Genomic DNA, 47,354 nt, shown 5'->3' with positions numbered 1-47,354 from the left:
TCGTGCAGGTCCGGTGCGCGCTCGGCGAGCACGGTGATGACCTCGTCGAGGTAGCGGTAGCCGGTGGCGCGGGAGATGCCGTGATCACGTGCCAGCGCGGTGATGTCGGCGTGCTGCCGGAACCAGCGCAGGGCGAATACCGCGTGCCAGTAGCAGGTCAGCGCCCTGGTGCCCTTGCGGGTGCCGCGGTCGCGGCGTTCGGCGTGGAGCAGCCGGCCCAGGTACTGGGCGAGTTCGCGGGGTACATCGAGTGTGGCACGATAGGCGATCACGGGGAGCTTTCTGACTGGGATTTGATCTTCGCAAATCCAGTCCTATCAGGAGCTCCCCGTCCTTCTACTCCCAGGCCCCGCGGCACGTCAGAGCGCCTGCACGAGCGTTCCCCCGAACATCCTCAGGCCTTCAGTGCTGGAATCTCCGCTGTTGAGATCACCTCACTCCTGTTGCGATGCGAACTCGACGTGTACCTGGGAAGTTCCGCGAGTACGACGCCTGGAAAGGCTGGGATTGGAAGTACCCGCCGGTTCCTGACTACCCGGGCAAGTACGGCCACGGGTGACGTTGACGTGTACCTGTCCTACCTGCCGACAGGGTCGCGCCACCAGATCGGCCCGCCGCCGCCAAGGTGACGGCCACTGCTGCACTCCCCCCGCCGCGCACCAGAATGTGGTCCGCTTCTGCTGATGCGGGTGGTGCCCATGCGGGACGGACAGTCAGAGCGCCTCGCCGACTGTGAGCTGACCCGGGCGGACGACCGGATCGCGGTGACGGGCGAGATCGACGCGGCCAACGCCGGCGCGATCGCGGACCGGGTCTGCGGAGCTCTCGGCGGCACGGTCGTCGTCGTGGACCTCCGCGCGGTGACCTTCTTCAGCGCGGCGGGAGTGCACGTGCTGAGAAGGATCGCCGCCGCGGCCCGCACCTCGGACACCATCGTGCAGGTGCTGTGCTCGGCCGCGGTGCGCCACACCGCGCGACTGTGCGGAGTGACCGAACTCCCCGGCCTCGTGCTCGACCGATCCGACCGGCGCGAGCCGGACCCGACAGGGGACCGAGAGGCGCCGTCGTGACCACGTTCTCCGGCCGATCCACCCGCGAGCACTTCGAGCACGCCGTGCTGGTCGCCGACTCCGATGACGCCCTCGACCGGCTGCTCGTTCCCGTCCTGCGCCACCACATCCGCTCCGGTGAGCCCGCGCTGCTCGTGGTCAGCCGGCGCACCGAGCGCATCGTGCGCGACCGCCTCGGTTCCGCCGCCGGCAAGCTGGGCTGGGGAGATCCCGGCGCGTTCTACCAACGCCTCGGGTTCGTCTACGAGGGGTTCCGCCGCCACCTCGAACAGGAGCACGCGGAGGGCCGCAGCGTGCACGTGATCGCCGAGCCGGACTTCACCGCGGACCTGGACCTCCCGGTCGACCGCGCCACCGCCTACCTGGCGTACGAGGCGATCTGCAACGACGTCTGCGCCGGCTTCGGCTGCCCGGTGACGTGCATCTGGGACAGCCGCCACCACTCCGCCGAGGTCATCGAGTGCGTCCGCAGCGTCCACGCCCACGAGCTGACCGCCGAAGGCAGGCAGCGCAACAGCACGTTCGTCCGCGCCCGGGAGCATCTGGAATTCCAGACCCACGCGACCATGCCGCCCGCGCCGCGCAGGTTCGACATCGAGATCACGCTGTACGCTACGGCCGAGCTCGGTCCCAGCCGCGCCGCCGTCCGCGCCTGGGCCGGCTGTCACGGCTTCAGCGTCACCGCGGCGTTCCAGGTCACCACCGCGGTCAACGAAGTGCTCACCAACGGCCTCGAGCACGGACGGCCACCCGTGCGGCTCCGGGCCTGGCGCCACGGCACCACCCTGGCGGTCCAGGTGGACGACCACGGCGGCCGCCGCATCCCGCCCGACGCCGGTTACCGGCCACCCCGCCTGGACGGCGCGGGCATCGGCCTCTGGATGACCAGGCAACTCGCCGACGTCGTGCTCACCAGGACCACCGGCGACGTCACGACGGTGCGGCTGTACTTCCCCCACGCCGTCACCCACCGCGGCTTGGACGGTGGGTGACGGCGACCGGGTCACACCAGGTCAGCGGACCGCGCGCACACCGTTCTCGAAGAACGCGAGCCGCACCTCGGGGTCCACGGCCCGTTCCGGGTGGTCCATGAGCCCGAACGACAGTCCGTCCAGACTCGTGATGCCCGCGATGTTCTCGAACGAACCGTCGGGGTTGGAGTCCTTCTCGTAGCGCAGTGCCACGCGGTACTCCGCCACCGAAGCCGTGCTGTCCGGGTGGAAACGACCCTCACCGTGCGCGCACGGGAAGACGAGGGTCTGACCGCCGAGCCCGGTGAGCCACGGGCTGTCGTTCTCCTCGTCGACGACGTGCCGCTGGTTCTCCTCGTTGCGGAACGTGCCGGAGCTGTTCACCTTCAGCCCCACCTTGCCGAAGCAGCCACCGCGCACCGCGATCTGGAAGCCGTTGCAGATGCCGATCAGCGGACGCGTGCGGCACGCCTCGAACTGGTCGGCCAGGTGGCTGCGCAGCAACGCACCCGCCACGGCACCCGCGCCGAGGTGGTCGCCGAACGAGAACCCGCCGGGGATGCAGAGGATGTCGGCGTCGTCGAGCCGCTCGTCGCCCGCCAGCAGGTCGGCCGCGAACCTCAGCCGCGGCGTCGCGCCCACCGCGGCGAACGCCGAGATGGTCTCCTCCTGGCAGTTCGTGCCGGGCAGGTACAGGACGTTGACGGTCGGCTTCATGCGATCCTCGCCGTGAACGAGTTGAGCCAGCCGTCACGCGCGGCCGGGGTGAACAGGTCAGTGCCGTCGAGCAGGATGCCGGAGCCGGGCGCGAGCACGCCGAGCACGACCGGGTTGAGCTCGGCGGGCAGGCGGTCCACGTCGTCCTGGGCCACCTCGACGACCGCGCCGACGCGGTGCTCGGCGAAGAGCGACTCGGCGGTCGCGGACTCCAGCCGCACACCGGTCCCGCTCGCCAGCACGCCCTGGGCGAGCGCCGCCGCGACACCACCGGCGCCGATGCGGGCACCGCTGCGCAACAGGTTCCTGCTCGCCGCCAGCGCGGCCAGGTAGGTGTCCACATCGGACAGCGCCAGGTCGTCCAGCGCACCGTCCGTCAGGCCGAGCTTGCGCCCGGCGACGGTGCCGACCGGCGACGAGGTGGACAGGCCGATGCGGACCAGCGCGTTGCCCGGCGCGGTCCACTGCTCGCGCAGCAGGCCGTCACGGTGCGGCACCTTGCCCAGCGCGGTCAGGAACACCGCGGGCGGCACGCTGACCAGGCCCTCGTCGGTGTGCACCGAGCCGGCCGACGAGTCCTTGCCCGAGATCAGCGGCACGCCGAAGTGGCGGACCAGCACGGCCAGCTCGTCGACCATGCCGACCAGCCACTCGCGCCAGTTCTCGGACAGGTGCGGGGTGTAGAAGTTGTCGCACATGCAGACGTCGTGCACCTCGACGCCGGCGAGCACCTGGCCCGCGAGCAGCGAGCAGAACATCTGGCGCGTCGCGGCGACCGGGTCGGCGTCGAACATCCACGGGTTGAACGCGGTGTTCAGCACCGCGGCGGCAGGCGAACCCGCGACCGGGGTACCCGCCCAGTAGGCCGTGCGGACCGGGTGTTCGGTGCCGTGGTGCGGGCCGTACCAGGTGTTGCCCTGGACCGTGGAGTCGTACTGCGAGTCCGCGTAGTGCTGGGACGCCACCTCCGCGTCGGAGACGACCTGCTCCAGCAGCCCGGTGAGCTCGGCAGGCTCCAGCGACGGCCACGCGGGCGGCGGACCGGACGGGCGTGGCGGCGGGCCCACCTCCTGGCGTTCGACCTCGATGTCCAGCAGCTCGTACGAGACGTCGAAGCCGGTCTCGCCCTGGTGCGCGGGCACGGCGTCCGGCGCGGAGGCGATCAGGGCTTCCTCGGTCAGGTCCGGGGCGTGGAACACGTGGTAACGACCCGTGTCCGCGAACCGGCCGATGACCGTCGAGCGGACCATGTGCCGGTCGAGGATCTTCTTCGCCCGCTCCTGGTGCTCCGGCGGCACGGCGAGCAGCATGCGTTCCTGCGACTCCGACAACAGGATCCGCCACATCGGCAGCGCCGCGGTCTTCAGCGGCACCAGCGCGGTGTTGATCCACACGCCGCACGCCTCGCCGATCTCGCCGACAGCGCTGTTCAGGCCCGCGCCACCGACGTCGGTCAGCGCGCTCATGCAGCCCTCTTCGCGCAGCTCGATCAGCGCCTTGCGGAACTTGACCTGCTCCAGCGGCGCGCCGATCTGCACCGCGGTCGTGTCCATCGTGGCGCCCGCCGAGCTGGCGGACGCGCCGTGGATGCCCTCGTTGCCGGTCAGACCGCCGATCAGCACGACGAAGTCACCCGGCCGCGGCGTGCCGCGCTGCGCCGCCGAGACCGGCAGCAGCCCGATGCTCCCGCCGAGCGCGAACGGCTTGGCGCGGTACGACGGGTGGAACGTCATGCGCGACGACATCATCGGCACGCCGAACGTGTTGCCGTACTCCTTGATCGCCCGGATCGTCTCCCCGGCGAGCCTGCGCGCGTCCGGCCTGCCCTTGATCGGCGCCGGCGCCTCGGGCTCGCCGATCGCCGTGTACTCGAAGCTGCCGATCGGGTCGGCGCTGAGGCCGGTGCCGAGGATGTCGCGCAGCACGCCGCCGAGCTTGGTCAGCTGGCCGAAGTAGCCGGAGATCGCCGACGGGCCGTTGTGCGTCTCCGCCTTGATCGCGATGGCGTGACCGTCGTAGAAGTCCCAGACACCCGCGTTGTCGTGGAACATGCTGAGCACGTTCGGATTCGCGACGTCCTTGGCGGCGTTGATGAGCCTGCCGAGCAGGCCGCCCAGCGACTTCCACGTGGTGTGGGCGCAGTGGTCGCTCCACCGAGCGTCCAGGGCCTCCAGCAGGACCTCGGTGACGTACTCGTCGCCGAGCGTCTCCTGGATGTGCCGCACGTGCTTCATCTGGGCGAGCGAGAGGTTGCGGCCGCCGGCCACCCCCAGCTCGGCGAGCGCCTCGTCGTCGAGCCCGCGCAGGTCGTAGTGCACGGTCGGCTCGTAGTGGCCCTGCGGCACGAGGGTGTCATAGTGCGGTTCCTCGTCGTGCAGCTCTTCGATCGTCGCGTTGAACCGGGTCGAGGCGACCAGGTCGCGCAGCCGCGGCGACGACGACCGGTAGGTGGTGGCGACCTTGCCCGCACGCGCCTTGACACCGAGCAGCCCGCACACGGTGATGATCGAGTCGCTCTCGTTGTCGACCACGCCGCGCTTGTAGGCGACCTGCACGTCGCCCTGCTCCAGCGGCTGGTCCACGGTGACCTCGACGTCGAGCTGGTCACCGAGCACCGCGGCCACGTCGGTCAGCGCCGCCGGTTCGGGGTCGCCCTCGAACTCGACGTAGTAGTCGCGCCACACCTCGAGGTCGTCGAGCTCCCACGATCGGCCTAGCTCACGGATGTCGGGCTCCGCGACGCCCGCGGAGCGAACCGAGAACTTGTGGATCAACAATCCTCCTGGAGCTGGGACGGGGGCGTCGAGAGACATTGTCCTCAATGGCCCCTCAGCTCGTGAAACCGCCTCCGCCAGGGATCTAATTCAGTCAACACTGAAGTGATTATGACGATCGGAGATGACGATCTCGGCCTCGGGGTCGTGGCGCAGTCCTGACGTGCCCGCCACCACGATCGTCGCGCGGTGCCACGGCTGTTCGCGGAGCATGAACGGCAGTTCCTCGGCCAGCCACGCGGCGACGTGCTCCCGCTGGGCGGCGGAGTCGCCGTCGCGGGCCACCAGCCGGCGGTTCTGCTCGTCCAGGTCGCCCTGGATCCAGACCGAGGCGTCGAGCCACGGCGCGAGGGCCTCGCGGATGATCCCGGTGCCCTCGACCCACACCACGTCCAACCCGGCCGGGACGCGGATCGCGCCGGGCCGGTCGCGCTCGATCCAGGCCCGCGGCCGGAACTCCACCGCCTCGCCGCGGTGCAGCGGCCGCAGGACGTGCTCGGCCAGGAGGTCCGCCCAGTCGAAGTACGCGTGGTGCCAGGCGATGTCGTCGGTGTGCACGACTCCGGACGCGGGCACCATCGCGCGCAGCCGCTCGGCGAGGGTGGACTTCCCGGCGCCGCCGCGCCCGTCGATCGCGATCACCTGCGGACGTCCGGCGCCGGGTGCCGCCGCCCGCAGTCTCCGCACGACCTCGGACAGCCGCTCGACCCGCCACCCCGGCGCCTCTGCCTCACCCCGGTGCAGGCGCATTCAGCCGGCCATCCGGTATCTGCCGAGCACCATCTGGGCCAGCTCGTCCGCGACCTCGTCCAGCGTCGCGTCGACCCAGCCCACGACCCAGTCGTGCATGAGCCCGTTGATCGCACCGATGATGGCCGCGGCGGTGATGCGGTAGTTGCCGGGCGGAATCTCGCCGCGCGTGACGGCGTCGGCGGCGAGCCGGTTGATCAGCTCGACCCAGACGGCCCGGCGTTCGAGGCGCTGGCGGTCCATCCGGGGGCTGACTCCGACGACCTCGACGTAGGCGATGCGGGCGTGACGCAGATCCGCGCAGGCACCCTTCACGTAGGCGTGCACGGCCAGCGGCAGCATTTCCGCCATGGGCAGGTGCGTGATGCGGGGCAGCGCCTCGGCGACGGCCCTCGCCGCCACGTCGTTGACGTGCAGGTGCAGGTCGGCCAGCAGGTCTTCCAGGGTGCGGTACTCCTCGTAGAACTGGCGGCTCGACAGTCCCGCGGCCTTGCACAGGTCACCGAGCCTGGTGCCCCGGTAGCCCGTCCCGGTGCCGAACAGCTCCAGCCCCGCTTCCCGGAACCTCCTGCGCCGCTCGTCACGGCGCTCGGCCGCGTCCTTGCCCCCGTAGCGACCCTCCGCCGGGGTGATCCTGCCTGCCACTGTTCCTCCACCGATGATCCGCAGCAGTTTCCTCCACTCGGTCTTGTGGCGGGCGTCACGTCGAGCCTACTATCCAGTAGCCACGATCTGAACTTGACCAAGTTCAGATTTCCCTGCGGCGTGCCCTTCCTGAGCGGGGCCCACTTCAACGGAGAAGCGATGAACGCTAGGACCGACCGTGCCCGGAAAACCCCTGCTGGGAGCGCTCTCTCGCGCCGCCGCCTGACTCACGCCGTCTTCGCGGCGGCCGTGCTCGCCGCCTGCGTCACCGCCCCGGCGGCCTCCGCGGCGCCGCTGCGCGAGGTGATGTTCGTCGGCAACAACTGGGACGGCACCGCCGATGTCATCAAGTCCACCGGCGACTTCGCCAGGATCGGCCGCCTCAACGTCATCCCCGACAAGACCCAGCGACTGACCGAGATCTACCTGAACCCGATCAAGCTCGCGTTCTTCCTCGGCATCCGGCAGGGCCCTGGCGAGGGACACGACCAGTTCGTCGACGACATGTACGCGACCCCCGACGGCACGGCCATGGTCGTCTCCCGCCCCAGCTTCGCCGACGTCGTCTCCCTCGACCTCGCCACCGGGCAGATCAAGTGGCGCTTCCCGGTGTCCGGCTTCCGCTCCGACCACATGGCCGTCTCCCCCGACGGCACCAAGGTCGCGGTCTCGGCGTCGACGTCCAACACCGTGCACGTGCTGGACATCAACACCGGCCGGCAGCTCGGCTCGTTCAAGACCGGTGACAAGCCGCACGAGAACGTCTTCACCAACGGCGGCAGGTACCTCTGGAACATGTCGATCGGCGAGGTCAACAACAACTTCGACGCGCCGTGGCAGGACTTCCTCAAGGGCGACCGGCACATCACCGTCGTCGACGCGAACACCTACCAGATCGTCAGGACGATCGACATGCGCGCCAGGCTGGACGCCTTCGGCCGCAAGGACCTGTCGAACTCGGTGCGGCCCGCGATGTTCAGCCCGGACTACTCGAAGCTGTACTTCCAGGTGTCGTTCTTCAACGGCTTCATCGAGTACGACGTCGCCACCGACCAGATCACCAGGGTGAAGACCCTGCCGAAGAACCCGAACACCAGCGACGACCGCACCACCTTCGTCAACGACTCACGCCACCACGGCCTGTCCATGAACCCCGACGGCAGCAAGCTCTGCGTCGCCGGAACCATGGACGACTACGCCACGGTCGTCGACCGCGGCACCCTCGAGCAGGGCCCGCTCGTCACGGCCTCCAAGCCCTACTGGGCCACCGTCAGCGGTGACGGCCGCGCGTGCGTGATCTCGGAGAGCGGCTCCGACCAGGTCACCGCGATCGACTTCGCCACCGGGCAGAAGCTCGTCTCCGTGCCGGTCGGCGACCACCCGCAGCGGGTTCGCATCGCCCGCATCGACGCGAACTGGACCGGATCGACCCGCTGATCATCGCCTGTCCATCTGGCCGGGATGTGCGCGCACATCCCGGCCAGATGCTGTTGTGAGGCCGTACGCGACCGCCAGATCGAACGCCTTACCGCCCAAGGACTTGCGGACACCGTCCACACACGACTGGTGCGGCGCGGTGAATTGTGCACACCGTCCTGACCGGATCACCATCAGTGGTGGTCGTGGTGACCTTCGTGCGCGTGGCCGCCGTGGTACTGGTGCACCACCGCGTGCCCCTTGCCGCGCGAGATCAGCCACCGGTTGACGGGCACGGTCACCACGAAGGCGACGGCCAGCGCGAACGCGAGGCTCACCCAGAACAACCAGCTGGCGACACCCGCCTCCATCGCACCGGGCACCAGCAGCATGACGGCGTTGTCGACGATCTCCATCACGGCGATCGAGACGGTGTCCGCGGCGAGCGCCACGCCGATCGCCGCCTTCAGCGGCAGGCCCGACTTGAGCACCGGGCGGATGGTCAGCGAGTAGCCGAACAGGAACGCCAGCGCGATCGCCAGCAGGATCGTGGCGAGGTTCGACCAGCCGAGCGCGGTGCCGATGACCATGCCGAGCACCTCACCGATCGCACAGCCGGTGAGGCAGTGCAGGGTGGCCGAGACGGCCAGCTTGGTCAGGCTCGCGGGTGCGGCGCCGTGGTTCATGTCTCCTCCTTCAGCTCGCGCCGAACCATACCCCTAGGGGGTACCCGTATCAAGTCCGGTCTGAACCGGCCCCGGTGTCGGACCCGTAGGACACGTCGATGGCATCTACTAGGTACGGTAGTTGCATGAGCCACGGCGCGAAGGTCACGCGGTGGTTGTTGGTGTGCGTTCTGTTCGTCGGCGTCGTGGGGATGCATCACGTCGCGATGAGCGGCGCGATGCCGGCAACCCACGTGTCGATGCCGGCCGACGCGCACGGAGAACACGAACCCGAGAGCCCGTCGCAGCCGCACGACATGCTGAACATGTGCCTCGCGGTCCTGTCCGCCGTGGTGTTCGTGCTCCTCGCCTGGTTGCTCACCCGAGTGGTGCCCCTTGCCGCGCAGCGCGTCCTGACGACGCCGGCGTGGCCGCGGGCACCGGGTCGTCCCCCGCCCGCCGGCGGCAGAGCCCTGCTGAGTGCGGTGTGCGTGCTGAGGTTGTGATCCGCCCGGTCCACCGGCAGAAATCACCTGACCTCCACAAAGGAAGAAGTCTCTCCACATGAAGAAGACCTTGGTGACGCTCGCCGTCGCGGCGGCCGCACTCGTCGCGGGCTGCGGCAGCAACGACATGACCGGGATGAACCACGGCTCCACCGCGCCCGCGCCCGCTTCGAGCGGTCAGGCCGCCGGCCACAACGCCGACGACGTGACGTTCGCGCAGGGCATGGTGCCGCACCACCAGCAGGCGCTCGACATGGCGAAGCTCGTGCCCACGCGCAGCCAGAACCCGAAGGTGCTCGATCTCGCCAAGCGGGTCGAGGCCGCGCAGGATCCCGAGATCACGAAGATGAACGAGTGGCTCGAGGCGTGGGGTGCCACCACGTCGACGCCGGGCATGGAGCACGGCTCCGGGCACGGCTCGATGCAGGGCATGATGAGCGCCGAGGACATGAAGATGCTCGAACAGGCCAAGGGCCCCGCGTTCGACAAGATGTGGCTCGAGATGATGATCAAGCACCACGAGGGCGCGGTCGCGATGGCGAGGACCGAGCTCGAGAAGGGCGGCAACGGCGACGCCAAGAAGCTGGCCCAGGAGATCATCGACGCCCAGCAGAAGGAGATCACCGAGATGCGCGGGCTGCTCGGCGCGGCCTGATCGGTGTGCGCCGGGGCGGGTGCGGCACCCGCCCCGGCGCGGCTCGGGAGGAGTTCCGCGTCACGTAACCTTGGCCGACCGGAGGGATGGGCGATGCGCGGGCTGGGCGAGTTGGAAGCGGCCGTCATGGACGTGCTGTGGCACGCCACCGAGCCGCTGCGGGTGCGTCAGGTGCTCGAACGCCTCGACACGGGCAAGCCCCTCGCCTACACGACCGTGCTGACGGTGCTCGACAACCTGCACCGCAAGGACTGGGTGTCCCGCGAGCTCGACGGCAAGGCCTACCGGTACCAGCCCACCCTCAGCAGGGCGGAGGCCGCGGCGAACGCGGTGCGCGAGGTGCTGGCCGCCTCCGGTGATCCGCGGGGCGCGCTGCTGCACTTCGCTCGCTCCGCGTCCGAGGAGGAGTCGGAGGTTCTGCGGAAGGCGTTGCGCGGGAGGCCGTCGAAACGATGACCGTCGCGCTGTCTCTTCTGCTCGGCTGCGTGGTCGTGGGCTGGCTCGCCCCGCGCTACCTGCTCCGGATCGCCGACCCGGCGGTGGCGCTCGTCGCGTGGCTGGTCTCCGTCGTCGCCGTCGTCGTCACCGCAGCCGGTGCGATGCTGCTGCTGGTGCTGCCCGACCACGGGCTCGGCCCGTCGGTCGTGGCCACGCTGCACCACTGCTGGCAGTCCGTGGCGCACGGCTCTGCCCCTGCTGTCGAGGCGGTCAGCGGGGCGGTCGGCTTCGTGCTGCTCGCAGGCCTGCTGGCCCGCCTGGCCGTGGCCGGTGTCCGCGGCGGCCGTCAGCGCGCCCAGGCCCGTCGCGAGCAACTGGACGTGCTGCGCGTGGCGGGCCGGCGCGAAGAGGGCGCGCACGTGACGGTGTGGCTCGACCACGACAGCCCGCTGGCGTTCAGCCTGGCCGGCCGGCCCGGTGTGGTCGTGGCGACAGAAGGACTCCACCGCCACCTGAGCCCCGAGCAGGTGCAGGCGGTGCTCACCCACGAGCAGGCCCACCTGAACGGCCGCCACCACCTCCTCGTGGCGTTCGGCGACCTCGTCGGTGCCACACTGCCGTTCCTGCCGCTGTTCCGGCGCACGGCAGCGGCCCTGCGAGAGCTCGTCGAGCTCGCCGCGGACGCGACCGCCGTGCGCAAGCACGGTGCCGACGCGGTCAGGGCAGCGCTCACCGGCGTGGCCGGGCACGGCGCTCCCGGCACCGCGCTCGCCATCGGCGGCGACTCCGTGCAGAGCCGGCTCGCGAAGCTGCCGCGGCACGTACCCGGATCTGCCCGCAGGCTCGCCTCGTGCGGGCTGGCGGGTGTCACGGCCCTCGTGCTCCCCGCCGTGACCGCGCTGGCCGCCCTGGCGACGCTGATGCTGGTCTCCTGCCCGGCTGCGTGACGATCCGGCCGGCGCGGTAGCCGCCCTCCTCGAGCTCCTGACACGACCTGCTACTGCCGTTAGTGGCAACGTCCGCACGCCTTACCCCCAGGGGGTACTTGCCACACCCCTACCCCCCTGGGGTATAAAAGAGGCAAGCGCACACCGTTCCCCCGGTCCCCCGACCGGCCGCGCGGTGGACCGATCGACAGGAGCGAGACGTGCACGGCTACACCGACAACAAGGACGCCCACCTGCGCCGCCTCAAGCGAATCGAAGGCCAGGTCCGCGGACTGCAGCGGATGATCGAGAACGACGAATACTGCATCGACGTCCTCACCCAGATCTCCGCGGCCACGAGGGCGTTGCAGGCCGTCTCACTCGGACTGCTCGACGAGCACCTCAAGCACTGTGTGAGCCAGGCCATCACCGACGGCGGAACGGCTGCGGACGAGAAGATCGCCGAAGCCAGCAACGCCATCGCCCGCCTGGTCCGCTCCTGACCGTCCGCCCCAGACGCACAGAGAGAAACCGGAATGGCTGAGTCCACCTACACCGTCAAGGGCATGACCTGCGGGCACTGCGTCAGCTCCGTCACAGAGGAGGTCGGCCAGATCAGCGGCGTGCGACAGGTCGACGTCGACCTGCCCACCGGCAAGGTCACCGTCACGAGCGACGCGCCGGTCAGCGAGGAAGCTGTCCGCGCCGCCGTGACCGAGGCCGGCTACGAGCTCGTCGCGAGCTGAGGGAGCAGAGCATGAAGACCGGCTACAAGGTTTCCGCCTACGCACTCGCACTGGTGGTCGTGTTCGGCGGGGCCTGGGCTGCCGGTGCCGCCGCCGGCCCGTTCGGCGGAGCGGAAACGCCGAGCGGTGCCGACGGCATGAACCACAGCGAGAAGCCCAGCCCCGAAAAGCCCGCCGGGGAGCCACCCGCGTTGCCGCCGGGACTTTCGGTGTCCCAGAACGGTTACACGCTCCAGCTCGCCGCGAGCACGCCCACTCTCCAGTTCCACATCAGCGGCCCGGACGGCAAGCCGGTCACCGCGTTCGACGTGGAGCACGAGAAGAAGCTGCACCTCGTGCTGGTGCGCCGGGACGGTTCGGGTTACCAGCACCTGCATCCCGAGATGGCCGCCGACGGCACGTGGAGCACCCCGCTCACGCTGCCGGCCGCGGGCAGCTACCGGGTGTTCGCAGACTTCAAGCCACAGGGTGGCGCCAAGTCCACGCTCGGCGCGGACGTCCAGGTCCCCGGCGCGTACGAGCCGCAGCAGTACTCGACGGACACTCGTTCGTCCACTGTGGACGGCTACACCGTCACGCTGGGCGGCGACCTCAAGGCGGGCACCGAGTCCACGGTGACGGCCACCGTCACCAGGAACGGCGCGCCCGTCACCGACCTGCAGCCCTACCTTGGCGCGAACGGGCACCTCGTCGCCCTGCGCGCGGCCGACCTGGCCTACCTGCACGTCCACCCGCAGGAGGGGCCCGGCAGCGGTCCCGAGGTGAAGTTCTCCGTGGAGGTGCCGACCGACGGGCGCTACCGGTTGTTCTTCGACTTCCAGCACGGCGGGAAGGTCCGCACGGCCGAGTTCACCCTCGGCGCCGGCGCGTCGGCCGCCCCCGCCGTCACCCCGGCTCCCACCAAGGAGGAGGACGGCCATGCCGGACACGGCGGTTGATCCGCGAACCAGCCAGATCGAACTGTCGATCGGCGGCATGACCTGCGCCTCCTGTGCCGCGCGCATCGAACGCAAGCTCAACAAGCTCGAAGGCGTCACCGCCTCGGTGAACTACGCGACGGAGAAGGCTCGCATCGACTTCCCCGGCGACCTCTCCCCCGCCGACCTGGTGAAGGTCGTGGAGGACACCGGCTACACCGCCGAACTGCCCGCTCCCCCGGTCACCGGGGACACCGTCGCCGAAGAGGATCCGACGCGGTCGTTGCGGCAGCGGCTGGTCACGTCCGCGGTGCTGTCGGTGCCGGTGATCGCGCTGGCGATGATCCCGGCGCTGCAGTTCACCTACTGGCAGTGGTTGTCGCTCGCGCTGGCCGGACCCGTCGTGGTGTGGGGCGCGTGGCCGTTCCACAAGGCTGCGTGGACCAACCTCCGGCACGGCGCCGCCACGATGGACACGCTGATCTCCATCGGCGTCGGCGCGGCGTTCCTGTGGTCGCTCTACGCGCTGTTCCTGGGCACCGCGGGCACTCCCGGCATGACGCACGGGTTCTCGTTCACCATCGAGCGGATGGCCGGGACCGGCAACATCTACCTCGAGGTCGCGGCGGGCGTCACGACGTTCATCCTGGCCGGCCGCTACTTCGAGGCACGGTCCAAGCGCCGCGCGGGAGCCGCGCTCAAGGCACTGCTCGAACTCGGCGCCAAGGACGTCGCCGTGCTGCGGGACGGCCGCGAGGTCCGCATCCCGACCGACGAGCTCAAGACCGGTGACCGGTTCGTCGTGCGGCCGGGCGAGAAGATCGCCACCGACGGCGTCGTCGAGGAGGGCAGCTCCGCGGTCGACGCGAGCATGCTGACCGGCGAGTCGGTGCCGGTCGAGGTGCGTCCTGGCGACTCGGTCGTCGGCGCGACGGTCAACGCGGGCGGTCGTCTCGTCGTGCGGGCCACGCGGATCGGCTCGGACACGCAGCTGGCGCAGATGGCCCGGCTGGTCGAGGAGGCGCAGAACGGCAAGGCCGAGGTGCAGCGCCTCGCCGACCGGGTCTCGGCGGTCTTCGTGCCGATCGTCATCGCTCTCGCCATCGGCACGCTGGGCTTCTGGCTCGGCACGGGCGGCGGCGCGGGTGCGGCGTTCACCGCGGCGGTCGCGGTGCTGATCATCGCCTGCCCGTGCGCGCTGGGCCTGGCCACGCCGACCGCGCTGCTTGTGGGCACCGGACGCGGCGCCCAGCTCGGCATCCTGATCAAGGGGCCCGAGGTGCTGGAGTCGACCCGGCGCGTCGACACGGTCGTGCTCGACAAGACCGGAACCGTCACGACCGGCCGGATGAGCCTCATCGCCGTCCACCCGGCGGAGGGCGAGGAGCGTGCCGAGGTGCTGCGGCTGGCCGCGGCGCTCGAACACGCCTCCGAGCACCCGATCGCCAGGGCGATCGTCGCCGGAGCGGGCGACGACCTGCCCGCGGTCGAGGACTTCCAGAACGTGGAGGGACTCGGCGTGCAGGGCGTCGTCGAAGGCCGCGCGGTGGTGGCGGGACGGGAACGCCTGCTCAGCGACTGGAGCGTGCACCTCGACGAGGAGCTGGCCACGGCGAAGAAGGAGGCCGAGCAGCAGGGCCGCACGGCGGTGCTGGTCGCGTGGGACGGCAAGGCGCGCGGCGTGCTGGTCGTCGCGGACACGGTGAAGCCCACGTCGAAGGAAGCGATCGAGGGCCTGCGCGGCCTCGGGCTGCGCCCGGTGCTGCTGACGGGCGACAACGAGGTAGCGGCCCGCGCGGTGGCGGCCGAGGTCGGCATCGACGAGGTCATCGCCGAGGTGCTGCCCGCGGACAAGGTCGACGTCGTCAAGCGGCTGCAGGACGAGGGCCGCGTCGTGGCGATGGTCGGCGACGGTGTGAACGACGCCGCCGCGCTCGCCCAGGCCGACCTGGGTCTCGCGATGGGCACCGGCACGGACGTCGCGATCGAGGCGGGCGACCTCACACTGGTGCGCGGTGACCTGCGGGCCGCCGTCGACGCGATCAGGCTGTCGCGGCGCACGCTCGCCACGATCAAGGGCAACCTGTTCTGGGCGTTCGCCTACAACGTCGCCGCACTGCCGCTGGCCGCGCTCGGCCTGCTCAACCCGATGATCGCGGGCGCGGCGATGGCGTTCTCGTCGGTGTTCGTGGTGACGAACAGCCTGCGGTTGCGCGGCTTCCGCAGCCGGACCGCCTAGCAGGCGAGAGTTGAGGGGACGGCCCGCCCGGCCGTCCCCTTCAGCTCGCGTGCTGGCCGGCTGGACGAGCGATCACGTTGGGCGCCAGCACATCCGACACCGGCGCCCGGCCCGGCCCGCCGTCGGCGATCCAGCCGACGATGCCGTCGACCACCTCGTCCGACAACACGCCGCCGAGCCACACCGGCCGTGCGCCCGCCTGCCTCGCGCCGGTGTCCGGCCGCACCACCACGACGTTCGAGAAGTCGCAGGAGTCCAGGCAGTCGGCGACCAGAACCCGGTGCGCGCCGACCGCCGCGCGAAGCCGGGTGAGCTGGCTCTCATGGTCGACGTCCGGGTGCTTCTTCTCCGTGCCGCAACAGCATCCGCGGCACACCGTCAACCTGTTCACCTGGCCTCCATGTGGCAAAACCTACTACGCGCGGCCGTTGGTTCCGCGCGCCGAGGGGCACACCCGGTGCCAGACGTCGAAGTGGGTGGCATCGCTGTCGGCGGAGCAGCCGGTGCACGCCGAACCCCGCCGCATGCGGGAGCTGACCGAACAGCGCTCGTTCGACCTCGCTCCGGATCACCGAGTCGTCACGCAGGTACACCCGCAGCGCATCTCTGCGCGCAAGCACGCCGACCAAGGTGCCGTGGCCGTTGACCACACACGCCGCATCGACGCGTGCGGCGGTCAGCACGCGCAAGGCCGAGCACAACGGTTCCGGTTCCGCGATGGTGATGGCCGGCGACACCATGAGCTCCGCGGCCCGGATCCCTCCGGCGCGCTGCCACCGCGACCGCACCGCCGAACCCGCCAGCACCGGCTTGGGCGTCGGTGCCGCCGCGGAACTCCAGCTTGGCCGTCAGATCGGTCTCGGACACCACGCCCTGCGGGCGGCCGGCCGGGTCGATCACCGGGACCACGCTCACGTCACACGCGAGCACCATCCCGACGAGATCCTTGAACAACGTCTCCGGTGCTGCCGTGACAACGCGCCGGCACATCACCCGAGCCGCGGTCAGCTCACCCGTGCTCGGCCTCCCACACTTCCCGCGCGGCGACCGGCTTGCGGACTTACCAAGGTTGGCAACTGCTCAACCAGGTAGGAACGCCTCCCGACTCGCCGCCCCGGCGGCCGACCAGGAAGGATCACCACCATGACGACGATCCGCGGGACGTGGCTCCGTTGAGCAGGCCCCTGTACCAGGTGAAAGCGGAGTTCTTCAAAACGCTCGGCCATCCGGCGCGCATCCGCGTGCTCGAGCTGCTCAGCGAACGCGAACACTCGGCCGCCGAGATGCTGGCCGACATCGGCATCGAGGCCGCGAACCTCTCGCAGCACCTCGCCGTGCTCCGCCGCGCCGGACTGGTCACCACCCGCAAAGAGGGCTCCAACGCCCACTACTCCCTGACGAGCCCGCACGTCGCCGAGCTGCTCGCGGTCGCCCGGCTCATCCTCACCGGTGTGATCTCCGGTCAGATGGAGCTGCTCGAGGACCTCCGCACGCCTGCAGGGCAGGCCCAGCCGCCGCGACGACGCGGCTGACTCCCGGCGAGGACGAGGAGGACTGATGGCGGCCGAACCACCGGACACCGAACCCGACTACCGCTTCACCCTCGCCAACGAACGCACGTTCCTCGCCTGGATCCGCACCGCGCTCGGCCTGCTGGCCGCCGGTGTCGCGGTCCGCCAGCTCGTGCCCCCGTTCGCCGTGCCGGGCGCCACGACAGTGCTGGCGCTGGCGTGCACCGCTCTCGCCGCGGTCGTCGCGGCCACGAGTTTCCCGCGCTGGCGCCGCGTGCAGCGGGCGATGCGGGCCGGGACCCCGTTGCCGCACAGCCGGATGGTGGTCGTGCTCGCGGTCGGGGTGCTGCTGATGGCCCTGCTCGCCGCGGTCCTGGTGATCACCGGATGAAGCACGACCGAGGGCTGCAACCCGAGCGCACGAACCTGGCGTGGAACCGCACCGCGCTCGCGTCCGCCGCGTGTTCCTTGCTGCTGCTGCACGTCGCTGCACGGCGCGGCTGGGGACTCGCGACCGTGCCCGCGGTGTGCACGGCCGCCGTCGCGGTGACGCTGGTCCTGCTCGGCCGCCACCGGCACCTGAGCACGACGGGGCCGCGCATCCTGCTGCTGGTGGCCGTACTCGTCACCATCGCCTGCGTGTCCGCGCTACCGCTCGTTCTGCACGGGTAGCACCTGAACGTCGAACGACTCCCCCTCCGGGAACGCGAACCCCAACAGGGCGAGGCCTTCCTCCTCCAGCACTTCACGGTCCTTTCGGACACATCGGTGAACGGTCCGGCGACGAGCGTGTAGGCGCGCTTCGCCTTGTCCACCCGCCAGATTCCCTGGAGCAGTCCGCCGATCAGGAGATTGCCGCGCAGCACACCACCCCGCACGGTCATCAGCAGCCCGTGCTTGCGGCACCACTCGGCGAACGACAAGCCCTCCGGTATGATCCGGTCCCGCCTGGCGTGCGAGAGGAACACGTTGTCGTACTCGGGCAGATATCTCGGCGGCGCGGGCACGCCCGGATCGGGCAGCTCGGCCTCCGGGACGTCGAACAGCTCCTTCCCGTTCTCGTCGAGGTAGGCGCGCAGCTGTGGCCGCATCCGGTCGACGACCTCGCCGAGCCTCGTCAGCCCGCACCACGCCTGCACGTCCTGCACGCTCGCGGGCCCGAACGCCGCCAGGTAGCGCAGGATCAGCCGCTCCATCGACGGCGCCGGGTCGATCGGCCTGCCGAGCCACGTTCGCGCGGACGCGTGCACGGCGCGGCCGGTGCCGTTCCACGTGCCGCGCGGCGGGATCTGCACCAGCGCGGCCAGGTTGCGCACGGCGTAGGCGAGCGTCTCGGGCTTCCGGTCCGGCCAGTGCTCGTGCAGCGCCTTGCCCAGTTCGCTCGGCGTGCGCGGCCGCTCGTCGAGCAGTGCGAGCCCGCGTTCGACCACCGCGTCGAGGTCGAGGCCGCGGACGGCCGCGCTGTGGGCCGAGTTCTGGTGGAGGTCGCGGTCGAGCACCGGCTGCACGAGTGGACGCAGCGTCAGGCAGTCCTCCGCCGTCACGAGGTGGATCGTCGACCGCATCAGCGCGGTGCGCACCAGCTCGCGTTCGCTGACCATTGTGGACAGTGGTTCGGGCCGGTAGTTGCCGAGCCGCGACCACAGCGCGACGTACGGCCCCACCGGTATCTGGGAGTGCATGCCCACCAGGTGCTCGACCCCGTCGCGCTCGGGCAGGTCGTGCCTTCGCAGCAGGTACTGCCGGGACAGCAGGGCGCGGTTGAGCACGCGGGGGCTCAACCGTGCCGCTGCCGCGGTCATCGATCAGCCTGCTGGGCTCCGCGCACGAAACCGTGGCTCCGCTCGACCTTGGCCACGTGCAGCGTGTACCTCTCGTACCACTCGGCCCGTCCGCGCTTCTGCGCCGTTTGGTGCTCCGCGTTCGTGCGCCACTGTGTGAGGGCGTCGGCGTCGCGGAAGTAGCCGACCGTGATGCCCAGCCCGCCAGGGGTCTGCGCGTGGTCGATCCCCAGGAAACCGGGGATCTCCCGCACCAGCTCCTCCATCCGCGCGTTGGTCTCGCGGTAGCCGCTCTGCCCCTGGGTTCGCACCGTGGTGAAGACAGCCACGTAGTAAGGAGGGTCGAAGGCCTCGACGGGCACTTGAGAGTCGTCGCTCACGGCGCCACCGTAAGGCGGGACGTGTCCGGCGATCCAACGCTTTCTGCAAAGATCGACAACGGGCACGTGGCCTGCGAGGCTGGACGCGATCTACGGGAGGCAGCGTGGCACCACTGGAGATGGAGGCAGAGCGGCGGGACGACGCGGTGATCCTGCGGGTCACCGGCGAGGTCGACTCCTACACCGCGCCGCTCCTGCACGAGCGCCTGGCCGGGGTGTTCGCCGAGGCGAAGGGCGGGACCGTCGTGCTGGACATGTCCCGCGTGTCCTTCCTCGCCTCGTCCGGGCTCTCCGTGCTGGTGGACTACCACACGCGCGGTGAGGAACAGGGCACCCGGCTGAAGGTCGTGGCGCCGGCGGGCAACGTGCTGCGGGCGCTGCGGGCGACCACGTTGAACGAGATGATCGAGCTGTACGCCACCGTGCCGGACGCACTGGCGGCCCGCTGAGCCGGTTCGGCACCGACGGCATCGCCGGAACCTCGACCGCCGGCTCACGGCGTTCAGCTGAGAACGGGGCCATCATGATCTGATGGACGTGAACGAGGTTCTGCTGCCCGGTGTGGGCCTGCGCTACGAGTTCACCAACGCGGACGGCGACCACATCGCCATCGTCGCCCGCCGCGAGGGCACCTTCGAGATCGGCCGCTACTCCGCGGACGATCCGGACGAGGCCCGGCAGGTGTTCCGGCTCACCAGCGCGGAGGCGGACACGATGGCCGAGATCCTGGGTGCTCCGCGCATCGCCGAACGGTTCGCCGATCTCACGAAGGAGGTTCCCGGCCTCAGCGCCGGTCAGGTCGTCGTGCCCGCCGAGTCGGTGCACCGGGGCAAACCGCTCGGCCACACGCGGGCCCGCACCCGCACCGGAGCGTCGATCGTCGCGATCGTGCGCGGCGACAACGTGATCGCCTCGCCGACACCGGACGAGGTGCTGAGGCAGGGCGACGTGCTCGTCGTGATCGGCACGCACGAGGGCATCAGCGGCGTGCGCGCGATCATCGAAAGCTGACCGTGCACACATCGCTCGCGCTGCTGCTCGAGCTCGGCGTCATCCTCGTCGGGCTCAGCGTGCTGGGCGCCGCAGCCCGGCGGTGGTCGGTCTCCCCCATCCCGCTCTACCTGCTGGCCGGCCTGGCGCTCGGCAACGGCGGCATCGCACCGGTGCCCGCCGCGGGCGACTTCGTCGAGATCGGCGCCTCCATCGGCGTGGTGCTGCTCCTGCTCACCCTCGGCCTGGAGTTCAACACCACCGAGCTCACGCACAGCCTGCGCCGCCACGTCCCGTCGACCGTGCTCGACCTCGTCCTCAACGCCACGCCCGGTGCGATCGCCGGGTGGCTGCTGGGGCTGAGCTGGCCCGGTGTCCTGGCACTCGCGGGCGCCACCTGGATCTCGTCCTCCGGCATCATCTCGCGGCTGCTGAGTGACCTGCGCAGGCTCGGCAACCGCGAGACACCTGCCGTGCTGTCGATCCTCGTCATGGAGGACTTCGCCATGGCGGTCTACCTGCCGGTGCTCGTCGTGCTCGCCTCCGGCGGCACCTGGTGGCAGGCGATCATCGGCGTGATCGTCGCGACGGCCAGTGTCGCGGCGGCGTTCACCGCCTCGCACCGCTGGGGCCACCACGTCAACCGCTGGCTCGCCCATCCCGACGACGAGCAGCTCATGCTGCGCGTGCTCGGGACCACCCTCGTCGTGGCGGCACTCGCGGAACTGGTCTCCGTCTCCGCCGCGGTCGGAGCGTTCCTCGTCGGCCTCACCCTCACCGGGACCACGGCCGAACGAGCCCGCGCGGTGCTGGCACCGTTGCGCGACCTCTTCGCCGCCGCGTTCTTCCTCGCCATCGGCTTCGCCGTCAGCCCGTCCGACCTGCTCCCGGCGCTGCCCGCCGCGTTCGCCCTCGCCCTGACCGGCATCCTCACCAAGGTCGCCACCGGCTGGTACGCGGCCCGCCGGGACGGCATCGCCCCACGCGGACGCCTCCGCGCGGGAACCGCGCTGATCGCGCGCGGCGAGTTCTCCATCGTGATCATGAGCCTGGCCGGCGCCGCCGGGCACCAGATCGGTCCCGTGGTGACGGCCTACGTCCTGTTGCTGGCCACGATCGGGCCGCTGGTCACCCGCTGGTCCAGCGACTGGGTGCGCCGTCCGCGCGTCGAGCGGCCGCGGCAGCCCTGACCTGGACGCAGGTACCGCCGGTGCCCACGCTCGTGGCACTGAGACCGGTCACCGGCGGTACTTGCGTCCACTGCGGACGGATCGACGGCGTCGTTAGTACACATCCGGCTAGTTGGCAAGGACTTGGCAACTGGACGAACCTTCGTCCAGGATGCCGCGCGTGCAGAGTGCGGCGGGGTTCGGCGACAGCGGTGAGATCTCCGGTGTCGCGTGGTCATCGCGCCGCTCGAGCGCCAGGAAGTCCACTGCGGACACGGCGGAGGACGTCCTGGCCGCGGCGCGCGGCGGGGACGAGAACGCCTTCCGCAGCCTCTACCGGGACGTGCAACCGAAGCTGTTGCGGTACCTCCAGGTGCTGGTGGGAACGGATGCCGAGGACGTGGCGTCCGACGCCTGGCTGCAGATCGCGCGGGACCTGAGATCGTTTCGCGGCGACGTCGACGGGTTCCGCGGCTGGGCGACCACCATCGCCCGCAACCGCGCGCTGGACCATCTGCGCCGTCAGCAGCGGCGGCCGGTCGTGCACGGGACCGTCGAGGACGTGGCCGAACCCGCGGGATCGGAGGACACCGCCCAGGCCGCGGTGGACTCCGTGGGCACCGACGCCGCGCTCGCACTGATCGCCGGGCTGCCCAGGGACCAGGCAGAGGCCGTGCTGTTGCGGGTCGTCGTCGGCCTGGACGCGAAGGCCGCCGCCAAGGTGCTCGGCAAGCGTCCCGGCGCGGTGCGGACCGCGGCGCACCGCGGCCTGCGCACCCTGGCCGCCCAGCTCGACGCAAGCTCCCCACCAGGGCCAACACCACCGGAGTGACAAAAAATCGAGTCCTGACGCTGAAGGAAACGAGATGAGCACCCACCGTTCACGCCGCATCGGCCGGCGCACCGCGGAGCGACTGCTGCGCGACGCACCCGGCCACGCGCAGGTCACCGGGCACGACCGCCTGGGCGACCTGCTCGCGGCCGCGGCCGCCCCGGCCCGCGACCGCGAGCTGACCGGTGAGCACGCTGCCATGGCGGCGTTCCGCGACGCTCGTCTCGCCCCCGCCCCTCAGCGACGGAGACCCCGGATGCTCAAGATCGCACTCGCGAACCTGGTGACGGTGAAGATCGCCGCTGTCGCGGCGGCCGCCGCCGGCGGCATCGCGCTGGCGGCGGCGGCCGGCACGCTGCCCGGCCAGCAGCGCGAGGAACCCGCGCCCGCCGCCGACACCGACGTCGTCGCCACGACGTCCGTCACGACCACCGAGAAGTCGAAGGCCCCGGACAAGAAGCCGGACAACAGCGCGTCGCCTTCGCCGTCCCTCCACGGGTTGTGCCAGGCCTACACCGCCGGCGCCGGGGCAGAACACGGCAAGGCGCACGAGAACCCGGCCTTCAGCGCGTTGATCACGGCCGCGGGCGGCCCCGACAAGGTGCCCGCCTTCTGCGCCGACCTGCTCGGCGACAAGTCCGGCAAGCCCGACGCGCCCGGCAAGCCTGACACACCCGGCAAGCCTGACACACCCGGCAAGCCTGACGCGCCCGGCAAGTCCGACCAGGCGCCCGGCAAGCCCTCCCGTTCGAACCGCTGACGCGCACCACGAACGTCCGGCGACCCGAACTCTCCCTCACCGGGTCGCCCGCTCCCGGACGGGCGGCGGTCTGCCCCACACACCGCCGCTCGTCCACCCCTTCCCCGCTACCCAGAAAGTGGAGGAGCGCCTTGCTCTACGACTGTCCGCACGCGGTTTCGGCCGGCAGCTACCTGCTCGAAATGCTCACTCCCGAGGAGACCGACGAGTTCCGGCGGCACACCCTGCAATGTGTGTACTGCCAGGGGGAAATCGTGTCGCTGTTGCCCGGTGCCCTCTTCCTGCAGGAGCTCAGGGCCGGCATCCTCGCGGCGGACCAGCGCCTGTGCACGGACCGGCCTGCACTCACCACCGTCGCCGCGCGGGAGCTCCGCTGGGTCTTCACGCACGGGTGAGCGTCAGCTGCCGCCGGTGGAAGCCGAAGTGCCGCACCGGAAACCTGTACAGGTCGCCGAGCGTCATGAAGTCCTGGAAGAACGGGTCCCAGCGCGTCGGGTAGTGCATGCCGCGGCTCAGGTCGCGTTCGCGGTCCAGGCGCCGGTGCAGCCTGGCGGTCGTCCGGTCGTCCGGTCGCACAGCACATCCATGGTGTGCAAGGGCAGGAACGTGCCGCCGAGCCACGAGCCGAGGTAGTTCGCCACGTCGAACGGCCGGGTGCCGGCGTTGAGCACTCGGGCGAACCCGCGGCCGAACCCGCGCGGCAACCGGCTGAACCCGCGGGCCGGCGCCAGCAACGCCCTCATGATCAGGAAACCGAGCAGCATGTGGAACAGCAGGTGCCGGTTGGTCCACCGCGTTCCCGCGGACCTGGACCGCAGCTCGTTCTCCGTCGCCGGCGCGAGCAACTCGTGGAACGTCGTCCGCGCCCGCTCCAGCTCGTCGTGCACCGCCCGGGTGTCCACACCCTCGATCGTGCGCCTTCAGCGGGCGATCTTCGCGATGGTCGCTTTCGCCGTCGGTCCGACGCCGATGAGGGTGGCGGACGCGGGTCCGGTCCAGCTGCCGTAGCCGAGCAGGTGCAACCGCGGCTCCTCCACCGCGCTCGTCCCGTCGACCGCGACGCGCCCTTCCGAGTCACGCAGCCGCAGTGGCGCCAGATGTCCCAGCGAGGGCCGGAATCCGGTGCACCAGATCACGACGTCCGCGTCCGCCAGCGTCCGCGTGTTCATCGGCGTGGCGGTCAGCGGTCCGCTGTCCCGGGCCTCGCGAACGGACGGCACGGCCACGATGTCACCGAGTTCACCGACGCCCTCCGCGCGGCGGCCGGCGATGTCGAAGAGCGCCTTTCCGTCGATCTCGTCAGGCATGTACCTCGGTGGCCGCCTCGTCATCCAGGTCAGCTCGGTGTGCGGCAGGAGGTCGGCGGCGATCTGCGCGCCGGAGTTGCCGCCGCCGACCACGTCTCGGTGTCGGTGTGCACGAGCAGGCCGTCGTCGTGGCGGCTGACGGCGGTGACCTGGACGGGCCGGCGCACCGGGACGTCGTAGCGCTTCTCGTAGGCGGTCAGGTAGTCGACCGCGTGCTGCGCGGTCGGGTAACCGTCCTGGTGAGGCGGCATCGGCCAGCCGGGCAACGAGCTGTGGCGGGCGATGGAGAACAGCCGCAAGGAGTTCCACATGTGCGGCCACGCGCCGCCCGGCGACGGCTGGGCGTCGAGCACCACGTGGCCGATCCCGGCGCGGCGCAGGTAGTAGGAGGCGGACAAGCCGGCCTGCCCGCCTCCGATCACGACGACGTCAGAGCTCAGCACGGGCCGCCCACCGGCGTCGCAGCCAGAGGCTCGACCAGGCGTGATCGTCCGGGCGTGACCGGTCAGCGCTGGCAGCCGCACCCGGACGCCGTCTTGGCCTCGGCGACGCTCGTCGCGGGGTCCAGCGACTGCTCGTCCGTCGTGCAGCACGCGCTGACGCCACAGCAGGAGCTCTCCCCCTGTGCCACGGGCAGGCTCGCCGGGGTGACGGCGCCGGCCGGCTTCGTGGCGCGCACGATCGCCGAGTGCATGCCGTCGGCGACCTGCCGGGTCGGGGTGATCTCGATGTCGGTGAAGCCCGCCGCCCGCAGGCCGTCGCGGTACTCGCCGAACGTCAGCGCACCGGCGATGCAGCTGACGTAGGACCCGCGCTCGGCCCGCTGCGCCGGGGTGAGACCGTCGTCGGCCACCACGTCGGACACGCCGATGCGGCCGCCGGGGCGCAGCACGCGGAACGTTTCGGCGAACACCGCGGACTTGTCGACCGAGAGGTTGATGACGCAGTTGGAGATCACGACGTCGATCGTGTTGCCGGGCAACGGAATCGACTCGATGGTGCCCTTGAGGAACTCGACGTTGGCCGCGCCCGCCTTGGCCGCGTTGGACAGGGCGAGCGCGAGCATCTCGTCGGTCATGTCCAGGCCGTACGCCTTGCCGGCCGCGCCGACCCTGCGCGCGGAGAGCAGCACGTCGATCCCGCCGCCGGAGCCGAGGTCGAGGACCCGCTCCCCCTCCCGCAGCTCGGCGACCGCGAGCGGGTTGCCGCACCCGAGCGAGGCCGCGACGGCCTCGGCGGGCAGCTCGCCGCGGTCGCTCGCGGAGTAGAGGCCCGCGCCGAAGTTCTCGTCCACCTCCACCGCCTCCGGGCCGCAGCAACCACCGCCACCCGAGCTGACCGCGGCCGCCGCCGCCGCGTAGCGGGCTCGCACCGTCTCCCGCAGATCTGCGTCGCTCATCTGCACACCTCCTGCTGTATTGAAAACTGTCTATTGTTGGAACGTGTCGAAACAAGACTGCTGTGAGGGCTTGTCCGAGGCGCCGCTGGCAGAAGAGCAGGCGGCAGAGCTCGCGGCGATGTTCAAGGCGCTCGGCGATCCGGTGCGCCTGCGGTTGCTGTCGATGATCGCGTCACAGCCCGGCGAGGTCTGCGTCTGCGAGCTCACCCCGGCGTTCGAGCTGTCCCAGCCCACGATCTCCCACCACCTCAAGGTGCTGCGCCAGGCCGGGCTGGTCGACTCCGAGCGGCGCGGCACGTGGGTCTACTACCGGCTACGGCCCGAGACCACCGACCGGCTGGCCGCCGTGCTCGCCGCCAGTGGTCAGCCCGCCGGGGTGCGGTAGCTCGCGGTCGACAGCGCGGCCGCCAGCACACCGATCACGCCCAGCGCGACGAACACCGCCGGGTAGCCGCCGAGCCAGGACGCCATCGCACTGCCCGCCCACGGTGCGACCGCGGCGGTCAGCATCACCGGGCCCATCAGCAGGCCGCTGAGCCGTCCGTAGTGGACCGCTCCCCACCGGTCGGTGATCGCGGTCGCCTGCACCAGCGTGAGGATTCCGCGCGTCACCCCGGCGAGCACCGCGCCCGCGATCAGCAGCAGCGCCGGTCCGGGCACCACCCCGAGCAGCACCGTCACCACCGCGCTCGCCAGCAGCACCACCGCGGTGCGCGCGCGGACCGACGTCGCCGCGGCCAGGCGTCCGTAGCCGAGCCGCCCGAGCACCTGTCCCGCGCCGCCGAGCCCGAGCGCGACGGCCGCGACCGAAGTGGACAGTCCGCGTTCGGTCAGCAGCGGCACCAAGTTCACCACGCCCGCGTACACGCTCAACGCGGCCAGACTCATCGCCACCGTGAGCGCGAGGAACGGTGCGCTGCGTGCGATCGCGGACGGGTGGTGCTCCTCGTGCTCGTGCTCGATCGACGGCCACGGCAGCCGCAGTCCCCACAGGTGCGCGGGAATCGTGATGACGCCGAGGATCACCGCCAGCGCCAGGTAGGTCTCCCGCCAGTCGAGGTGGGTGCCGAGCCAGGCGGTCAGCGGCGCGAACACGGTGCTCGCGAGTCCGGCGACGAGGGTGAGCGTCGTCAGGGCCGGCACCCGGTCCGGCCCGTGCCAGCGGGTCAGCGCCGCGAACGCCGGCGGGTACAGCACACCGGCCATCGCCACGCCCGCAACCGCCCACGCGCCGATGAACCAGGCCGGTGACTGCGCGGTCGCGATGGCCACGACCGCGGGCACCGCGAGCAGCGATCCCGCGGTCATGACCGGCCGCGGGCCGTGCCGGTCCAGCAGCCGCCCGGCCGGTACGCCGACGAGCGCCGCGACCACCTGGCTCACCGAGAACCCCGCCGTCACCCACGCCAGCGACCACCCCGTCTGCGCGCTGATCGACGTCGCGAGCACCGGGAACGCGTAGTAGAGCACGCCCCAGCTGGTGATCTCGGTGACGCACAGGACGATCAGCACACGGCGCAGGCCCGCGCGAGACCTCGCCGTCTCAGCGTGCACTGGTGACGAGGCCTGCCGGCTCGGTGCCGCAACCGCCGCCCTTGCCCTCCTCCGGCGCGTCGAACACGCCGGCCCCGCCGCACACCCCGGTCTCCGGCAGCACGAGCTCGACCCGTCCGGCCGACTCGTGGTCACCGGCGATCGCGGCCACCACGGACCGCACCTGCTCGTAGCCCGTGAGCGACAGGAACGTCGGCGCCCGGCCGTAGCTCTTCATGCCCACCAGGTACACGTTCGGCTCGGGGTGGCGCAGCTCTGCCTCGCCGTGCGGGTAGACGGTGCCGCACGAGTGGACGTTCGGGTCGATCAGCGGCGCGAGCTTCACCGGGGCCTGCAGCACCGGGTCGAGATCGAGCCGGATCTCCGACAGCCACGACAGGTCCGGGCGGAACCCGGTCAGCACCACGACCTCGTCGATGTCCTCCACGCGGTGACCGTCGAACGACTCCAGCGTCAGCCTGCCGTCCGCCGTCCGCTCGACCGCGGCGGTGCGGAACCCGGTGACGGTCTCGATGCGCCCTGCCTCCGCGGCTTTCCTCGCCCGCAGGCCCAACGCGCCTCGCGCGGGCAGCTGGTCGGACTCTCCCCCGCCGAAGGCGTTGCCCACCGCGCCGCGGCGCAGCAGCCACACGATCTTCGTGCCCGGTTCCCGCTGGGCGAGGTCGGCCAGCGCGACCAACGCGGTCAACGCCGAGTGCCCGCTTCCCGCGACCGCGATCCGCTTGCCCGCGTACCGCGCGCTGGAGGTGGCGAGATCCGGCACGCGGTAGCTGATCTGCGCGGCAGCCGCCCGCTCTCCCACCGCGGGCAGACCGTCACCTCCCAGCGGGTTCGGCGACCCCCACGTGCCGGAAGCGTCGATCACCGCCCGGGCCGTGATCCGCTCTTCGCCCGCGTCGGTCAGCACGTGCACCGTCAACGGCTCGTCGTCACGCCCGGCGTCGACGACGAGGTCCCGGCCACGCCGCGTGACCCCCACGACTCGCGCACCGAACCGCACCCGGTCGCCGAGCGCCTCCGCGAGCGGCACGAGGTAGAGCTCGGCCCACTCCGCACCGGTCGGGTACCCTTCCGGCCGCACCCAGCCGCGTCGTTCGAGCAGGCGGACCGCCGCCGGGTCCACCAGCTCGCTCCATCTGGAGAACAACCGCACGTGGTGCCACTGCGACACCGCCGCACCCGCGCGGTCGCCGGCCTCCAGCACGATCGGCCGCTCGCCCCGCTCGACCAGGTGCGCCGCCGCGGACAGACCCGCGGGACCGGCACCCACCACCACGACTGGCAACTCGCTCACCGCACACCCCTTGAATTGATGAACTTCGAATCAACGTCAGGGACTCTATCGACGCGGGTCGATTGACGCAACCATCGACTTCCGTCGATACTTGCCGCATGACGGTCACCGTGCCCGGTCCACGCCTGCTCACCGCGCAGGACGCCGCGACGTACTCGGAGTGGTTCGCGAGTCTCGCCGAACCGACCCGCGTACGACTCCTGCACGCCGTGGCGACGGCAGGCCGGTCGATGACGGTCGGCGAGCTCACCGAGCTGCTCGGCATCAGCCAGTCGACGTGCTCGCACCACGTCCGCAAGCTCGGCGACGTCGGGTTCCTCCTTCTGCACAAGGAGGGCACGGCCACCCGCGTCGCCGTGAACCCCAACTGCTGCACCGGCCTGCCGCACGCCGCCGACGTGGTGATGGGTGTGCTCGAAACCCGCCCGTGCTGCCCGCTCGACGTGCCCGCCGACGTGACCGTGCGCCCGCTCGAACCGGGTGACTGGAGCGCGGTCCGGCGGATCTACGGCGAGGGCATCGCCACCGGTGACGCCACCTTCGAGACCGAGGTGCCGAGCAGGAAGACCCTGGACGCCAAGTGGCTCCCGGACCACCGCTGGGTCGCCGAGGTGGACGGCGAGGTCGCCGGCTGGGCCGCCGCGACGCCGGTGTCCGCCCGCGACTGCTACGCGGGCGTCGCCGAGACCTCCGTCTACGTCGGCGCGGGCTCACGCGGCCGAGGGGTCGGCAAAGCGTTGCTGAACAAGCAGGTCACCGCCGCCGACGAGGGTGGGCTGTGGACGTTGCAGACCTCGATCTTCCCCGAGAACCGCGTGAGCCTCGCCCTTCACCACGCCGCGGGCTTCCGCACCCTCGGTGTCCGCGAACGCATCGCACAGCACCACGGCGTGTGGCGCGACACCGTGTTCCTGGAACGCCGCACCGCCGAGTGAGGCCTCAGCCCTGCAGGTAGCGCACGATCGCGAGCACCCGCCTGCTGTAGGCCGCGCTGTCGGTGAGGTCCAGCTTGTCGAAGATCGCGTTGATGTGCTTCTCCACGGCGCTGCGCGAGATGCTGAGCGCCTGGCCGATGCCGGAATTGCTGTGCCCCTGTGCCATCTTCTCCAGCACGTCGCGTTCCCGCGGGGTGAGCAGCGCCAGTGGATCGGCGTGCGCGCTGCGGGCGATCAGCGCGCGGACCACGTCCGGGTCGAAGGCCTCGCCACCCGCGGCCACGCGCTCCAGCGCGTCGAGGAACTCGCCGACCTCCATCACCCGGTCCTTGAGCAGGTAGCCGACGCGGCCACCCTCCGTTGAGATCAGCTCGGTGGCATAACGCTTCTCGACGTACTGCGACAGCACCAGCACGCCGGTCTCCGGCCAGCGGCGGCGGATCTCCAGCGCCGCCCGCAGGCCTTCGTCGGTGTGCGTGGGCGGCATCCGGACGTCGGTGAGCACGAGGTCCGGGCGGTGCTTCGCGGTCTCCTCGAGCAGTGCCGCGCCGTCGCCCACAGCGGCCACCACCTCGTGCCCCTCCTCGACCAGCAACCGGATCAGGCCCTCGCGCAGCAGGGTCGAGTCCTCGGCGATCACCAGGCGCACGGCAGCTCCGCGGTGATCACGGTGGGGCCGCCGCGCGGGCTGTCCACTGTGAACGCTCCGTCCACCGCGGCCACTCGCCGGGCCAGGCCGGACAGGCCGCTGCCGGCCGGGTCCGCGCCGCCGATTCCGTCGTCCTCGATCCGCACGACGACCATGGTGCCCGCACGGGTGACCGAGAGGTCGATCCGGGTGGCCCTGGCGTGCTTGCTGACGTTCGTCACGGCTTCGGAGGCGACGAAGTACGCGGGGATCTCGATGGTGCCCGGGTGGCGTTCGGTGAGCTCGTAGCGCAGCCGGACCGGTACGCCGCAGCGTTCCGCCAGCGACTCGAGGGCGGCGTGCAGGCCGTCGCTGTCCAGTCCGACCGGGTACACGCGCCAGGTCACCTCACGCAGGTCGAGCAGCACCCGCCCCGCCTCCTGGCGGGCCTGCTCCAGCAGTTCCGCGGCCTGGTCGGGACGGCGGCTCGCGCGGCCGAGCAGCATGCCCAGCGCGACCATCCGCTGCTGCACGCCGTCGTGCAGGTCGCGTTCGATCCGCCGGCGCTCCTCGTTGATCGCCTCGACCACCTCGGCGCGGCTGACGGTGAGCTCGGAGACGCGGCGCCGCAACACCTCCTGCGCGGTCGGGCCGAGGAAGTGGCTCGCCAGCCTGCGGTCGAGGCTCTCCACCCCGAGCAGCCCCTGCAGCGTGATGAACACCAGCAACGTGCCGAACAGCGTGAAGGTGATCGGGTCGTACCAGCTCATCTCACCGTCACCGGAACCGATGACCTCTCCCCCGGTCACCATCTGCCACACCATGACCGCCCCGGTCGCCGCACCGAGGAGGATCAGCACCAGCACACCGGCGCCGAGCCCGCCGATCAGCCAGCGGATGCCCAGGTACTGCAACGCGCGCTTGCCCGAGTAGTCCTCGGCGGTGCACGGCCCGTGGTAGCGCTCGATCCTCCTGCGCTCGAACTCCGCGATCCCCCTGGCCGCCGCGAAGACCACGGGCCGGGCGGACGGCACCAGCAGCACGGGCACGGCGCAGATGAGGAAGGCGAGCTCGGCGAACGCGCCGGCACCCCCGATCGCCAGCCCTGCCGTAAGACGCGTGGCACGGCGCAGCAGACCACCACGTTCGAACCGCACCTCCGCAGCGTAGCCAGCACCGGGCAGCTGATCCACTGCGGTCGGCCGCACACCTGCACTGTGGAAAACCACACCCCGCCGCAACCGGCAGTTTCACGCCCGGCTCTACCTCGAAACCCACCGGCTGCTGGACACTGTCCCGGTCGGTGAGGGGAGAGGTGACGAGCATTTGGCAACGGGGGACGAACCACTGCAGTTCCGGGTTCTGGGGACGTTCGAGGTCACGCGCGGCAGTCGAAGATGCACGCCGACGGCCTCCAAGCAGCGGGCGTTGCTCGCCTTGCTCGCCTTGCACGCCAACGAGTTCGTGGCGACGAGTCGCATCGTCGACCAGTTGTGGTCGCGTGGCGCGCCGCGTTCGGCCATCGCCGCACTGCACGGCTACGTGACCGCGGTGCGGCGGGTGCTCACGCCGGGCTTGACGAGTGCCAGGACGTCGCATCCCGTTCTGAACACCCGGCCCTCGGGCTACATGCTCTGCCTCGAGCCGCATCAGCTGGACCTGACCAGGTTCCGCCAGCTGGTGAAACAGGCTCAGGCCGAGATCGCGGCCGGCGACTGCGGGCAGGCACGGGAGATGTTCACCGCGGCGCTCGGGTTGTGGCGCGGGTCGCCGTTGGCGGACCTGCGGGAGACGGGCATGTTCGACCACGACATCTCGCGGCTGGAAAAGGAATACCTGGAGCTGTTGCGCAGCCGGTTCGACGTCATGCTCTGCCAGGGCGACGGGCACCTGGCGGTGTTCGAGCTCGAGGAGCTGTGCGCGAAGTACCCGTTGTGGGAGAGGTTCCACGAGCAGCTGATGCTCGCGCTGTGCCAGGCCGAGCGGCGGGCCGACGCGCTCAACGCCTACGCCAGGGCGTATCGGGTGCTCTCCAGCGCCGCCGGGATCGAACCGGGGCCGCGGTTGCGGGCCATGCACCAGGTCGTCCTCAGCGGGGACGACCCCCGGCACTGGCACGACCACCGGCACGCCGGGCTACGGGTGGCGCACTCCGTTTCTCTTTAGGCGCCAGTCGAACTGCCGCTGGTAGCAGACGAGCGGTTCGCCTTCCGCCACCTCGGTGTGGGTGACCTCGCCGATCAGCACGGTGTGGTCGCCGTGGTCGAACACGGCGGTCGCGGTGCAGCGCAGGTAGATCGGCGCCGCGCCCAGGCGGGGCACGGTGCCGTCCCACGCCCAGGCGACATCGGCGAACTTGTCCGCGCCCCGGCTCGCGAAGGTCCGCGCGGTCCGTTCCTGAGCGCTGCCGAGCAGATGCACACCGAACTCCGCGCAGTGGGTCAAGGGATCGCGGCACCGTGAGGCGTGGTCGACGACCAGCAGCACCGACGGCGGATGCACGCTGTACGAACAGATCGACGAGACGAGCAGGCCGCACGGCCGGCCGGTCGCCTGCCGGGTGGTGACCACGGCGAGGCCCGAGACCAGTCTGCTCATGGCGTCGGTGAACGTGGCCACCGGCAGTGCGGCGGCCACGTTCTCCGTTGCTGTCACCGCGATCCTCCTAAACCGTCGCGGCGGCGCAGAGTTCCCTGCGGTGCCGCGCGTCCTCGTCATCGGCGACGGCGAGAACCGCGTCGTAGTCGGCGATCGCGGCGGCCCACTCGCCGGACTCCTCGTACGCGACCGCGCGGTTGAACCTCGCCTCCGGGTTGTCGTCGAGCTTGATCGCCCGGCTGAGGTAGCTGATCGCGTCGGTCAGGTCGCCGGACGCCGCCGCGATCGTGCCGCGGATCGCCCAGGCCTCGGCCAGGCTGTCGTTGCGTTGCACCGCCTGCGCCAGTGCTTCGGACGCCTCGTCGTACTGCTCTCGTTCGACGAGCAGCTGTCCCTTGAGGCACAACAGGTGTGCGTTGTCCGGTGCCAGCTCCAGGGCGGCGGTGACATCGCGCCACGCCGCCTCGACCTCACCGTTGGCGAGCAGGAGTCCCGCGCGGTTGATCCTGGCGTCGACGTGCCTCGGGTCGAGTTCGACGACGTAGCCGAAGTCGGCGATGGCGCCTTCGATGTCGCCGAGCGCGAGGCGTGCGTCGGCGATGTTGTAGTAGGCCTCCGGGAACGGCGGGGAGAGCCGCAGTGCCTCGCGGTAGGCGGCGATCGCTTCCTCGTCGCGGCCGAGTCTGCGCAGGATGTTGCCGACGTTGAAGTGGTGCTCGGGGAAGTTCGGGTCCCGTTCGACGACGTGGCTGTAGTCGGCGAGCGCGTCTTCCAGCCTGCCCATGCCGCCGTAGACCTGTGCCCGGTTGTAGCGCAGCACCAGGCGGTGCAGCGCGTGCTCGTGCGGTTCCAGGTCGCGGTCCAGCCTGGCCATGCCGTCGTTGAGCAGCGCGAGCGCCACCTCCGGCTTCTGCTCGCGCACCTCCACCAGTGCGAGGCCGTTGCGGGTGAACACCGACTGGAAGGCTTCCTTCTTCGGGTCGGTCAGCAGCGACGCCATCGCGATCGCCTGGTTCATCCACGCCCGTGCGCGAACGTAGTCCCGCTCGGCGTCCGGGTAGTGCCGCGCGTGCAGCATCGCCGTCGAATACGCCAGTTCAAGGTGCACGGCCGGATCCGTTGACGCTGCCCGGCCCTCGACGTAAAGAGCTTCTGCCTCGTGCGCACGTCCGACCGCCGCCAGCGCGATGCCCGTCTGGAACGTGAGCTGCCACCACGTCTCGGCATCGGTTTCCCGGTCGGCGACCGCGCGGCCGCGCAGGCCGAGGTCCGCCGCGGCCTGGTAGAGGCCGGTCTTCTGGCAGTGGTCCATGGCGGCGCGCAGTGCTTTCGCGCCGGCGCCCGCGGGGTCGCTGCCGTGCTCCAGGTGGTACGGGATGGCGCCGAGGTGCAACGAGAACTCCGTGGACTGAGCGAGCTGCTCGGCTCGGGCGTCGTGGAGTGCGGCTCTGGCTTCGTTCGGCAGAGCGAGGTAGGCGGCGAGCAGACGCGGGTCGTCGGCCGTGCCGTCACTGTCCACATAGGCCTGTGCGGGGTGGTCCGGCAGCGGGTCCTCCGCGGCAGGTTGAGCTTCGACCACCCGCGCGTGTGCGGCGATCGTCCGCGCCAGCGACACGTCGATCTCGCCGCGGGGGTCGGCGAGCGGTGCGCGGCTCGTGCCCACCACCACGGTGAGGCCGGGGATGTCCTGGCGGCGCAGCAGGATCGCGATGAACTCCTGGTCCGACGGGTCGGCCTCGTGCGCGTTCTCGAACACGAGGGTGCGCGGACCGCCGCCCAGCGCCGCCAGGTGGTCGCGCAGCACCTCGGCCAGGCCGTTGCCGATGTTGCGGGTGTGCAGCCGCGAGTAGTACCGGGTGCGTTCGTCGTTCTGCACGGCCCACTCCAGCGTGTGCCACGCGCTGGGCACCCGGCCGGCCAGCTCCGGCGTGCTCGTGAGGAGCTCGATGTTGTGCCGCTCCCCCAGCTCGGGGCAGCGGTCCAGCAGGTCGTCGGCGATCAGGCGCAGCAACGATCCCGCCGCGGTGTACGGCCCGCGCAACCGCCGGTGGGCGTCGACCGCCGCCCAGATCGGCGGCAGGTCCAGGTCGGCGAGCGCGAGTGCCCGGTCACGCCGCCGGTCGGCGCGGATCCAGTAGCGGCTGTCCATGGGGTGCGTCCTTTCAGTGAATGACGTGGTGCAGGCGGCGGTCCCGGCGCGTCTGCACGCGTTCGCGGACCATGAGCCAGCCGAGCACTGCGAACTGCGCGATCGCCACGCCGCCGAAGACGATCGAGTCGAGCAGCAGGGGCGTGGGCACCGCGTCACCCGTGAGCCGGCCGAACACGCCGACGGTGAACCGGTAGACCACGGGAGCGCCGGCGAGCACGAACGTCGTGAGGCTCGCGGTGTACCCGACCACGACGAGCCACGAGTACCAGCGCGCCACCCGGCGGTCGACCGGGTGCAGCATCGACTCGTCGGTTTCGAGCCGCCCGAACAGCCGCCTGAACCGGTTGCGGACCATCTGCCGTGCGGCCCCGTGCAGGTCGACGCAACCGAGCACCGTGCTCACGAGCACGTAGATGTCCGTGCGCAGGTAGAAGAAGAACTGCCAGATCACCCGAAGCAGCGCGGCGAACGCGACGGCGAGCAGGAAACGCCCCGCACCCGACAGCGAGCCGTCCGCGTGCCGCGTCAGGTCGGCGGCGATGGTGCACGCGGCGATCCCGATGACGTCGGCCAGCAGCCCGGCGACGATCGGCAGGTACCGCTTCCGCCGCGGCACGGCCACGAGCCCGTCGAGCGACGTCTCCAGCACGATGAAGTAGAGCCGCCGCCCGATTCTCAGCCGCGACTTGACGCCGAGCCTGCGCCCGGCCAGCGCGTGAAACGACTCGTGCAGGAGAATGAGCGGAACGGCGGCGAGGAAAAGCCCGACCTGGATGACCATGTAGTAGTCGGAGAAGAAGATGTTGTGATAGGTCGGCCGCAGGTCCGGCGTGCGCACCATGGCGTACAGCGCCCAGCCGGCCAGTCCCGCGTAGACGACCCACGCCCACGGCGAGAACAGCGCGGCACCGAGTTTGGCGAAGCGCACCGGTTCCGTCACGGTGACGAATTCGCCGGACTTCCGAATGAGGCCCAGCTCGTCGAGTCCCGCGACGACGTCCTCGATGTCAACGCTTTCCCCGTAGGCCCGCTCGAACCATTCAGCCGCCTGGCGCGGCGTGTCCCCCGCTTCCAGTCTGCGCACGAGCTCGGCGCCCTCAGCGGGGAAGATGCCGTACGAGTCGACGTCGGCACGCCCGATCGTCACCTCGTCACCGTCCTCCAGGAACACCAGCGGATGCAGCGCCACCGGCCGGTCCAGATCGAACTCGGTCACCACGTTCCTCCCCGCGTGAGGCCAGATGCGCTGGGCGGCGAGGCCCAGCGCATCCCCGCCGCGCCTTAGACCGGCTTGACGTTGTACTGCGAACAGGCGGCCGCCGTGAGGCGAACCGGGCCCACCTTGCGAATGGTGATCCGCTTCATTTTCTTGGTCTTCTCCATGAGTGCACCTCCTCTTGCTGCGATACCGACATCGAGAGAGTTTGCCCGCACACTCCAAGAAATCTCCAAGAGCGCTCCAAAATCGAATCGTCACGCTATAGGAGAAGAAAATGGGCAACATTCCCGGTTGCCCGTCCTGCAAATGTCATAGGGTGGTGACATGGCTGAGCTGCTGACCATCGCCGACGTTCGGGCCGCGGCCGAGGTGCTCGACGGGCGGGTGCTGCGGACACCCACGCTCCCCTCGGCGGGGTTGTCCACGCTGCTGGGCGTGCCGACGACTGTGAAGCTGGAACTGTTGCAGCGCAGCGGTTCGTTCAAGACGCGCGGCGCCTTCGCGAAGATCCTCTCGCTGTCCGGCGCGGCGCGGGCGGCGGGCGTGGCCGGCGTCAGCGGAGGCAACCACGGGATCGCGCTGGCCGACGCCGCGAACGAACTGGGCGTCGCCGCCACCGTCGTGATGCCCTCCACGGCACCCGCTCGCTCGGTGGACCTCGCTCGTGCTTCTGGTGCCGACGTGCGGCTGACCGGCGACCTGCCGTCAGCCTTCGTGCTGCTGAACGAACTGGTGGCGGCGGGCGCGACCCTCGTGCACCCCTACGACGACCAGGTCGTGATCGCCGGCCAGGGCACGGTCGGGCTGGAGTTCGCGAGCGACGCCCCACACCTCACCGACGTGCTGGTGAGCATCGGCGGCGGAGGACTGGCCGCGGGCGTCGCGACCGCGTTCCACGCGCTCGTGCCCGGCGTCCGCGTGTGGGGCGTCGAGGTCGAGGGCGCCGACGCGATGCACCGCGCACTGGACGCGGGCGGCCCCGTGGAGATCACGCCGACGTCGATCGTCTCGACTCTCTCCGCACCCCACGTGTCGCAGCTGACCTACGACCACGCCGTCGCGCTTCTCGAGGACGTCCTGGTGGTGTCCGACGCCGATGCCGTACGGGGCACGATCACGCTGGCCGAGACGCAGAAGGTGTGGGCGGAGCCCGCCGCGGGCTGCCTGGTGCCGGCGGCACGCAGGGTGCTCGACCGGGTCGGGCCCGGCGCCCGGCTCGGGATCGTGCTGTGCGGCGGGAACGCGACTGTCGCCGACGTCGTCCGGTGGGCGAACGCCTGACGCGGTTGAAGTTCAGCGAGCGAGGAGCTTGGCCACACCGAACTCGAACCGCTCGTCGAAGGACTCCCCGGCGAGGAACGGCAGCACCTTCTCCAGCGCGGGCCGCCGCCCCGGCGTGAGGTCATCGGACGAGCGGTGCGGCAACGCCTGTTCTTCCTGACACAGGCCCAGGATGAAGTAGATGACGCTCCAACAGGTCCAGGCCGCCTCCCGCTCGGACAGGCCACCTTCGAGCAACGCGCCGACGAACGCCTCGGCGACGTCGAGAGTCGCGGGCTCGTTCGCATAGGTGCCCGCGACGACGGCCGCGCCGTCACGGTGGGCCAGCAGGGCGCGGCGGTAGCGGCGGGCGATCTCGGTGGCGCGGGCGTGCCAGTCCCGCGGCAGGCCGGTCAGGGAGACGCCGGCGACGATCGCGTCCGCCATCAGCTCGCTCAGCCGGGCCTTGCTCCTCGCGTGCCACACAACGGAGTTCATGTGCACGTCCAGACGTCTGGCGATGGCGCGCAGCGTGACGGCGCCGGTGCCTTCCTCGTCGAGGAGCTCCAGTGCGGCCCGTACCACCTCGGCTTGACTCTTGGTCACTGACCAAGTCTACTCGAAAGGAGCGTTGGTCAGTGACCAAGAGAGGTGTCACATGCAGGACGTTGCCGTCGTGGGAGCCGGACCGACCGGGTTGTGGCTCGCCGCAGAACTGAGGCTGGGCGGGGCATCGGTCACGGTGCTGGAGTCCAGAGTGGAGCGGGATCCGAACTCGAAGGCGCTCACGATCCACCCTCGGACGCTGGAGGTTCTCGACAGCCGCGGTGTCGCGGAGCCGTTCCTCGACGAGGGCATCCGGATTCCGGACGGGCACTTCGCGGGTCTGACCCAGCGGCTCGACTTCTCGGTGCTGGACACCCCTTTCCCGTTCACGCTCGTGCTGGTGCAGGCGCGCACGGAGGAACTCCTCGAAGACCGCGCGCGGCGGATGGGCGCGACGATCCGGCGGGGGTGCGAGGTCACCGGACTGGCCGAGGACGGTGTGGTGCTGGCGGACGGAGAAGTCGTGCGGGCCCGCTATGTGGCCGGTTGTGACGGCACGCGCAGCACCGTGCGTGCCGCTGCGGGCATCGACTTTCCCGGCACGGGCCCCACGACGTGGGGCTGGCTCGGTGACGTCGCCCTCGACGCTCCGCCCGAGCGCGGCTTCGCCAACATCACGGGGCCGGACGGCGGGCTGATGGTCGTGCCGCTGCCCGGCGGACTGCACCGGATCGTCGGCGGTGATCCCGGCGCGAACCAGGAGGCGTGGCCCGGTGAGCTCACCCTCGACGAGCTGCGGGCGACGGTCACGCGCATCGCGGGCACGGACTTCGGCCTGCGCGATCCCGTGTGGCTGTCGCGGTTCAGCAACGCGACGCGGCAGGCCGTGAACTACCGCAAGGGCAACGTGCTGCTCGCCGGGGACGCCGCCCACATGCACTTCCCGACCGGCGGGGTCGGTATGAACGTGGGCATCCAGGACGCGCACAACCTCGGGTGGAAGCTCGCCGCGGCCGCCACCGGGCGCGCGGACGAGACGTTGCTCGACACGTACCACGAGGAGAGACACCCCGTCGGCGCGGAGCTGCTCGAACACACGAGGGCGCAGACCGCGTTGATGACCACGTTCTCGCCGGAGGGCCAGGCGTTGCGGGCGGTCATGGGCGGGCTGATCTCGAAGGCGCCGGACATGTCGCGGGAGCTCGCCGAGCGGTTGTCGGGGCTCGGCGTCACCTACGCGACCGGCAGGCGCGTGAGGAACCTGCGGATGCCGGACGGGAGCACGCTCTTCGAGCGCCTGCGAACCGGCGAGCACGTCGCGACCGGCGAAGGGCTCGTGCGCCCGGACGGTCACCTGGCGGCGTGACTATCGGATGCAGGCCTGAGCACGCGCGGCCGGGATGTCGTCGACCGCCACGACCTCGCGCCCGCCGGCCAGCACGAGGTCGCCGTCCGACGCGGCGACGAGCATGGCGCGTTTCTCGGCGGGCGACCTCGCCTGGTGGACCACCCCCAGGCGATCGACGCGAACCAGCGTGACGGACGGATCCGTCACGCGGAACTCCGCGACGCTGCTCAGCCTCCGGACACCGTCCAGGCTGAAGTGGGCGAACTTCGGCATGACAATTGGTCTACACCAATAATCCTCCCCGCGGTAAGGGGCCAGTTCGCGCCGGCCCCTGTGCTCCGCGCCAAATTGGCGTAGACCAATTGACATGCGACTCCGAGCTTGGGCGGTCACGTGCGGACTGTGCGTGTCACTCGCCGTTGCGCCACCCTCCTCAGCCGATCCGCCGACGCCCGGGCCGGGCAGAACGATCACCCTGATCACCGGGGATCAGGTGGTGGAGCACCGAATTCCAGGTGGCACGCGTACTTACGTGCCGCGAGCGGCGCGCGGACGGGAGCAGGTCCAGTTCGTCCAGTACGAGATTCCAGGTCACCACTACGTCGTCCCCGCCGACGCCGCCGAGCTCGTGGCGGCTGGAAAGGTGGACGAGCAACTGTTCGACGTGGCGCAGCTGTTCGCGCAGGACGACGAGCACCTGCGAGTTGTTGTGCAGCACGGCGAGGAAGTCACGTCCCTCGCGGCGGCCGGTGACACGCGGACGCTCGCGAGCCTGCCCGGTTCCGCCCTGCGCGTGCGGAAAGCCGACGCGGCCGCGGCGTGGCCCAAGCTGACCGCTCGCGGCGTCAGCAAGGTGTGGCTCGACCGCAAGGTCCGGGCTTCGCTGCACGAGAGCATGCCGCAGATCGGCATGCCCGCGGCCTGGTCGGCCGGGTACACCGGCAAGGGCGTCAAGGTCGCGGTGCTCGACACCGGCGTGGACGACGGCCACCCCGACCTCGAGGGTGCCGTGGTGGCCGCCCGCGACTTCACCGGCAGCACCAGCGGCACCGCCGATCGGTACGGCCACGGCACCCACGTGTCCTCGATCATCCGCGGCACTGCCGACCGTTATCGCGGTGGTGCGTCCGACACGTCCCTGCTGTCCGGCAAAGTTCTCGACGACTGGGGGTCCGGCTTCCTGTCGTGGGTCGTCGCGGGCATGGAGTGGGCGACCGCGAACGGCGCCAGGATCGTCAACCTCAGTCTGGGCACCGGTGTGCCCAGTGCCGGTGACGACGTCATGTCGGTCGCCGTCGACCGGCTCACCCAGCAGACCGGCGCGTTGTTCGTCGTCTCCGCCGGGAACAACCCCGCCGTGCTGGGTTCGCCCGCCGCCGCACGGGAAGCGCTCACGGTCGGCGCGGTGACCAAGCAGGACGCCGTCGCCGGGTTCTCCGCACGGGGCCCGCGCGCGATCGACAGCCTGCTCAAGCCCGAGATCACCGCGCCAGGCGTCGACATCACCGCGGCACGGGCGAAGGACACCGAGATGGGCGTGCCCGTGGACGACCGCTACACCACGACGTCGGGCACGTCCATGGCGGCGCCGCACGTCGCCGCGGCGGCCGCGGTGCTGGCCGGGAGCCGTCCCGGCTGGCAGGCGCCGGAGCTCAAGGCGGCGCTCATGAGCACGGCGAGGACGGTGGCGGGCGAGACCGTGTACGCGCAGGGCGCCGGGCGGGTCGACGTGGCCAGGCTCGTCCGTCAGAACGTCCACGCGAGCCCCGGCGGCGTGAGTTTCGGCCGGGTCTACGACAAGGCACTGAGCCAGGTCGTGACCGTGCACAACACCGGGCGGTCACCGGTCAGCCTCGGCCTCACCCTGGACGTGCGTGACAGCGCCGGAAACTCCGCTCCGAGCGGAATGTTCGGCACCGACGTGAACCGCGTCGACGTACCGGCCGCGGGCACCGTCCAGGTCACCGTGCACTCGCGGGCCGGCGCCCACGCGCCACCGGGCGACTACGGCGGATGGCTGGCCGGATCGTCCGCCGACGGGAGCGACGCCGTCCGCGTCCCGATCGCGTTGACCAAGGAAGCCGTGCCACATCACGACATCGACCTGGTCACGCTCGACACCGCGGGCAAGCCGGTCACCGGCTACCCGATCTGCGTCAGCCTGGACACGGGTGAACGCTGCCGCACCGTCGAACGCGGTGACGGCCGCCTGTCCGCGCGGGTGCCGGCCGGTCGCCACCTGCTCGCCACGAACGTCTTCGAACCCGGCCCCAGGCCGGACACCTGGCAGGTGTCGGCGATCGTGCGGCCGGTTTGGGTCAGTCAGGACAGCACGTTCGTCCTCGACGCGCGCAACGCGATCCCGTCCAGGGTCGCCGTGGACCGGCCGAGCACCGACCTCGGCGCCATGCTCACCGTCGCCTGCGACACGCCGGCGGGCAAGGCGATGTTCAGCGCCTCGGCGGCACGGCTCGCGGATCTGCGCGTGGCACCGGCCACCGACGAGGCCGAAGCCGGTTGCCGCAGCACGTTTGGCACGGTGCTGGTGTCCGAAAAGGACACCGCGTCGAGCCCGTGGACCTACCACCTGATCTTCCCGTCGACCGGCGACATCCCCGCACCGGTGTGGCAGGCGCACGACGACCAGCTCGCGGTCGTCGAAGCCCGCGGCGCCACACAAGGAGCCGTGCCGCAGCACGCCGTCAAGACCGTCTCACCGATCTCGGACGGGTGGTTCGTCGTCCCGTGGAACTCGCTCGTCACACCACTTCCCGGTGTGCGCACGGAGTACCGCTCCCCCGGGCCGTGGACCTGGTACACCTACTTCAGCACCTACACGGACAACAACGAGACGTTCCTGTCACAGCAGGTCGCCCACACCACGTATCCGGCAGCGGGCCCGCGCGTCGAACGGTGGAACGCCGCGGTGTTCGGACCGAGCCTCGCCCCCGTCGACAGCACGGCCCACCGCTTCGGCAACACCGTGCTCTTCCAGATCCCGCTGTACGGCGACCAGTCACCGGACCACTCGGGCTACCTGCCCGGCATGACCGGCACCGTGTCGCTGTTCCGCGGCCACGACCTGATCGGGCCGGGCTCGATCCCGTTCGGCAACGTCAGCGCATGGGCCCAGGTCCCGGCGGAACCGGGACGCTACCGCCTGGTCGCCGACGCGCAGCAGTCCTCGGCGGGCACCCCGCTGTCACCGCGCATCAGCGCCGAGTGGACGTTCCACTCCGGCCGCGTCGACGACACCACGCAGATCCCGTTGCCGCTGCAGGTGGTCCGGTTCGCGCCGCCGGTCGACGAGCACAACACGGCACCGGCCGGGCAGGAGTTCCGCGTGCCGGTGACCGTGCAACGGGTCACGGGCGCACCGCCGTCGCTCGTGATGGGCATCTCCGTGTTCGCTTCCTACGACGAAGGAACCACGTGGCATCCCGTGCACCCCATCCCCACCGCGACCGGGTGGGACGCGGTGCTGCACCATCCGCCGAACGCACGCACGGTGTCGTTGCGCGCCACCGCGACCGACGCCGGTGACAACTCCGTGCAACAGACCATCGTGCGCGCTTACGAGCTGAGGCAGGCGGGCTAGCCCTTCGGATTGTGCGACATCCTCGCCGGGGCACTCGTGATCGACGCCGCCGGGCACCGCCTGGTGCACGGCGGCGCCGACTTCATCTCGCCGGCGGTTCTCCACGACGTACAGACCACGCTCGAACGGCGGCACGAGGCTTCAGCGGGAGGTCCAGTCGGCTGAGACCTGCCGCCACTCCAGCTCCCACCGCCGCAGCCGCAACCGCGTGTGCGTGAACCGGGTCAGGAGGTACAGCAGCGCCGCCGCGGCCGTCGCCGAGCCCCACACCAGCAGGGCGACCACGATCGCGGTGATCGCGGCCCCCGCGGCGGACAACGGCGGCTCGGTCAGGTCACCGTTCCGGTCGATCCAGATCGGCACGGTGGCACCCGCCATCGCGCCGTGGTGCGCCTGCACCTCGCCTTGCCGCTCCTTCCCGTCCGGTGCGAGCCACGTCGCGCGCACGGGCGTGGTCTCCAGCACCGTGCCGCGGTCATCCACCCGCATGGCGGGCGGGGCGTTCTCGGCGAGCACGGCCTCGGCGCGCTGGCGCGTCGTCTGCTCGGTCTCCACCCGCGTCTGCCGGCTCGCGTGGAGTTCGGAGCCGGCCGCACCCGCGACCGGCACGGCGAGCAGCGCGACGATCACGGCGGCGACCAGCGCCGCGCCTTCGAGGCGATCGCCGGCGGTCGCGAGCTTGTTGCGGCCGGGGAACGCCTGCCGTACGACTCGCGAGAGCAGCTTCGAGCCCATCGTCCACCTCCGCGAGCAAGGTTTCTCCTGACCAGGATCCCACTTCAAGGGCCCTTGGTCACGCCCCGGCAGGTGCCTGATGGCCTGCCGTTCACCCCGCCCATGATCGTCCTTTTCGGACTTCGGAGGCGCACGCGCCGGCTCGCGGTGCGGGAGCTGGAAAGCGACGTGCCACAACGGTTCCTGCTGGCAGAATGGTGAGGCTGCACCCGATGACCGTCGTGGTCGCCGGAGGGTGACCGGCGGTTCCGGCCGTGCGGGAGATCTGGCCTCGGGAGGATGATGACCATGGCGATCACCGCGAGGCAGAGCCAGGCGCTGCACGACCTCACCACGCGGGGAGTGCTGTCGGCCGACCAGGAAAGCGCCGTACGCGACGCACTCGAGGAGACCGGTGCGCCGCCGCGGGTCGCCGATCGGGTCACCGAGCTGGCCGCGTACGTCGGCGGCGGGCTCGTCCTCGGCGGGGCCGCGCTGCTGCTCGGGCTGTCCTGGGAAGACATGTCCCGCCTCACCAGGGTCGGGGTGCTCGGGGCGGCCACTGTTCTGCTGTTGGTCGCGGCCGTGGCGGTGGGCGGCCGTTCGGTGCGCGCTGTCACCGGTGTCCGCCGGCGCGTCGTCAGCACGTTGTTCTCGCTCGCCGTCGTGACGGCGGCGTCACTGCGGGAACCGCGGTGTCGTCTCGCGAGTTCGTCGTGGGTGCCACAACGGGTTTCGTCGTCGCGGTCGCCGCGTACCTGCTGGTGCCCACGGCGCTGGCCTGCCTCACCCTCGCCGCGGCGGCGATCGCCACGGTCATCGCGTGGACCACCGAGTACGCCGCGGACGTCCCGCTCGTGGTCGGTGTGGCGTTGTTCGCGCTCGGGCTGATCGGCGCTCTGTTGTCCCTTGTGGACGTTCTGCGACCGGTGCCGCTCGCGCTGGCGGTCAGTGCCGCGACCGCGTTGTTCGGCGCCCAGCAACCGTTGGGCAGCAACGCATGGGTGACCTACGCGCTCACCGCCGGGCTCGCCGTGGCCTGCTTCGCGGCCTATCTCGGTGTGCATTCGACGGTGTTGCTCGTGGCGGGCGTGGTGGCCACGACCATCGTCGTGCCGGAGGTGGTGTGGGACCTGACCGATGGTGCCGTCGGCGGAGGCGTCCTGCTCCTGGTGGCGGGTGCCGTGCTGCTCGCCACCAGCCTGGTGAGCACGTGGTTGCGCCGCCATCGTTGATTTGGCCCCTTATGTCTTCTCGTGCCGCAGCAAGAAACTGCTGACATGAGCGACTATCGAAGATCAGTGGTACCAGTGCTCCTGGTGACCGCGGGCCTGGTGCTCTGGCCCACGGGCACGGCGGCAGCGCAGCCGCAGACGTGCAACGGCCTGACCGCCACGCACGTCGGCACCAACGGACCGGACGTCGTGTTCGGCACCAACGGGCCGGACGTCATCGTGACGCTCGGCGGAGACGACGTGGTGTTCGGCCTCGCTGGCAACGACACCGTCTGTCTCGGGGCCGGCGCGGACGAGTTCTTCGGCGGTGCGGGCAACGACTGGGCCTCCGGTGAAGCCGGCGCCGACACCCTCAACGGCGAGGCGGGCAACGACACCCTCCTGGGCGGCGACGGCCCGGACCGCCTGGACGGCGCGGCCGGCAGCGACATCCTCAACGGCGGCGCGGCCGCCGACACCATCGAGGGCGGCGCCGGCGACGACACGGTCAACGCGGGAGCGGGCGCGGACTCCGTGAACGGCGGTGAGGGCGCTGACACCCTCAACGGCCAGAACGGCGCCGACCGCATTGAAGGCGGAAACGGCAACGACCGCATCAACGGTGGCGCGGGCGTTGACGACCTCGACGGCGGTGCCGGCAACGACATCGTCAACGGTGGCGCGGGGAACGACACGCTGACCGATCCGTCCGGCCTGGACGTCGGCGACGGCGGCGCGGGACCGGCCGACCGCTGCGACTCGCGGTTCGAGTCGCTGTCCGGCTGCGAGATCATCTTCTGACCGGGGGACCGCCGTCGAACCGGCACCCGGCCTGACCCGTGATGAGCGGAGCGTTCACCGGCCCGAGGTTGATGAACGCTCTCCTCACTCCGTCGAGCGGCCTGGCCGCACATGTCGTCGGACTCTGCCCCACACTCCGGAAGCTGCGGATCCTCAGGCACATGACATACGACGTGACACTCACCGAGCTGGCCTCCACCGGCACCTGCCATCAGCGGGTGCACACGACGGCGGCCGGCATCGCCAGTGCCGTCGGCCGAGGACTGCAGGACCTCTACGAGTTCGCCGCGCGCGCCGCGGTGACACCCGCCGGACCACCGCAGCTCAGCTTCCCGGACCCGGCGCCCGGCCGGGAGCTCGACCTCGACCTCTGTCTGCCGATCTCCGGCAGACCCGAGAAGAGCGGCGACATCGACGTCGTCGTTCTGCCGGAAGGGCCGGTCGCGCTGACGTTCCACCACGGCCGGTAGGACGAAATCGGCGCCGCGTACGAGGCCGGGTTCGCGCATCCACGCGAACACGGCCGCGAACAGGCGGCGCCGGCGCGAGTGCTGTACCTCACGGGACCAGACACACCACGGTTCCCGACGACTACCTCACCGAGGTGGTCGTGCCGTTGCGCCGCAACTGACCGGCGGCGCGCCGACGCTCACGCCATGACGACGACCTGACGCACGGCCTCCCCGGACGCGAGCCTCGCGAACCCCTCGTTGATCTCGCTGAGCCCCAGCCGCCCGGACAGCAGCCCGTCGACCGGCAACCGGCCCGCCCGGTACAGGTCGACGAAGCGCGGCACGTCCCGGCGCGGCACGCAGGAACCCAGGTAGCTGCCCTTGAGCGTGCGTTCCTCCGCGACGAGGTTCAGCGCGGGCAACGTGATCGTGCGGTCCGGGTGCGGCAGTCCGACCGTGACGGTGGTGCCGCCGACGGCCGTGGCGGCGTACGCCTGTTCGAGCACCGCCGCGACGCCCGTGGTGTCGATGACCTTGTCCGCGCCGCCGCCGGTCAGGTCCCGCACGTGGCTCACCACCTCGGAGCCGCCGGCGGCCTCGTGCGTCGCGCCGAGGGTGAGGGCCAGAGTGCGCTTGTGGTCGACGACGTCCACCGCCACGATCTGCGTCGCGCCCGCCGTCGCCGCCGCGAGCACGGCGGCCAGCCCGACGCCGCCCAGGCCGAACACCGCGACCCGGTCCCCCGGCACGACCTGCGCGCTGTAGAACGCCGCGCCCGCACCGGTCAGCACGGCGCACCCGAACAGCGCGGCGATGTCGAGCGGCAGGTCCGGCGGCACGAGCGTGGCGGAACGGCCGGAGATCACGGTGTGCTCGGCGAAACCGGAGACGCCGAGATGGTGGTGTGGCCGGGTGCCGTCCGGGAGCGTCCACCGGCGGTGCCCGCCCAGCAGCGTGCCGTCGCGGTTCGCGACGGCGCCCGGTTCGCACAACGCCTGGCGGCCGGACGCGCACCGGCGGCAGGCGCCGCACGCCGGGACGAACGACAGCACGACGTGGTCGCCCGGCGCGAACTCCGCGTTCGGGCCCGCCTCGACGACCTCGCCCGCCGCCTCGTGCCCGAGCACCATGGGCAGCGGCCGGATCCGCGAGCCGTCGATCACGGACAGGTCGGAGTGGCACAGGCCGGTGGCGTGCACGCGCACCAGCAGTTCGCCGGGACCGGGCGGGTCGAGCTCGAGGTCGGTGATCTCCAGCGGCCCGCCGACAGCGGTCAGCACCGCGCCCCGCGTCTTCACGCGACCACCAGGCCTTCCATCGCCGTGCGCAGCTGCGCGGGGATCTCCACCGGCTTGCGGGTCGTCCGGTCGACGAACACGTGCACGAAGTGGCCTTCCGCCACGACGTCGTCACGTCCCTCGAAGTAGAACCCGACCTCGTAGCGCACGCTCGACCGGCCGAGGTGCCCGATCCGCAG

The 47,354-nt window shown here is 71.0% G+C and carries 54 protein-coding genes and 3 pseudogenes (1 of these 57 cut by a window edge); 29 read left to right on the top strand and 28 right to left on the bottom strand.

Features of this window, described 5'->3' with window-relative positions; all coding sequences use genetic code 11:
• Window positions 1-272: pseudogene (locus ABFX45_RS05315) on the bottom strand (IS5/IS1182 family transposase); the annotation flags it as partial.
• 426 nt (window positions 273-698) lie between these two features.
• Between ABFX45_RS05315 and ABFX45_RS05310 the strand changes: the two are divergent.
• Together ABFX45_RS05310 and ABFX45_RS05305 are read left to right on the top strand one after the other, a co-directional pair.
• Window positions 699-1,070, top strand: coding sequence for an STAS domain-containing protein (locus ABFX45_RS05310; protein ID WP_346128042.1), 372 nt, complete (start codon window positions 699-701; stop codon window positions 1,068-1,070).
• The gene (locus ABFX45_RS05305; RefSeq protein WP_346128040.1) at window positions 1,067-2,062 is read left to right on the top strand and encodes an MEDS domain-containing protein; all 996 of its coding nucleotides are present in this window, start codon (window positions 1,067-1,069) and stop codon (window positions 2,060-2,062) included. The genes ABFX45_RS05310 and ABFX45_RS05305 overlap by 4 nt, the downstream gene beginning before the upstream one ends.
• Before the next feature lie 21 nt (window positions 2,063-2,083).
• Here ABFX45_RS05305 and ABFX45_RS05300 read toward each other — a convergent pair whose 3' ends face one another.
• The 4 genes from ABFX45_RS05300 to ABFX45_RS05285 form a co-directional block, all read right to left on the bottom strand.
• Window positions 2,084-2,758, bottom strand: a complete 675-nt coding sequence (locus tag ABFX45_RS05300) for a phosphoribosylformylglycinamidine synthase subunit PurQ (RefSeq protein ID WP_109636852.1) — start codon at window positions 2,756-2,758, stop codon at window positions 2,084-2,086.
• On the bottom strand, window positions 2,755-5,532 hold the full coding sequence (locus tag ABFX45_RS05295; protein ID WP_346128037.1) for an AIR synthase-related protein: 2,778 nt from the start codon (window positions 5,530-5,532) through the stop codon (window positions 2,755-2,757). Before ABFX45_RS05295 ends, ABFX45_RS05300 begins: the two co-directional genes overlap by 4 nt.
• A gap of 90 nt (window positions 5,533-5,622) precedes the next feature.
• Entirely contained in the window at window positions 5,623-6,282 is a 660-nt protein-coding gene (locus tag ABFX45_RS05290) for a uridine kinase family protein (protein WP_346128035.1), read from the bottom strand.
• Window positions 6,283-6,927: a TetR/AcrR family transcriptional regulator gene (locus ABFX45_RS05285; RefSeq protein ID WP_346128033.1), complete on the bottom strand. Its 645-nt coding sequence runs from the start codon at window positions 6,925-6,927 to the stop codon at window positions 6,283-6,285.
• A 159-nt stretch (window positions 6,928-7,086) separates the two neighbouring features.
• On the opposite strand from ABFX45_RS05285, the gene ABFX45_RS05280 reads away from it, so the two are divergent.
• A complete protein-coding gene (locus tag ABFX45_RS05280; protein ID WP_109636849.1) occupies window positions 7,087-8,364 on the top strand; it encodes a YncE family protein in 1,278 nt (425 codons plus the stop codon).
• Between the two features lie 173 nt (window positions 8,365-8,537).
• Here the strand turns inward: ABFX45_RS05280 and ABFX45_RS05275 are convergent, their stop codons facing one another.
• Window positions 8,538-9,029 (bottom strand): DUF4396 domain-containing protein, encoded by a 492-nt coding sequence (locus tag ABFX45_RS05275; protein WP_109636848.1) that lies wholly within the window; start codon window positions 9,027-9,029, stop codon window positions 8,538-8,540.
• A 125-nt stretch (window positions 9,030-9,154) separates the two neighbouring features.
• Between ABFX45_RS05275 and ABFX45_RS05270 the strand changes: the two genes are divergently transcribed.
• From ABFX45_RS05270 to ABFX45_RS05235, 8 genes are all read left to right on the top strand, one after another.
• Window positions 9,155-9,514, top strand: a complete 360-nt coding sequence (locus ABFX45_RS05270) for a hypothetical protein (RefSeq protein ID WP_346128030.1) — start codon at window positions 9,155-9,157, stop codon at window positions 9,512-9,514.
• A 58-nt stretch (window positions 9,515-9,572) separates the two neighbouring features.
• Window positions 9,573-10,169 carry a DUF305 domain-containing protein gene (locus ABFX45_RS05265; RefSeq protein ID WP_109636846.1) on the top strand — a complete coding sequence of 199 codons (597 nt, stop codon included), beginning with the start codon at window positions 9,573-9,575 and terminating at the stop codon, window positions 10,167-10,169.
• A gap of 93 nt (window positions 10,170-10,262) precedes the next feature.
• On the top strand, window positions 10,263-10,625 hold the full coding sequence (locus ABFX45_RS05260; RefSeq protein WP_346128028.1) for a BlaI/MecI/CopY family transcriptional regulator: 363 nt from the start codon (window positions 10,263-10,265) through the stop codon (window positions 10,623-10,625).
• Entirely contained in the window at window positions 10,622-11,554 is a 933-nt protein-coding gene (locus tag ABFX45_RS05255; protein WP_346128026.1) for a M56 family metallopeptidase, read from the top strand. The genes ABFX45_RS05260 and ABFX45_RS05255 overlap by 4 nt, the downstream gene beginning before the upstream one ends.
• A 200-nt stretch (window positions 11,555-11,754) precedes the next feature.
• The gene (locus ABFX45_RS05250) at window positions 11,755-12,036 is read left to right on the top strand and encodes a metal-sensitive transcriptional regulator (protein WP_109636843.1); all 282 of its coding nucleotides are present in this window, start codon (window positions 11,755-11,757) and stop codon (window positions 12,034-12,036) included.
• Between the two features lie 33 nt (window positions 12,037-12,069).
• Window positions 12,070-12,279 carry a heavy-metal-associated domain-containing protein gene (locus ABFX45_RS05245; protein WP_109636842.1) on the top strand — a complete coding sequence of 70 codons (210 nt, stop codon included), beginning with the start codon at window positions 12,070-12,072 and terminating at the stop codon, window positions 12,277-12,279.
• A gap of 11 nt (window positions 12,280-12,290) precedes the next feature.
• On the top strand, window positions 12,291-13,217 hold the full coding sequence (locus tag ABFX45_RS05240) for a hypothetical protein (protein WP_346128023.1): 927 nt from the start codon (window positions 12,291-12,293) through the stop codon (window positions 13,215-13,217).
• The gene (locus ABFX45_RS05235) at window positions 13,198-15,435 is read left to right on the top strand and encodes a heavy metal translocating P-type ATPase (RefSeq protein WP_346128021.1); all 2,238 of its coding nucleotides are present in this window, start codon (window positions 13,198-13,200) and stop codon (window positions 15,433-15,435) included. The genes ABFX45_RS05240 and ABFX45_RS05235 overlap by 20 nt, the downstream gene beginning before the upstream one ends.
• A gap of 40 nt (window positions 15,436-15,475) precedes the next feature.
• Here ABFX45_RS05235 and ABFX45_RS05230 read toward each other — a convergent pair whose 3' ends face one another.
• The 3 genes and pseudogenes from ABFX45_RS05230 to ABFX45_RS46325 all read right to left on the bottom strand — a co-directional run.
• Window positions 15,476-15,826, bottom strand: a complete 351-nt coding sequence (locus ABFX45_RS05230) for a hypothetical protein (protein WP_346128019.1) — start codon at window positions 15,824-15,826, stop codon at window positions 15,476-15,478.
• Window positions 15,756-16,175, bottom strand: coding sequence for a CBS domain-containing protein (locus tag ABFX45_RS46330; RefSeq protein WP_428834081.1), 420 nt, complete (start codon window positions 16,173-16,175; stop codon window positions 15,756-15,758). Before ABFX45_RS46330 ends, ABFX45_RS05230 begins: the two co-directional genes overlap by 71 nt.
• Window positions 16,176-16,287: 112 nt before the next feature.
• Window positions 16,288-16,425: pseudogene (locus ABFX45_RS46325) on the bottom strand (CBS domain-containing protein); the annotation flags it as partial.
• Window positions 16,426-16,607: 182 nt separating this feature from the next.
• Between ABFX45_RS46325 and ABFX45_RS05225 the strand changes: the two are divergent.
• The 3 genes from ABFX45_RS05225 to ABFX45_RS05215 are packed head-to-tail and all read left to right on the top strand — an operon-like array spanning window position 16,608 to window position 17,618.
• Complete coding sequence (locus ABFX45_RS05225; RefSeq protein ID WP_346128017.1) at window positions 16,608-16,967, top strand: ArsR/SmtB family transcription factor; 360 nt, start codon at window positions 16,608-16,610, stop codon at window positions 16,965-16,967.
• A 25-nt stretch (window positions 16,968-16,992) separates the two neighbouring features.
• Window positions 16,993-17,337: a YidH family protein gene (locus ABFX45_RS05220; RefSeq protein WP_109636836.1), complete on the top strand. Its 345-nt coding sequence runs from the start codon at window positions 16,993-16,995 to the stop codon at window positions 17,335-17,337.
• Window positions 17,334-17,618 (top strand): DUF202 domain-containing protein, encoded by a 285-nt coding sequence (locus ABFX45_RS05215; RefSeq protein ID WP_109636835.1) that lies wholly within the window; start codon window positions 17,334-17,336, stop codon window positions 17,616-17,618. Before ABFX45_RS05220 ends, ABFX45_RS05215 begins: the two co-directional genes overlap by 4 nt.
• A gap of 137 nt (window positions 17,619-17,755) precedes the next feature.
• Here ABFX45_RS05215 and ABFX45_RS05210 read toward each other — a convergent pair.
• Window positions 17,756-18,628 (bottom strand): annotated as a pseudogene (locus ABFX45_RS05210) (winged helix DNA-binding domain-containing protein); the annotation flags it as partial.
• Window positions 18,629-18,744: 116 nt separating this feature from the next.
• Window positions 18,745-19,107 (bottom strand): antibiotic biosynthesis monooxygenase family protein, encoded by a 363-nt coding sequence (locus ABFX45_RS05205; protein WP_109636833.1) that lies wholly within the window; start codon window positions 19,105-19,107, stop codon window positions 18,745-18,747.
• A gap of 104 nt (window positions 19,108-19,211) precedes the next feature.
• Here ABFX45_RS05205 and ABFX45_RS05200 point away from each other — a divergent pair, with 104 nt between their 5' ends.
• The 6 genes from ABFX45_RS05200 (at window position 19,212) to ABFX45_RS05175 (ending at window position 23,253) form a co-directional block, all read left to right on the top strand.
• Window positions 19,212-19,556 carry an STAS domain-containing protein gene (locus ABFX45_RS05200; RefSeq protein ID WP_109636832.1) on the top strand — a complete coding sequence of 115 codons (345 nt, stop codon included), beginning with the start codon at window positions 19,212-19,214 and terminating at the stop codon, window positions 19,554-19,556.
• A gap of 82 nt (window positions 19,557-19,638) precedes the next feature.
• Window positions 19,639-20,118, top strand: a complete 480-nt coding sequence (locus ABFX45_RS05195) for a cation:proton antiporter regulatory subunit (protein WP_109636831.1) — start codon at window positions 19,639-19,641, stop codon at window positions 20,116-20,118.
• 2 nt (window positions 20,119-20,120) lie between these two features.
• Complete coding sequence (locus tag ABFX45_RS05190; protein WP_346128013.1) at window positions 20,121-21,287, top strand: cation:proton antiporter; 1,167 nt, start codon at window positions 20,121-20,123, stop codon at window positions 21,285-21,287.
• Between the two features lie 160 nt (window positions 21,288-21,447).
• Window positions 21,448-22,098, top strand: a complete 651-nt coding sequence (locus ABFX45_RS05185; protein WP_346128011.1) for an RNA polymerase sigma factor — start codon at window positions 21,448-21,450, stop codon at window positions 22,096-22,098.
• 34 nt (window positions 22,099-22,132) lie between these two features.
• Window positions 22,133-22,858, top strand: a complete 726-nt coding sequence (locus ABFX45_RS05180) for a hypothetical protein (RefSeq protein ID WP_346128009.1) — start codon at window positions 22,133-22,135, stop codon at window positions 22,856-22,858.
• 131 nt (window positions 22,859-22,989) lie between these two features.
• Window positions 22,990-23,253 carry a hypothetical protein gene (locus ABFX45_RS05175; RefSeq protein ID WP_346128007.1) on the top strand — a complete coding sequence of 88 codons (264 nt, stop codon included), beginning with the start codon at window positions 22,990-22,992 and terminating at the stop codon, window positions 23,251-23,253.
• On the opposite strand, the gene ABFX45_RS05170 is transcribed toward ABFX45_RS05175, so the two are convergent.
• The 5 genes from ABFX45_RS05170 to arsM form a co-directional block, all read right to left on the bottom strand.
• Window positions 23,240-23,362, bottom strand: a complete 123-nt coding sequence (locus ABFX45_RS05170) for a hypothetical protein (RefSeq protein WP_267900066.1) — start codon at window positions 23,360-23,362, stop codon at window positions 23,240-23,242. The two genes, ABFX45_RS05175 and ABFX45_RS05170, sit on opposite strands and share 14 nt — an antisense overlap.
• Window positions 23,363-23,370: 8 nt before the next feature.
• Window positions 23,371-23,760 carry a hypothetical protein gene (locus tag ABFX45_RS05165; RefSeq protein ID WP_346128005.1) on the bottom strand — a complete coding sequence of 130 codons (390 nt, stop codon included), beginning with the start codon at window positions 23,758-23,760 and terminating at the stop codon, window positions 23,371-23,373.
• A gap of 18 nt (window positions 23,761-23,778) precedes the next feature.
• A complete protein-coding gene (locus ABFX45_RS05160) occupies window positions 23,779-24,258 on the bottom strand; it encodes a hypothetical protein (protein ID WP_346128003.1) in 480 nt (159 codons plus the stop codon).
• Window positions 24,195-24,608 carry an FAD-dependent oxidoreductase gene (locus ABFX45_RS05155; protein ID WP_346128001.1) on the bottom strand — a complete coding sequence of 138 codons (414 nt, stop codon included), beginning with the start codon at window positions 24,606-24,608 and terminating at the stop codon, window positions 24,195-24,197. Before ABFX45_RS05155 ends, ABFX45_RS05160 begins: the two co-directional genes overlap by 64 nt.
• Window positions 24,609-24,670: 62 nt before the next feature.
• On the bottom strand, window positions 24,671-25,564 hold the full coding sequence (arsM, locus tag ABFX45_RS05150; protein WP_346127999.1) for an arsenite methyltransferase: 894 nt from the start codon (window positions 25,562-25,564) through the stop codon (window positions 24,671-24,673).
• A 43-nt stretch (window positions 25,565-25,607) separates the two neighbouring features.
• On the opposite strand from arsM, the gene ABFX45_RS05145 reads away from it, so the two are divergent.
• The gene (locus ABFX45_RS05145) at window positions 25,608-25,949 is read left to right on the top strand and encodes an ArsR/SmtB family transcription factor (RefSeq protein WP_233439529.1); all 342 of its coding nucleotides are present in this window, start codon (window positions 25,608-25,610) and stop codon (window positions 25,947-25,949) included.
• Here ABFX45_RS05145 and ABFX45_RS05140 read toward each other — a convergent pair.
• Window positions 25,928-27,076 (bottom strand): MFS transporter, encoded by a 1,149-nt coding sequence (locus ABFX45_RS05140; RefSeq protein WP_346127996.1) that lies wholly within the window; start codon window positions 27,074-27,076, stop codon window positions 25,928-25,930. The two genes, ABFX45_RS05145 and ABFX45_RS05140, sit on opposite strands and share 22 nt — an antisense overlap.
• 31 nt (window positions 27,077-27,107) lie before the next feature.
• Complete coding sequence (locus ABFX45_RS05135; protein ID WP_346127994.1) at window positions 27,108-28,412, bottom strand: FAD-dependent oxidoreductase; 1,305 nt, start codon at window positions 28,410-28,412, stop codon at window positions 27,108-27,110.
• A 98-nt stretch (window positions 28,413-28,510) separates the two neighbouring features.
• Here ABFX45_RS05135 and ABFX45_RS05130 point away from each other — a divergent pair, with 98 nt between their 5' ends.
• On the top strand, window positions 28,511-29,347 hold the full coding sequence (locus tag ABFX45_RS05130; protein ID WP_346127992.1) for a helix-turn-helix domain-containing GNAT family N-acetyltransferase: 837 nt from the start codon (window positions 28,511-28,513) through the stop codon (window positions 29,345-29,347).
• Window positions 29,348-29,351: 4 nt separating this feature from the next.
• On the opposite strand, the gene ABFX45_RS05125 is transcribed toward ABFX45_RS05130, so the two are convergent.
• Entirely contained in the window at window positions 29,352-29,996 is a 645-nt protein-coding gene (locus ABFX45_RS05125; protein ID WP_346127990.1) for a response regulator, read from the bottom strand.
• Window positions 29,984-31,132 (bottom strand): sensor histidine kinase, encoded by a 1,149-nt coding sequence (locus tag ABFX45_RS05120; RefSeq protein WP_346127988.1) that lies wholly within the window; start codon window positions 31,130-31,132, stop codon window positions 29,984-29,986. Before ABFX45_RS05120 ends, ABFX45_RS05125 begins: the two co-directional genes overlap by 13 nt.
• 169 nt (window positions 31,133-31,301) lie before the next feature.
• Between ABFX45_RS05120 and ABFX45_RS05115 the strand changes: the two genes are divergently transcribed.
• Window positions 31,302-32,141 (top strand): AfsR/SARP family transcriptional regulator, encoded by an 840-nt coding sequence (locus ABFX45_RS05115; protein WP_346127986.1) that lies wholly within the window; start codon window positions 31,302-31,304, stop codon window positions 32,139-32,141.
• On the opposite strand, the gene ABFX45_RS05110 is transcribed toward ABFX45_RS05115, so the two are convergent.
• From ABFX45_RS05110 to ABFX45_RS05100, 3 genes are read right to left on the bottom strand one after another with little or no spacing between them, the layout of a single operon-like run.
• Window positions 32,112-32,630: a flavin reductase family protein gene (locus tag ABFX45_RS05110; RefSeq protein WP_170154938.1), complete on the bottom strand. Its 519-nt coding sequence runs from the start codon at window positions 32,628-32,630 to the stop codon at window positions 32,112-32,114. The two genes, ABFX45_RS05115 and ABFX45_RS05110, sit on opposite strands and share 30 nt — an antisense overlap.
• Before the next feature lie 10 nt (window positions 32,631-32,640).
• A complete protein-coding gene (locus tag ABFX45_RS05105; protein WP_346127983.1) occupies window positions 32,641-34,722 on the bottom strand; it encodes a tetratricopeptide repeat protein in 2,082 nt (693 codons plus the stop codon).
• 13 nt (window positions 34,723-34,735) lie between these two features.
• Window positions 34,736-35,941, bottom strand: a complete 1,206-nt coding sequence (locus ABFX45_RS05100; RefSeq protein ID WP_346127981.1) for a hypothetical protein — start codon at window positions 35,939-35,941, stop codon at window positions 34,736-34,738.
• Between the two features lie 327 nt (window positions 35,942-36,268).
• Here ABFX45_RS05100 and ABFX45_RS05095 point away from each other — a divergent pair, with 327 nt between their 5' ends.
• Complete coding sequence (locus ABFX45_RS05095) at window positions 36,269-37,225, top strand: threonine ammonia-lyase (protein ID WP_346127979.1); 957 nt, start codon at window positions 36,269-36,271, stop codon at window positions 37,223-37,225.
• Window positions 37,226-37,237: 12 nt separating this feature from the next.
• Here the strand turns inward: ABFX45_RS05095 and ABFX45_RS05090 are convergent, their stop codons facing one another.
• Window positions 37,238-37,810: a TetR/AcrR family transcriptional regulator gene (locus ABFX45_RS05090; protein WP_211337344.1), complete on the bottom strand. Its 573-nt coding sequence runs from the start codon at window positions 37,808-37,810 to the stop codon at window positions 37,238-37,240.
• A gap of 52 nt (window positions 37,811-37,862) precedes the next feature.
• Between ABFX45_RS05090 and ABFX45_RS05085 the strand changes: the two genes are divergently transcribed.
• The gene (locus tag ABFX45_RS05085) at window positions 37,863-39,116 is read left to right on the top strand and encodes an FAD-dependent monooxygenase (protein ID WP_109636811.1); all 1,254 of its coding nucleotides are present in this window, start codon (window positions 37,863-37,865) and stop codon (window positions 39,114-39,116) included.
• Here the strand turns inward: ABFX45_RS05085 and ABFX45_RS05080 are convergent, their stop codons facing one another.
• Entirely contained in the window at window positions 39,117-39,371 is a 255-nt protein-coding gene (locus tag ABFX45_RS05080; RefSeq protein ID WP_109636810.1) for a hypothetical protein, read from the bottom strand. It abuts the gene before it with no gap.
• Between the two features lie 259 nt (window positions 39,372-39,630).
• Between ABFX45_RS05080 and ABFX45_RS05075 the strand changes: the two genes are divergently transcribed.
• Window positions 39,631-42,696: a S8 family peptidase gene (locus ABFX45_RS05075; RefSeq protein WP_346127976.1), complete on the top strand. Its 3,066-nt coding sequence runs from the start codon at window positions 39,631-39,633 to the stop codon at window positions 42,694-42,696.
• A 141-nt stretch (window positions 42,697-42,837) separates the two neighbouring features.
• Here ABFX45_RS05075 and ABFX45_RS05070 read toward each other — a convergent pair whose 3' ends face one another.
• The gene (locus ABFX45_RS05070) at window positions 42,838-43,431 is read right to left on the bottom strand and encodes an Rv1733c family protein (RefSeq protein WP_346127974.1); all 594 of its coding nucleotides are present in this window, start codon (window positions 43,429-43,431) and stop codon (window positions 42,838-42,840) included.
• A gap of 674 nt (window positions 43,432-44,105) precedes the next feature.
• Here ABFX45_RS05070 and ABFX45_RS05065 point away from each other — a divergent pair.
• From ABFX45_RS05065 to ABFX45_RS05055, 3 genes are all read left to right on the top strand, one after another.
• Window positions 44,106-44,645, top strand: a complete 540-nt coding sequence (locus tag ABFX45_RS05065) for a hypothetical protein (protein WP_346127972.1) — start codon at window positions 44,106-44,108, stop codon at window positions 44,643-44,645.
• A gap of 45 nt (window positions 44,646-44,690) precedes the next feature.
• On the top strand, window positions 44,691-45,425 hold the full coding sequence (locus tag ABFX45_RS05060; RefSeq protein ID WP_109636805.1) for a calcium-binding protein: 735 nt from the start codon (window positions 44,691-44,693) through the stop codon (window positions 45,423-45,425).
• Between the two features lie 161 nt (window positions 45,426-45,586).
• Window positions 45,587-45,895: a GyrI-like domain-containing protein gene (locus ABFX45_RS05055; protein ID WP_346127970.1), complete on the top strand. Its 309-nt coding sequence runs from the start codon at window positions 45,587-45,589 to the stop codon at window positions 45,893-45,895.
• 179 nt (window positions 45,896-46,074) lie between these two features.
• Here ABFX45_RS05055 and ABFX45_RS05050 read toward each other — a convergent pair whose 3' ends face one another.
• Window positions 46,075-47,175, bottom strand: a complete 1,101-nt coding sequence (locus tag ABFX45_RS05050; protein WP_109636803.1) for a zinc-binding dehydrogenase — start codon at window positions 47,173-47,175, stop codon at window positions 46,075-46,077.
• On the bottom strand, window positions 47,172-47,354 hold the final stretch of the coding sequence (locus ABFX45_RS05045; protein WP_346127967.1) for an acyl-CoA thioesterase. 231 nt of this gene lie beyond the right edge of the window; the window shows 183 of its 414 coding nt (coding positions 232-414); its start codon lies off the right edge, out of view; the stop codon is at window positions 47,172-47,174. The genes ABFX45_RS05050 and ABFX45_RS05045 overlap by 4 nt, the downstream gene beginning before the upstream one ends.

The sequence above is a fragment of the Lentzea roselyniae genome, from assembly GCF_039537795.1.
Lineage (GTDB): Bacteria > Actinomycetota > Actinomycetes > Mycobacteriales > Pseudonocardiaceae > Lentzea > Lentzea atacamensis.
Note: the sequence above shows the minus strand (reverse complement) of the source record. Positions and strands in the feature narration are given on the sequence as shown.

What these genes read in the sequence shown, in the direction of transcription:
- ABFX45_RS05060 (WP_109636805.1), top strand. Translation starts at nt 44,691, where the DNA reads ATGAGCGACTATCGAAGATCAGTGGTACCAGTGCTCCTGGTGACCGCG.
- ABFX45_RS05215 (WP_109636835.1), top strand. Translation starts at nt 17,334, where the DNA reads ATGAAGCACGACCGAGGGCTGCAACCCGAGCGCACGAACCTGGCGTGG.
- ABFX45_RS05310 (WP_346128042.1), top strand. Translation starts at nt 699, where the DNA reads ATGCGGGACGGACAGTCAGAGCGCCTCGCCGACTGTGAGCTGACCCGG.
- ABFX45_RS05245 (WP_109636842.1), top strand. Translation starts at nt 12,070, where the DNA reads ATGGCTGAGTCCACCTACACCGTCAAGGGCATGACCTGCGGGCACTGC.
- ABFX45_RS05270 (WP_346128030.1), top strand. Translation starts at nt 9,155, where the DNA reads ATGAGCCACGGCGCGAAGGTCACGCGGTGGTTGTTGGTGTGCGTTCTG.
- ABFX45_RS05055 (WP_346127970.1), top strand. Translation starts at nt 45,587, where the DNA reads ATGACATACGACGTGACACTCACCGAGCTGGCCTCCACCGGCACCTGC.
- ABFX45_RS05260 (WP_346128028.1), top strand. Translation starts at nt 10,263, where the DNA reads ATGCGCGGGCTGGGCGAGTTGGAAGCGGCCGTCATGGACGTGCTGTGG.
- ABFX45_RS46330 (WP_428834081.1), bottom strand. Translation starts at nt 16,175, where the DNA reads ATGGTGTCGCCGGCCATCACCATCGCGGAACCGGAACCGTTGTGCTCG.
- ABFX45_RS05195 (WP_109636831.1), top strand. Translation starts at nt 19,639, where the DNA reads ATGGACGTGAACGAGGTTCTGCTGCCCGGTGTGGGCCTGCGCTACGAG.
- ABFX45_RS05275 (WP_109636848.1), bottom strand. Translation starts at nt 9,029, where the DNA reads ATGAACCACGGCGCCGCACCCGCGAGCCTGACCAAGCTGGCCGTCTCG.
- ABFX45_RS05235 (WP_346128021.1), top strand. Translation starts at nt 13,198, where the DNA reads ATGCCGGACACGGCGGTTGATCCGCGAACCAGCCAGATCGAACTGTCG.
- ABFX45_RS05290 (WP_346128035.1), bottom strand. Translation starts at nt 6,282, where the DNA reads ATGCGCCTGCACCGGGGTGAGGCAGAGGCGCCGGGGTGGCGGGTCGAG.
- ABFX45_RS05085 (WP_109636811.1), top strand. Translation starts at nt 37,863, where the DNA reads ATGCAGGACGTTGCCGTCGTGGGAGCCGGACCGACCGGGTTGTGGCTC.
- ABFX45_RS05170 (WP_267900066.1), bottom strand. Translation starts at nt 23,362, where the DNA reads ATGCACTACCCGACGCGCTGGGACCCGTTCTTCCAGGACTTCATGACG.
- ABFX45_RS05280 (WP_109636849.1), top strand. Translation starts at nt 7,087, where the DNA reads ATGAACGCTAGGACCGACCGTGCCCGGAAAACCCCTGCTGGGAGCGCT.
- ABFX45_RS05240 (WP_346128023.1), top strand. Translation starts at nt 12,291, where the DNA reads ATGAAGACCGGCTACAAGGTTTCCGCCTACGCACTCGCACTGGTGGTC.
- ABFX45_RS05265 (WP_109636846.1), top strand. Translation starts at nt 9,573, where the DNA reads ATGAAGAAGACCTTGGTGACGCTCGCCGTCGCGGCGGCCGCACTCGTC.
- ABFX45_RS05180 (WP_346128009.1), top strand. Translation starts at nt 22,133, where the DNA reads ATGAGCACCCACCGTTCACGCCGCATCGGCCGGCGCACCGCGGAGCGA.
- ABFX45_RS05300 (WP_109636852.1), bottom strand. Translation starts at nt 2,758, where the DNA reads ATGAAGCCGACCGTCAACGTCCTGTACCTGCCCGGCACGAACTGCCAG.
- ABFX45_RS05095 (WP_346127979.1), top strand. Translation starts at nt 36,269, where the DNA reads ATGGCTGAGCTGCTGACCATCGCCGACGTTCGGGCCGCGGCCGAGGTG.
- ABFX45_RS05130 (WP_346127992.1), top strand. Translation starts at nt 28,511, where the DNA reads ATGACGGTCACCGTGCCCGGTCCACGCCTGCTCACCGCGCAGGACGCC.
- ABFX45_RS05255 (WP_346128026.1), top strand. Translation starts at nt 10,622, where the DNA reads ATGACCGTCGCGCTGTCTCTTCTGCTCGGCTGCGTGGTCGTGGGCTGG.
- arsM (WP_346127999.1), bottom strand. Translation starts at nt 25,564, where the DNA reads ATGAGCGACGCAGATCTGCGGGAGACGGTGCGAGCCCGCTACGCGGCG.
- ABFX45_RS05080 (WP_109636810.1), bottom strand. Translation starts at nt 39,371, where the DNA reads ATGCCGAAGTTCGCCCACTTCAGCCTGGACGGTGTCCGGAGGCTGAGC.
- ABFX45_RS05105 (WP_346127983.1), bottom strand. Translation starts at nt 34,722, where the DNA reads ATGGACAGCCGCTACTGGATCCGCGCCGACCGGCGGCGTGACCGGGCA.
- ABFX45_RS05220 (WP_109636836.1), top strand. Translation starts at nt 16,993, where the DNA reads ATGGCGGCCGAACCACCGGACACCGAACCCGACTACCGCTTCACCCTC.
- ABFX45_RS05070 (WP_346127974.1), bottom strand. Translation starts at nt 43,431, where the DNA reads ATGGGCTCGAAGCTGCTCTCGCGAGTCGTACGGCAGGCGTTCCCCGGC.